Consider the following 57,671-nt stretch of genomic DNA (forward strand, 5'->3'; position numbering starts at 1 on the left):
TGTTAGCTAAAGGCTCTTTGTTGACTGAGGGCTCTTTGTTGGCTGAGGGCTCTTTGTTAGCTAAAGGCTCTTTGTTGGCTGAGGACTCTTTGTTTGCTGAAGGCTCTTTGTTGGCTGAGGGCTCTTTGTTTGCTGAGGGCTCTTTATTAGCTGAAGGCTCTTTGATTGCTGAGGACTCTTTATTAGCTGAGGGCTCTTTATTAGCTAAAGGCTCTTTGATTGCTGAGGGCTCTTTTGCAGTGGTGGGGTGCTTTTGAGGGGCTATCTGCTCTTGTCCTTGCGCTTGAGAAGAAAGAGCTGCTTCGTTGTTGTTTGGCGCGAGTGATTTTAATGTGCTAATAATTTGCTCGTTGGTTAGCGCTTTAAACTCTTTTGTTTGTGTTTTTAACTGACTAACTATAGCTGGTTGTGCTTGCTGATTACGCAGCCACATTTTGTTTCTTGGCAATTCCATGTTGAGCGTTGGAGGTTGACTTTGTTTTACCGAGTCAGCTACTGCACTCTTATCTATACCAGAAAGGGATGTTTGCTCGATGATTAACTTTTGTGTGTCTTTGACTTGAACAATCGGAAGTGATGAAGCGTCTATCGATTTATGTTGTTGCTGTATCTGACTTAATGGCAGTGTAAGTTGAATCGATGGTCGAGATTCTGTCAATTTTGAAAACTGTAAAGATAGTACTGAGGTCTTGTCAGAGGGTTGTATTTTATCTGTTACTAAACTTACTTGATAAGTTTGATTGAGCTTTATTTGGTGTAAATCTTGAGATGTTTTTCTATCCTGAGCATTGGTTATAGGCGCTTTGATTGATAATGAATCAGATAGGGCTAGCTTCAGCTGCTGTTGTGGCAGGCGTCTCGCCTGACCGAGTTGTATGGGTTGGTTGTTGTCGATATATTTAGCTTGTAATTGTGGCTCTTGAGGTAGCTTTTTATGATGGATCAATTGATTAATTAGCTCATGGCTGACAGGGACTTGGCTTGTGACAGTTTTTATCGGCTGCTGACTAATTGATACTAATAGTTGATGCTTATCCTGATGCAAAGTGATGGTGATTTTGTCCCCTGCATTAAGCTGTTTTAATTGAGCGCTTATGTCTGTAGGTAATGTTTCGGGGATCGCGATGGTCAACGGTGCTTGATTAGGTAGGCTAAGAGTAATTGTTTTGTTATCAATCGCTAATATTTTTGATTGCACTTTTGTTGCGTTAGCGACTAACTGCTCAGCAGTATTCGTTGAGGTTACATTGACCTTAACTGGAGGTTGATTAATAGTGGATGAAAGTTCAGTCATAACACCTTCGTGAATCAATTGTTAGGTAATAAAATGATGGAACCTGAAGCGTTTTCCTAGTCATTATTACAACTTCAGAATAGCGACTAACGAGACCAATAGCAAAATTGCTAATATTTTCCATATAAAACATCGGTTAGTGTATCAATAAATTCCAACAGAGGGTGATTAGTTTAGCACTTTTGATATACTGCAGGTCGCTACAAACTTTCGAGAATATTTAATGAACACAACACCTAAGGTTAAATTGATTAAGTCATCGATGGCTAAAGTTGCTTTGGCGCTTGGCTTAAGCTTGTCAATGAGTCATGCTTTCGCACAAGAAACTACAGAGCCTGTAGCCGAAAACGAACAAGCTGATATAGTTTTAATTGACGCTGAGCGTAGCGATCCTTTTGAAGGGTTTAACCGCGCGATGTGGGATTTTAACCGTAATGTCTTGGATTTGTATTTATTCAAGCCAGCAGCTGTGGCGTATCGTGATTATCTACCTGTTCCTGTTCAGACTAGTGTTTACAGTTTTGCGGTAAACCTCGAAGAACCTTCATCAACCGTTAATAATATGCTGCAAGGTAATGTTGAAGATTCAAGTAACGCATTTGCGCGCTTTCTAATTAACTCAACTGCAGGCTTATTCGGCTTGTTTGATGTGGCCTCTAAAATTGGTTTAGAAAGAAAATCTGATGAATTTGGTGAAGTTTTAGCAGTTAATGGGGTAAGTTCTGGCCCTTACTTAATGTTACCTGCGTTAGGCCCGACAACCATTAGAAATGAAGTGGGTGATGTGGTTGATAACTTATACTTTCCCGCAACAGAAATCTCGTTTTGGCCAAGTATTACTGTTCGCCTGTTAAAAGGCTTACATACGCGAGCGCAATTACTTGATCAAGAAGGGCTACTTAATAATTCGCTTGATCAATACGAGTTTGTGAAAGAAGCTTACTTTCAACAAAGCTTGTTTGATATCTACGACGGCAACGTTCCCGTGGTTGAAGATACTTCACTAGATGACTTTGATGATGATTTTGATGAGCTAGATTAATTAGTCAATGATCGTTAATCGCCCCGTCAAATTATTTGACGGGGCGATAAAAAAACTTCTTACCCTCTTCGTCATAAGCGTCATGCTGGCGTGTACCAAGTCCATTTCTTGCCTTAAACAACAAAGTTCTGAATAAAATATGTTCAGGATACTTTCGTTCTTCCGAAAAACTTGTAGTCGTTGAGTAAATAGCTTTGAGGCAACTTATTCCGTCATGTCGACGTTGTGAGAGTCGATAACCTTATCATGCTAACTTCATTAATAACTTGAACTTTTGTCACTACCTAGACGAAAAAAACCTACATTATTGACTCTCGAAGCAGAATAATCACAGGTGTTAATAAACGCCTTGCTGACATTAGGGGGGCACTTAGGCTCTTTGAAACGTAGAACCCGTGCGTTACACCATTTATCCTCGATACTAGATCAGCCACTTAATTAACGAAATTGATATAGAGATATCCCTTAGAGCTTTGTGGACAAAAAAAGGCAGTGCTGAATTACCAGCACTGCCTTTTAAATTTTAATTAACTAGAGCAAACTAGCTTATTAAAATGAAAGAACTCTTAGCTATGGTTTGAAATAGACGCTTCTTCTTCTATCTTCTGATCCATAGTTTGTGGTTTGTTATCTTCTGCACCATGCATCCAATCTACAAGTTTGTCGCTTAGTAGCCATAAACAGATACCAGCAATAAAGGCCATGATAGCAACGCCACCAAAGGTTGCTAATGGACCTGCGCCACCAACTTGTTGGCCAATTAATGCGGCAAGCTTATTACCGAAGCCAGCGAAGAAGAACCACATGCCCATTAATAATGACGCATATTTTAGTGGCGCAAGTTTAGAAACCATTGATAAACCAATTGGCGATAAACATAGCTCACCCATTGTATGGAATACATAAGCCATAACTAACCACATGATGTGCGCTTTAATATTGGTATCATCGCCAATTTGTAATGCTGCACCAACCATAGAAGCGAAACCAAGACCTAAGAAGAACATACCTAAGGCAAACTTCTTCGGTGAGTTAGGCTCTGCTTCACCCATTTTTAACCAAGTTGCCGCAAAAATTGGCGCCATGATGATTATAAATAGTGGGTTTACGGTTTGTAACCATGATGCAGGCATTTCCCAGCCAAAGATCACAAGGTCAGTATTATGCTTAGCGAATAGGTTCATTGAACCTGCTGCTTGTTCGAAACCAGCCCAGAAAATAACGGTGAAAAAGCTCATGATTAGAATAACTTTAACACGGTCACGCTCTTCTGTCGTTAATGGCGCGTTAGATGCTGCTACATCACCAGATGATTGTTTAGCTGATGGCTCAATACCGATATCACCCAGGTAACGTTTAGATGTTGCCAGCTGTAAGATAACACCCAGTAACATACCAACACCGGCTGTTAAGAAACCATATTGATAATCAATCTTCTCACCGATAGTACCAACAACCATATAACCTAAGATTGAACCTAAGTTAATACCCATATAGAAGATGGTGAATGCAGCGTCACGACGGTTATCGCCATCTTCATAGAGATCACCAACCATTGTTGAGATGTTTGGCTTGAAGAAACCATTACCTAGGATTAATAAACCTAAACCAACCCAGAAGAAGATAGGTTCCATTCCCTCAATGTACTCGTGTGGAGTACCTAGAGCGAATTGGCCTAACATCATTAGTACACCACCAACGATGATAGATTTACGTTGGCCCCACACATTATCAGCCATCCAACCACCGATAACCGGTGTTAGGTAAACTAACATCGCGTAAGTACCTAATATACTGATTGCGTTTGATTGTAACGCTTTTTGGTATTCATCCGCCGCGTTAGCCGCTGCACCGTCAATACCAAAATACGCCATATCCCAACCCATTACGCCAGCAGTAGCGATAGTTGAGAGATAAAATACGAAAATACCACGCATACCGTAGTAACTCATACGCTCCCACATTTCAGTTCCGAATAATAGGAACAGGCCTTTAGGATGGCCAAAAATTTCACCCGCAGGGGGTCTTAAAGCACTCATTAATTAATCACCTAATGTTGTTTTATAAGTATTGTAATCGTTATTTTTTAAATCCAGGGGGGTGTATATACCAGTTTATCGACCTCAATAGCAAACTTTTGTCTAATAAAAGTTCTATATGTTTGTAAAGTGAAAGCGCAGCTTGCTTAAATTCGAAGTAAGTTTTCATAAAAACAATCAATCTTTGACTATGATTAAAAAATGAAACGGTTATCTAAACCAAGAAGCTAAGGAAGTGATGTGAAGATACTTACGGTGTTTGGTACTAGACCTGAAGCAATTAAAATGGCCCCTTTATCGAAACTGTTGGAGGGGCATTCGATGGTTGAACATAGGCTCTGTGTGACGGCGCAGCACCGTCAGATGCTTGATCAAGTGTTGAGCTTATTTGAACTTACCCCCGCTTACGATTTGAATATTATGAAGCAGGGTCAAACGCTCACGGGAATTAGCAGCTTAATATTAGAGGGGCTAAGTGAAGTATTTACAGAGTTTAAACCAGATATCGTATTAGTGCACGGCGATACCACAACCACCTTCATCGCATCATTGGCCGCCTATTACCATCAAATACCTATTGGGCATGTTGAAGCTGGGCTTAGAACGGGAGATTTACACTCCCCTTGGCCCGAGGAAGGCAACCGCTGTTTAACTGGAGCTATTGCGAAGTATCACTTTTGTCCAACGAGTCAAGCGAAACAGAACCTACTAGTAGAAGGGCATGATGAGCAGACACTATTTGTGACCGGAAACACGGTCATCGACGCTTTACTTCAGGTGGTGGACTCTCTTTCTGCTAATGGTCAACTAGAGAAACAGTTTGATTTTTTGGATATCGATAAAAAACTAATCTTAGTGACGGGGCATCGTCGTGAAAGTTTTGGAGATGGGTTTGAGCGGATCTGTGAAGCTTTACGAGATATCGCTACAACGCATCATGATTGTGAAATTCTTTACCCTGTTCATTTAAACCCTCAAGTCAGGGAGCCTGTAAATCGGCTGCTTAGTGATATTGAGAATATTCATTTAATTGAGCCGCAGGATTACCTCCCTTTTGTGTATCTAATGAACAGAAGCTACTTAATTCTCACTGATTCAGGTGGCATACAAGAAGAAGCGCCATCATTGGGTAAGCCTGTATTAGTGATGAGAGATACTACTGAGAGGCCTGAGGCGGTTGAGGCCGGAACAGTGCAACTTGTTGGTACCTCGAAAGAGGCGATTAAAGACAAGGTAAGCGAGCTTTTAACTAACGAAGGTACTTACCAACGAATGAGTGTGGCCCATAACCCTTACGGTGATGGACTTGCATGTCAACGCATCGTCGAAATATTGTTAGAGCAGGGAATAAAAGATGAACGTTAAAAATATTTGCGTGATCGGCTTAGGTTACATTGGATTACCGACGGCGGCTATTTTCGCTTCAAGAAAAATCCAAGTTTATGGAGTTGATGTTAATGAAGAAGCAGTTAATACGATAAACCAGGGTAAAATCCACATCATCGAACCGGAGCTTGATGCAATTGTCTTTAAAGCAGTGCAACAAGGATACCTTCACGCTTCAACAGAAGCACAAGCCGCCGATGCTTTTCTAATTGCTGTGCCAACACCCTTTAAAGAGTCTGATGATCCTGACTCAATCCCTGAGCCTGATTTACACTTTATTCACCAAGCTGCTGAGACCATTGCACCTGTATTAGATAAAGGGAATTTAGTGATCTTAGAGTCAACATCTCCAGTAGGAACAACAGAGCTATTAGCGCAGTGGCTCAAAGAGATGCGGCCCGATTTATCATTTCCTCAAGATGGTGCAGATGAAATAGATATCAACGTAGCACATTGCCCAGAGAGAGTTTTACCGGGTAAGGTGGTTCGTGAATTGGTGCATAATGATCGGTTGATTGGCGGAATAACACCTGAATGTTCTGAAAAAAGTGTTGAACTGTATAAAATATTTGTCGATGGTGAGTGCATTGTCACTAATGCGCGAACAGCCGAAATGGCTAAACTGACCGAGAATGCATCGAGGGACGTTAGTATAGCTTTTGCAAATGAACTATCGATTATTTGTGAACAGCTTGATATTAATGTGTGGGAATTAATACGCTTGGCTAACCGCCACCCCCGAGTGAACATTTTGCAACCGGGCCCCGGCGTTGGAGGGCACTGTATTGCCGTTGATCCGTGGTTTATTGTTTCAAAATGTCCTGAGCAAGCAAAAATGATCAGCTTAGCGCGTGGAATTAATAATAGTAAGCCTGATTGGGTCATTGGACAATATTTAAAAGCGGTTGATACACTGCTGTCAAATGAGCCTAGTAAAACCGTTAAAGACTTGTGTGTTGCGTGCTTAGGCATAGCCTTTAAAGCGGACATTGACGACTTGCGCGAAAGCCCTGCGCTTGATATTACCAATAAGATAGCTGAAATGCATGAAGGGCAGTTACTCGTGGTCGAGCCTAATATTTCCACCTTGCCATCTCCGCTAAATGAAAAGGCAAAGTTGAGTACATTAAATGATGCAATGATTGAAGCTGATATTGTTGTATTGTTGGTAGATCATAAAGCCTTTAAACGATTTGATATTAAAAAGGTCAATATTCCACAAATAATTGACTCACGAGGGTTATGGAGTGAGTAAATAAACAGCTAAATGTAATCTTTTGTGACTAAGACTAAGATGAAAAGGATGTTTCGTTGAAGTCGTGCAGTGATAGGTGATAGAATCCTCCGCGTTATTGTAGGTTGAGGTATTGTCATGTCACAAGATAAGACAAAATGGTTTTTGCTTTTTTGTAAACCCAAAGAAGAAGAACGGAGTTTAATCAACCTGACTAATCAGGGAATTGAGTCTTTTTATCCGACAAGGAAAGTTGAGAAAGTCCGCAAGGGCAAACGCAGTGTTCTTTCTGAACCACTGTTTCCAAACTACCTGTTTGTAAAATTAAATCCTGAAACTGATAATTTTAATGCCATTCGTTCGACACGTGGGGTAGCTAATTTTGTGCGTTTTGGTGCAAATTATGCGACTGTTCCAACGGCATTAGTTCATCAGATAAAAGAAACAGTCGCCGGTGTTACTGACATTGCGGTTGATGATAATATTGCTCAGCCAGGAGATGCGGTTGTATTAAACAACGGTGTGTATCAAGGGCTTGAGGCTGTATTTAAAAATAAAGTGGGTTTAGAACGTTCTATCTTATTGATTAAGATGTTAGAGCAGCAAGCTACTTTAGAAGTGTGTAATACCGAGTTCTCATTAAAGAAGTAATTGGGTCCTTAAGAAAATTTAGTTTATTTGGCCAATGGGGAGCAATACCCTAGGGCGGAAGCGTGCTTGAAGCTGTATTTGGAGAGATAAAAGTTGCCTAGTTTGATCACAAAAATAAAAACGATTGCCGTAGGTTGCATTGTAACTTCCCTGTTGACTGGGAGTATTGTTGATGCCAACGCCATCACACCAACCCCAGCAATGCTGGAGCAGTTTAAGAAAATGCCAAAGGCTGAACAGCAGCGTTTGATGAAGCAATATGGTCTTTCTCCTGAAATGCTTAAGAATACACCGGGGGGGCAAGTTGAGTTTGAAACCCCTGAAGTTGTAAAACCCAAGCGGATAGAGCGTAAAGAAGATAGTTTTGAACTAGAAGAAGAGCCTATTCCATATAGCGAAGAAGAATTAAAGCCGTTTGGCTATGATTTATTTGCTGGAGAACCAACAACTTTTGCTCCAGTTAGTGATGTGCCTGTCCCGAGTGAGTATCAGATGGGACCTGGGGACCAAGTCGTTATCCAGTTATATGGCAAAGAAAATAGCCAACATGATTTAACTGTCTCTCGCAGTGGTAACTTGCAGATACCAAATCTAGGCCCTGTTAACGTCATTGGCTTGTCTTTTACTGAGATGAAAAACAAGTTGGCGAATTTAATAGAACAACAATACATTGGTGTTCAAAGTAGTATCAGTTTAGGGGGGTTACGCTCAATTCGTATCTTTGTTGCTGGTGATGCCTACAAACCTGGGTCGTATACAGTGAGCTCATTGTCAACGATAACTCAGGCATTGTTTGTTGCTGGCGGAATTAATGATATTGGTTCACTTCGTAACATTCAGTTAAAACGTCGTGGTCAATTAATTACCACCTTTGATTTGTACGATCTATTGATGAAAGGTGATGCGTCAAATGATAGCCGCCTTCAATCTGGTGATGTGGTATTTATTCCGCCAGTCGGTGCAACCGTTAGTATTAAAGGTCAGGTACGTCGCCCTGCGATTTATGAACTTAAAGGCGGCGAAACCATGGCTCAATTAATTCGCCTAGCTGCGGGTTTAAAGCCTAACGCTTACCCTGCCGCGAGTATTGTTGAACGCTTTGACCGTTCGCAATTACCGACCTTAGTTAATGTTGACTTAACGACTAAACAAGGCAAAGCTGCAATAGCGAAAAGCGGTGATGTTCTAACGGTTCAATCGACAGCTCAACGTATCTATCAGCAAGTAGCTATTCTAGGTGCTGTTAATCGACCAGGTTTGTACCAATGGTACAAAGGTATCCGTATCAATGATTTATTAAAGAGCACTTGGCGTGACCTGACCAATTCAGCAGATTTGGATTACGCATTGGTTGTGCGTGAAATAAATAGTCAAGGGGATATTAGGGTTATTCAAGTTAACATCGGACAGGCGATGTCTAACACCAAAAGCGCGAGTAACATTAAGTTACAGCCACGCGATACATTACTAATATTTAATGATCAACCTATGAGTTTAGAACGTGAACAACTTGATTTACTCATTAAACAACGTATCGAAGAGTTTACCCTTAAAAGTTTTGAGTTAGAAGAAACCCCTGCCACTGCAACATTATTTAACGCTGGTTTTGAGTTTTTAACATCGGATAAAAAGGCAACTGAAACTAAGTTGTTTGATGAAATCGGACATCAAGAATTAAGTTTAGCTGCTACAGAGATAGAGCAATTACTATTTAAATTGTTTAATGAAAAACAAAAGCTAGCTATTAGCCGTTCATTAACACGACAAGAGCTTCTTTACCCAATTAATCAGAAGCTTAAAAGTCAAGGTGATCACTTATCGACAGTGAAGTTAGTATCCATCAGTGGTGAAGTGAAGTTTCCTGGTGATTATCCATTAGGTGAAAATTATAACATTGCCCAACTAATCGACGCTGCTGGGGGGTTAAAAGAAAGCGCCTTCATGAAACGTGCCGAGTTAACTCGCACCAACGTTAACAATGCGGATAGTTCTATAGTTTCTCACCTTGATGTAAACCTCACCGAGCAAGCTCAACTGGCTTCAATAACATTACAAAGTAAAGATCATCTGCAAGTACTTAGCGTGCCAGATTGGCAAAAAGATATGCAGGTAACCCTTGCTGGCGAAGTTAAATTCCCTGGTGTTTACAGTATTAAAAACGGTGAAACCATGATGTCGGTGATTAACCGTGCTGGTGGCTTTACAGAGAATGCATTTATTGAAGGTGCAGTATTTACACGTGAATCTGTTCGCGAGCAAGAACGCCAGCAAATTATCAAGATGGCCGATCAAATTAGACGCGATATTGCTACTCGTGGTTTATCACAAGAAGGTAACTTTATTAGCTTTGATGATGCTTCTAAGATGCTAATCGAGCTGGAAAACCTTGAGTCAATAGGTCGTATGGTGATTGACTTGCCACAGCTGCAGGCCAATTATACTGCTAAAAACTTAGAGCAGGGGTTACGCCTTGACGATGGTGATTCACTTCATGTGCCATCATTAAAGCAAATTGTGACTGTGGTTGGGGAAGTTCACCATGCATCAAGTCATTTCTTTAAAGAGGAACTTGGCGTAGAGGAATATTTGACTCTAGCAGGTGGCGTAAAGCAACGCGCTGACGATGGTCGAATTTACGTCATTCGTGCTGATGGATCAGTATTTGTTCCAGAATCTTCATTTTGGTTTGATAACCAAAATCAGTTAAACAGAGGTGATACAATTGTTGTGCCGCTTGATACAGAGTATAAGGATAACTTAACGCTGTGGACTCAGGTTACGGGGATTATTTATAACTCAGCTGTCGCGCTAGCTGCGATTAAGGGGCTTTAGGGATGAGTGACCAGCGCAATACCGACCCCAAAAAACAATACGACTCACCTCATCAATTGGATAAGCTAGTTTCAGTTAACTCTCAATATGAACTGGCTTGTAATGATGAAGTAGATTTAAAGGAGTTATGGAAAGCTTTTTGGAGCGGGAAGTGGGTGATCGCATTAATAACATCTGTATTTATTTTAGTATCTGTTATTTATTCATTATCGCTCCCTAATTACTATCGCACTGAAATACTTTTGGCGCCATCTTCTGATGAAAGTAGTGGAGGAGCTGGAGTTGCATCTCAACTAGGGGGGCTTGCAAGTCTAGCAGGTTTAAATGTAAGTAGTGGCGGGATCGATAAAACCTCTTTAAGCATTGAGATTATTAAATCAAAAAAGTTTATTGGTAACTTTATTAAAAAGTATGAACTATTGGCTCCTTTAATGGCGATAGAGAAATGGGATCATATTAACAATCAGCTCTTATACGATGAAAGCTTATATAACAGTAAAACAAGTGAGTGGCTTACATCTGAATCAGGGGAAACACTAGAGCCAACTAAACAACAAGCATATTGGAAGTTTATAGAGCTATTAGATATCAATGACGATATTGGGAATTCATTAATAATAATATCTATGACACATCAGTCGCCTCATGTAGCAAAACAATGGTTAGATTGGTTAATAAAAGATATTAATGAACAGATGAAGCAGAGAGAGCTCTTTGAAGCAGAGAAAAGCATAAAGTACCTGACTAAACAATTAGAAGTAACCAAAGTTAAAGAGTTAAGAGCAGCACTCTATCGAATAATTGAAGAACAGACTAAAACCATCATGTTTGCACAGGTTAGGCACGAGTACATATTTAAAACCATCGACCCAGCTATAATTCCGGAGGTGAAATCTGGACCTAAGAGAGCTTTGATTTGCATATTGGGAGCATTTTTAGGTGTTTTAGTTGCAACCATAGTTGTTTTTGTTCGATACTTTTCGAAAAATAAGGAATAGTTGAGTGGATTTATTCATGGAAAACATTTTTCCACTTATCTGTGTTTTTCTTATTACTTTTTTCAGTATATTCTTTGGTAAACCAGTCGCTATAAAACTTGGGCTGGTGGATGTACCTTGTGAACGAAAAAAACACTTTGGTTCCATACCGCTGGTTGGTGGAATTTCTATTTTTATCGGGGTTTTTTTGGGAATGGCATTATTCACCTCGTATATACCAAATATGAATTTATATTTGATAGCGGCTGCGTTCATTGTACTAATCGGGGTACTTGATGATTTTTATGATCTACCTGTTAAGCCACGAATAGCAGCACAAATATTAGTTGCGAGTATTATGATATTTGGAGCTGAACTGCAACTAGATAACCTTGGGAATGCTTTCGGGTTTGGTGATGTTAAACTAAGTGGCCTCGGTGTGTTTATCACTATTATTGCTGTTTTAGGGGCTATAAATGCGTTTAACATGGTCGATGGTATAGATGGCCTCGTAGGTATGTTGTCAATAGTTACTTTCAGTGCATTAGCTTTTTTATTGAATACAACTAGTAGTGACTGGCTCTTATTGCCGTTATTTTTTATTGTATCGACACTTTCATTTTTAGTGTTTAATTTACAGTGGCCAAGTTCAAGATATAAAAAAGTCTTTATGGGTGATGCAGGGAGCATGTTAATCGGCTTTTCTGTTGTGTGGTTACTTGTTGTTGGTTCTCAATCTGAAACGCAAGCGTTTAGGCCTGTAACTGCTTTATGGCTTGTTGCAGTACCCTTGATGGATATGGCTGCCATAATGGTACGAAGAGTACGCAAAGGGCAGTCTCCTTTTAACCCAGATCGAGATCACTTACACCATATATTTTTGAGGGCAGGCTTTTCATCGTCTCAGACATTGATTGTGATAAGCTTTATTTCAATTTTATTCACGGTTTTAGGTATAGGTCTAGAGACCTTTAGCTGCCCTGAGTGGCTATCGCTTTTACTGTTTTTATTAGTGTTTACAGTTTATTCTTATGCTATTAACCATATTTGGCGACTATTAAAGCTATTTAGAAAGTTAGTGAAATAAAAATGTTTAACATTATTGATCTCTTCGCTTTATCAGAAAATAAGAAATACTCACTTTTCTACTTCTCACAAAATAAACAATGGAGTTGCCTTAAGGTATGAAAGCTGACTCGCTCATGAAAGTCGCTTCGTGGTATACAATCTCAAGAATATTAGTTCTTACGCTGAGCTTTATATCTATCCCAATATTCACTCACTTGTTGTCCCCTAACGAATTTGGTGAGTTTGCTATTTATACAATGTGGATTGCGATGCTTACGCCATTCGTTGGTTTAGGTTTGCACATGAGTATCGGGCGGGCAAAAGTTGAGTTTAAGGAGCGTTATAAGCAATATGTGTCCAGTATCGTATTTTTATTACTAATACTTTTGATTATAGCTCTGGTTACTCTTTCTACCTTTGAGTCATTTTTTGTTGGTGTTATCAATTATCCATCTCACTGGCTGTATCTGATCATAGTTCAAACGTTTATGTCTCTTTTTATAAATACTGTTTTTTGTATGTTTCAGTTCAATGGCATGTATAAACAACTTGCTATTGTAACTTTCTTACAAATGTTGGTATCCCTTCTTTTATCAATATACTTTGTGAACTTTTTCTTTGAAGAAAACAAAGCTGAAGGGCGTATATTTGGTGTCTTTTTTATTGACCTTATTCTCGGTTGCGCGTTATGTATTTATGCTTTTGTATATGGGCGCTGCTATGTAAATATGAAATTCTGGGCATTTGGTATTAAGTACTCAACACCATTTATACTGGGCAGCTTGAGTTACATAATTAATGGACAGTTCGATCGATTATTGATCAATGAATATTTGGGAGCAGCAGAGGCTGGAATTTATAGTTTTTCATACTCAATCGGCATGTTACTTCTCACATTAGCAATTGCAGTAAAGCAGGCTTTAAACCCTTGGGTTTATGAACAGCTAGATAATGGCCAAAAAACACCAGTAAAAGTTGTCTATAAGCATTACATTATCGTATTTAGCTTATTAGCCGTTATTATGTTACATGCGACCCCTGAGTTGATAACCTTGTTGTCAAAAGAATCGTATTGGGATGGGCTATCAATTCTACCTTGGATAGTTTTAGCTGCATACATTCAAGTGTTAATACTTAATGAATCTGAAACACAGATGTTTTTGAAAAAAACACTGGTGAATTCAAGTGTCGTTGTGGTTGGAGCAATACTTAATATTGTCTTAAATTATATGTTTATTCCTAAATATGGCTCAATGGGGGCTGTTGTGACAACTGTTGTTACTTATGCCTTTATGTTGGTATTGCTATTATTGATAAATATAAATGTCCTTCACTTTAAATTAGTGAGTAATAGGGTGTATCTAATGTCATTGATTTATATTCTAGCGTCGACAACTATTTTCTTCTTGGTAAAAGATTCTTTAGTAATGAGGTTTGTTCTAATCATTTTTAATCTTTCCCTTCTATTTCTTTATTATATGAAAAAGAAAAAAACGTCACAGAAAGCTCTTTGCTAAAGAATGTTTTTATAAAGTACTAAGCAATATTATATAGAGAACTCATCACCTACCCAGGTGAAGCTCAATTGACAAATTGAAATAAACTCGGAAGATGGAACCCTTTAAATGAGTGTGAATATTAGATGAATAAAACTAAAGTCATTTGCTTAACTCCAATAAAAAACGAAGCTTGGATTTTAGATAAATTTTTAGCTGCTACTAGCTTGTGGGCTGACCACATAATTATAGCCGATCAGATGTCTGATGATGGCTCAAGAGAAATAGCAAAGAAATACCCTAAAGTTATTTTAATTGATAATAAGAGTAAGGTATTTAATGAGCCTGAAAGGCAAAAACTTTTAATAGAAGAGTCTAGAAAGATAGAAGGAAAAAAATTACTAATAGCACTAGATGCAGATGAGTTTATATCAGGTAATGCGTTCTCAACCGAAGAGTGGGCTAGTATGCTATCTGCGGATCCCGGAACTGTGTTTAAATTTAAGTGGCCTTTTATTGCTAGTAATTTCAAACAGTATTGGGCGGGTGCAGATGCCAATATGCCTTTCGCGTATATGGATGATGGTGCTGAACATACAGGAAGGGCTATTCATAGTACGCGAATTCCTTCACCTAAAGCCAGTCCGACAAGAAAACTTAATGACTTTGTTGTGATGCACTATCAATTTACAGACTGGCAAAGGATGGAGAGTAAGCACCGCTGGTATCAGTGCTTTGAGCGGATTCAGTTCCCAGAAAAGTCGGTTATTGAAATATTTAGAAGGTATAACCATATGTATCAAATCAGTGAACAAGATAAAAGGAATGTTCCTGCCAAGTGGTTTAGTTTCTATTCTGAAAATGGGGTTGATATTTCCTCTGTCGAAATTAGTGGAAATTACTACTGGGATAAAGAGGTAGAACATTTCATTAAAGAGTATGGTCAACGCTACTTTAAATATATGGACTTAAAAGAAAATAACAATTTGTTGTTAGCATACTTGAGAGCAACACGAGAGTGGAAATATTCCATTTTAGAAAAGGCTTTTGATAAATATTTAGGTGGAATAAGATGAACCCTAAGTTTACAGTTGTAACCGTTTCTTATAATAGTGAAAGTACTATTGAACAAACTATCTTGTCAGTTCTTAATCAATCTTTTAAAAACTTTGAATACTTGATTATAGATGGTGGTTCCAGTGATTCAACTGTCGAAATAATAAAAAGGTACGAAGGACGTTTTGAAGGGCGCCTCAGATGGGTTTCGGAGTCTGATCAGGGTATATATTATGCAATGAATAAAGGAATTGATATGTCTACGGGACAATATATCGGTTTACTTAATAGCGATGATTGGTATGAACCAGACGCCTTAGAAACGGTAGAAAAAAGTATAAAAGGCAATGAAGATGTCCTTTATGGTATGTTAAATGTTTGGGATGACGAAAAATTAAAGTATGTATATGCAAATTATGTCGATAAAATCCCTGAGGAGTCTTTAGCTCACCCTTCTTCTTTTATCTCACAAGAGTGCTATTCTAAGTTTGGAAAGTATACGACTGAGTTTCGTAGTACATCAGATTATGAGTTCTTTTTACGTTTATACCATGCTGGGTGTAGCTTCAAATTTGTTAATGGTATTTTAGCTAATTTTCGATGTGGAGGAATGTCAGCAGGAACACTCGGATATTTTGAAACATTACAGATAAGGTATAAACATGGCTATATTTCAAAACAACAATATTGGAAGCTTGTTCTAATTCGTAAGATGAAAAACTTGTTGAGTAAAGTAAAACAGTGTTTAACCAAATAGATAAAATGATAGCAGGTCAATAACGAATGAAGAGGGTTCTTATAGTCTCAAACGAATATCCACCTATTGTTGGTGGTGCGGGGATATATTTAGCAAATCTTGTGAATAACATTGATTTAACGCGCCATAAAGTGACTCTAATTATTCCTGAAGGGTGTTGTGCCAAGGTAGATGATAATCTTGAGGTGATAGAGGTTAAAGAAATTAAAGGACTATCTTTATTCAGTTATTATTTGAAGATAAAAGAGTTAAATTTAGAGCTGTTTTCAAAAATTATTGTTAATGATCCTAGTACTGCTTTTATCTTTACACTAATGCTAAAAGAACATAGAGCAAAACAAGTTGTATTTTTACATGGGCTTGAACCTGAGTATATTTTTCAATCACCAAGACCTTTATACCAACTTTTACAGTTTGGTAAAAAGTACTTAAATTATTTAAATCAGGTTGAAAAGGTCGTTTTTGTTAGTCATGACCTAGAAAATAAGTTTAACCAAATTGTTGGAATTTCAAAGTTAAGTAATAGTTTACAACTATCTCCGTGTGTAAACAGAGATGATTTCCTTTGCCCTGAACTTGCTCCTACCTGCCTTTCATCAACGGAAATTTCAGAAATTAACAATAGTGAGTTTATTTTATCGGTTTCAAGAATAGAGAAACTAAAAGGGTATTCAAAGCTATTGAAGGCAGTTACCCCTCTACTTAAAAAAGACCCCAAGCTAAAATGGGTTGTCATTGGTACAGGGGCATATTTACCTACATTAAAGAGGTTAGTTAGTGAGGCTGGGGTTATTAATCAAGTGATAATACTTGATGAACTACCGAGAAAGAACTTAAGTTACTTTTATTCTAGAGCAAGTGTTTTTATCTTGCTTTCAGAGTATAGAGAATCATTTGGCTTGGTATACTTGGAAGCGTTGAGCTTTGGCTGCAACACAATAGGTAATGATTATGGTGGTGTAAGTGAAATATTGATAGACCAAGGAGGTCTAGTCGCGCGAACATCGTCTGTTAATGAAGTAATGTGCGAAGTTAGTAAACACCTAAATGGTAAGCCTGTTGCTGCAAGAGACTTTCATGAAGTACAGAGATACTCAAAAACTCAATTTAGTGAAAAAGTAGAGTTAATATTGTGATAAAACCTTTATTGAAAATATTAAATGAAGACGCATATCGATATACAGGGAAAAACAAAACAATTCTTCATTGTTATAGGTACTTTCCCGGCTATAAATATTCTTTTTGGTTGCGGTGTACACAATACTTTAGTAGGAACAAACGTTCGATAGGTTTTATTTTTTCACGCATCTTATTATCTCGATATAAATATAAATTTGCTATTGATATTCCTTATACAACTCAGATAGGTTCCGGGCTCTATATTGGACATTTTTCTGGAATTTTTATTTCGTCAGATGCTGTCATCGGAAAAAACTTCAATATTTCACAGTGTGTCACAATAGGCAGTGCTTCCCGTGGTGAGAAGAATGGAACGCCTGTTATAGGAGATAGCGTATACATAGCCCCAGGCGCTAAAGTGTTTGGAGCTATTGTTATCGAAAGTAACGTTGCTATCGGAGCTAATGCCGTTGTTTCTAGTGATGTTTCACAAAACTCTGTCGTGGTTGGTATTCCTGCTAGTACTATATCGAATAACGGTTCCCGAGGGTATTGTGTAAATGAAGTTTGAACCAAAAGTTTGTTTTTTTATGCCATCGTTAGATGGCGGTGGTGCTGAAAAGGTGACAATAAACATCTTTAATGAGCTCAATTTACGTGGTATAGATGTGGAGCTCGTCGTTCTAAATGATGAGGGCCCTCTAAAAGAATTTATCCAATTTAAAGAACGGATGAAAGTCATACCTGCCAAATCACTTATTTGGGGCTTTTTTGATATTGCGAAGTTCTTTAAGAAAGATAAATATTTAATCTTTTCTATTATGACACAGCCTTCACTCTTGATGTTGTTAATTAAAGTATTGTTTTTAAAGCAGAGCCAGATTGTTGTAGTCGAACACAGCAGCTTTCTAAATTGGAAAGCAATATATGGTGAGACTAAATTTAATATTTATAAATTTCTAATAAAAAAACTTTACCCAAGATCGTCAAGCATTATTACAGTATCAAATAAAATGATTTCTGACTTTACTTCTATAATTGGAAGCAATTCCGTTGAAATTAACTGTATATATAACCCAATTGATCTAGAGGGAATTCGAAGATTAGCGAAAGTGCCTATCCCAAGTAAATTTCCCGACAACAAGAAAGAAAAAAAATTAGTATTTGTTGGTCGTTTATCGAAGGAGAAGAATTTAGGCTTTTTAATTGAAACAATTGCTACTATTCCTAGCTCATATTCATTGTGCTTAGATATAATAGGAACGGGTTCTGAAGAAGCATTTTTAAAAGATAAAGTAAAACAATTGCAGATAGAGAATACAGTCCGCTTTTTAGGCTTTCAATCGAATCCGTACCAGTACTTAAAAGATGCCGACGCCCTTGTTCTCACTTCGAAAGTAGAAGGATTTCCGAGTGTTTTAATTGAAGCAATGGCTTTAGGTATTCCTCTTATTTCAACAGATTGCCATACGGGCCCATCTGAAATCATTATTGACGATTCACTAGGAGAGTTAGTTGTTGTTAATGATAAAGAAGCCCTTAGTAAAGCAATCGTCAAAGTACTCTTTGAGCGTTCGTACTCTTCGAACGCGATAAGGCACAGCGCTAATAGGTTTTTAATAGATAAAAGTATTGAAGATTATATTTGTTTAATAAATAGGCATATTAAAAAATAATGAAGACAGTTTTACACTTTATCCACTCCCTTGATATTGGCGGTGGCTCAATGCATGTTGATAAGTTGACTAGCGATTTATGCCATGATTATAGACATATTGTTTTAGGGTGTTCTGGTAGTTATGAGAAGCATTTAAGAGATAAATTAGGAAACGACCTATATTGTGGTGATTGGCTGACAACGCCGTTTATTCTTTTAAAGTTGATTTTGACAAAAAAGCTGGATGTTATCCATTTCCATGGAAGAATGGCTGGGGTTATAGGTAGGTTGATGTCTTCATTCTCTAGTGTGAAGAAAGTCTATACGATACACGGTTTTAGTTTTGAAAGTGATGGCACCTTTAAAAAAATGCTATTTATTTTGTTTGAGCGCTTACTCGCATATTCGACAGATACAATTATCTTTGTATCTAGAGATGAGAGGAAATTATTTCATAAAGTGGTGTCTAGCAAGCATATAAAAAAAGAAAGAATTGTTTTTAATTATCTCAACAGCGAACACAATATTGGAAGTATAAAGAGAGACATTACAGCGCGAGATACTATTAAGGCAATCTATGTAGGAAGAATGTCTAAAGAGAAAGGTGTTGATATATTATTACAAGCGATTAAGAACGTTAACTGCCCAAATTTATCATTAGATTTAATCGGTGAGGGGCCTTATTTGGAGGAGTTTAAACGGCTATCTCGTGAGCTAGAGCTTGACCAGTGCATATTTCATGGTGCTGTTGCAAATGCAAGTCAACTACTTTCTGATTATGATTTTTTATTTATCCCATCTAGATATGAGGGAATGCCTTATATTATGATTGAAGGGGTAACCGTCGGTATTCCAATTGTATGTACTCCAGCGAGAGGGATAAAAGAGTTTTTAAATCGAGACAATAGTTATATTGCAGATGAGCTATCGGTCGCTTCATTAACATCAGCGACAAAAGTAATTACTAAAGACTTTAGAGAAAACCCTAAAGCTATAGCCTCAAAGTTACTGAGTTCTTCAAAACTGCTTTCGTGTGAGTTCAATAAAGATGCGCAACTAAAAAAGTTGAAAGATATTTATAACTAATGCATTGGTTTTTAGTTTTTCCTAAGTTAAGCATTGGCGGTCAATCGGGGATATTGATCGGCGAATTATTCTTAGTTCTTATATTGGCGAGATCCATTCTTTTTCAAACATATAAACTTAGAATGAATGTTGAGATCAAGCTTATTGCCTGTTTAGCGTTCTACTATTTTGTGTTGTCTAACTTTAGTTTTTATACAGAAGGTATTGTATTAGGAGGAATAATATACTTTTGTAAAATTTTTCTTATTATTCTAGGGTATGGCTTGATAACACCTATTTCTAATCAGCCCTACGATAATTTGAATAAGTTTATTATTAAACCGTATTTTATACTTTGTTCTATATCGCTTGTTATTTTCATTGCTTATAAAATAATTTTGAATCCAAGTGTCGGTGAGATACTGTGGGGCTACTCGTTAGGCGCTCGGCTAATTCCTATGTTTGGCTTAGGGTTAGATGTCATTAATTTTTCTCTAGCTCCTATAGGTGGAGGCTCAGGTAACTTACTTGGCTCTTTTTCATTAATAACATTAATTGTTATCTGTAATGCCAAATCAATTGATAAAAGGTATTTACTAATAGGGGCAATTTTTTTGTTTGTTTTCCTTGCTCTATCAAGAAGCTCCTTAATAACACTTACTTTATACATGGTCTACTTTTTTTTGTTCAAGAAGAGAAAGATCATAACACTATTATTAATTTCAACCCTTGTTGTTACTGTTCTGGCGATGTTTGGAGAGCAAATTAGTTTAGTTAACCGTTTAACTGACACCGTCACTAGCAAAGGTCTTGATGCCTCTTCCATGGGCCGGGTAATTAACTATATCGATGGGTTTAAAGCTTGGGCTGCGAGTCCATGGAGTGTCATTTGGGGTATTGGTAGTGATGAATCATTATTGCTTGAAAAAGTGCATGCACCATTAATAGAATCGTTTTACCTTGGTCTCCTATATTCAGGTGGCTTGATCAGTATACTGTTTATTTTTCTTTTTATGACCTTAATATTCTGCAAGCGGAATAATAATATTTATTATCGATATTTATTTGAATATATAGTGTTTCAATCAATTATTCAGTGGACATTAGCTGGTGGTGATTTTTGGGGACCTGTAAATATGTATATACTTATTGTATTTTTAGCGCTTGGCCAACAACAAAAACTACGTAAAAAGTGCCAAGGTATTTAGAGGGAAAATTTTGAAAGTATTACAAGTTGGAAAATTTTATCATCCTGTTTCTGGTGGTGTTGAGTCTGTAACCTTTGATATTACTGAACTGCTTAACCAAAAGGACATAGTGTGTGATGTGCTTTGTACCGACGATGGAAATAACACGCGAACAGATATAATAAATGGCTATAAAGTCTTTAGGGCTGGGGCATGCTTTCATGTGCAGTCTACGTCTCTTTCCATTGACTATATAAAACTTTTGCGTCAGCACATTTTAAATTACGATATCCTTCATGTTCACTTACCTAACCCGTTAGCAACAATTGCTTTACTTTTTGCAAAGCTTGAAGGGAAAAAGATAGTGCTACATTGGCATAGTGATATAATAAAACAAAAAAAATTGCTTACTCTTTACAAGCCGTTTGAAACGTGGATGCTAAAAAGAGCGGACGCGATTATTGGCACTAGCCCAGTCTATGTAGATTGCTCAGAAGCGTTATCTCCTGTTAGAGCCAAGTGTGTCGACATCCCTATAGGAATTGATGATGGTTTACTAGAAGCTGATTTAACTAAAGTTCAAGAAATAAAGCATCGGTATTCGGAAAAAAAGATTATCTTCTCTCTAGGCCGTTTGGTGTATTACAAGGGGTTTGAGTATCTCATTTCTGCAGCGAAAGAGCTTTCTGATGAATACGTCATAGTTATTGGAGGAACTGGGCCATTAGAAGCAAAGTTAAAACAACAGATCATCTCTTTAGGTTTACAAGAGCGAGTTTATTTGACTGGTCGAATCGAGAATGAAGATTTAGGAAGTTATTTTGAGGCTTGCTCATTATTTTGTTTACCGTCAATAATGAAATCAGAAGCGTTTGGTGTTGTACAACTAGAAGCTATGAGTTTTTCTAAACCCATTATTGCGACCAATATTGAAGGTTCTGGTACAAGTTGGGTAAACGAACAAGGGACAAGTGGCTTAAACGTTCGTGTAAAGGATCCCCAAGCATTGGCACAAGCAATTGAAAATGTTCTTGGTGACGATGAGCAGTATGAATTTTTCTGTAGGCAGGCACGAGAACGATTTGAGCAATCATTCAGAAGAGAAACAATGGTTGATAAAATAATTTCGTTATATGGAAAAATATGACAATTATGAAGTTGTTATCTGCTCTTAATAAGTATAAAAAACGTGCTCTATATAGATAACAAAAAGCGGCGTCTTTCTTAAGTAATGTTATTTGAGCGACAGTGTGCCATTACGCCACCTTGAAATGAGAAAACGACATACGAGATGAGGACTTAAATAACTTTAGCTTAATTAGAAAGTTAATTAATGGTGAGATAAATTATTGCACTTGGTATTTTCTCTGTTGGAAGCTCTAAGGAGTATCATTTAATAACTAGAGTTTCACTTGGGGTGAGGCTTGGATGGGAATAGGTCGAACGAGAGCTAGGAAATGTAATGAATAAGCTATTTTATAGCACTTTTATAATACTGTATTATGATACTTCAAAAGAAATGTAGGAAGTCAGGAATGTCAAAAAAGATAGCCTTAATAACAGGCGTTACAGGTCAAGATGGATCTTATTTAGCAGAGTTTCTGCTAGAAAAAGGGTATGAAGTTCACGGTATTAAACGGCGTGCCTCAAGTTTTAATACTGAGCGTATTGATCATATTTATCAAGATAGCCATGAAGAAAATCCAAGTTTTTTCCTGCATTATGGTGATTTAACGGATACGTCGAACTTAACTCGTATCCTAAAAGAAGTTCAGCCTGACGAAGTCTATAACCTAGGTGCGCAAAGCCATGTTGCAGTGTCGTTTGAAGCGCCAGAATATACTGCCGATGTAGATGCGATTGGTACTCTTCGTTTACTTGAAGCAATTCGCTTTTTGGGCCTTGAGAAAAAGACAAAATTCTATCAGGCATCGACTTCAGAGCTTTATGGTGAAGTACAAGAAATCCCGCAAAAAGAGACTACGCCTTTTCACCCGCGTTCACCTTATGCTGTTGCTAAAATGTATGCTTACTGGATCGCTGTAAACTACCGTGAATCTTACGGTATGTACGCGTGTAACGGTATCTTGTTTAATCACGAATCACCGCGCCGTGGTGAAACCTTTGTAACACGTAAGATTACCCGTGCTTTAGCAAATATTTCGCAAGGGTTAGAGAAGTGCTTATACCTTGGTAATATGGATGCATTACGTGACTGGGGTCATGCAAAAGACTACGTACGCATGCAGTGGATGATGTTGCAACAAGATGTAGCCGAAGACTTTGTTATTGCAACAGGTAAACAAATTTCAGTACGTGAATTTGTTAAGCTTTCAGCGAAAGAGCTTGGTGTAACACTTGAGTTTAGTGGTGTTGGTATCGATGAAATTGCAACCGTTGTAGCAATTGAAGGCGACAATGCACAGGCGCTTAACGTAGGTGATGTCATTGTACGTGTCGACCCTCGTTACTTCCGCCCAGCAGAAGTTGAAACACTTCTTGGTGACCCAACAAAAGCAAAAGAAAAGTTGGGTTGGGTACCGGAAATTACCGTAGAAGAAATGTGTGCTGAAATGGTGCAGAATGATTTAGCAAAAGCAAAACAGCACGCGATTTTGAAAGAGCACGGTTACGACGTAAGTGTTTCTGTAGAGTAATCAAATAAAGACATTAGCATAGTAGCGTTCAAGTTTATTGCTTGAGCGCTATTTTTTTGATAATAGGATATTAAAATGAAACGCGTATTTGTTGCTGGCCATCGTGGAATGGTTGGTTCGGCTATTGTTCGTCAATTAGCACAACAAGGTGATGTAACCGTTATTACTCGTACACGTAGTGAACTTAATCTACTTGATACAAACGCCGTTAAATGTTTTTTTGAAACTGAAAATATTGATCAAGTTTATTTAGCTGCCGCTAAAGTGGGTGGTATTGTTGCCAATAACACTTACCCTGCAGAGTTTATTTTTGAGAACTTAACCATTCAAAACAATATTATTCATAGTGCACATCTAGCTGGCGTGAATGATTTATTGTTTTTAGGTTCTAGCTGTATTTACCCTAAATTTGCTGAACAACCGATGACCGAATCAGCGTTGTTAACGGGTATCTTAGAGCCAACTAACGAGCCCTATGCAATTGCAAAAATTGCAGGCATTAAAATGTGCGAGTCATACAATCGTCAGTATGGCCGTAACTATCGTTCAGTGATGCCAACGAACCTTTACGGTGAAAATGACAACTTCCATCCAGAAAATTCCCATGTCATTCCAGCCTTGCTACGTCGCTTTCACGAAGCAAAGCTCAATGGCGATGCAGAAGTCATTGCTTGGGGTACGGGTAAACCAATGCGTGAGTTTTTGCACGTTAATGATATGGCTGCAGCATCCATTCATGTGATGAACTTAGATGATGCGACTTACGAAGACAATACACAGGAAATGTTAAGCCACATTAATGTGGGCACAGGCGTTGATTGTACTATTCGTGAATTGGTAGAAACAGTAGCGAAAGTTGTTGGCTTTGAAGGCGACATTACGTTTGATACCACTAAGCCAGATGGCACCCCTCGTAAATTAATGGATGTGTCGCGTCTTAAATCACTTGGTTGGGAATACAGTATTTCGCTAGAAGACGGTTTACGCACAACTTATCAATGGTTTTTAGCTAACCTAGATAACTTTAGAAAATAAGTTATGTTTTTAAATAAAGAGACGTTTTCAACTGTAATAAAAAGCACGCCGCTTGTATCAATTGACCTTGTAGTAATTAATCAAGAAGGGCAAGCCTTATTGGGGGAACGACTTAATCGCCCGGCAAAAAACTTTTGGTTTGTACCAGGTGGTCGTATACAAAAAGACGAAGCGTTAGCTGATGCATTTAAGCGCTTAACGCTTGAAGAACTTGGCCAGCAATTTTCAATAGATGAAGCTGAGTTACTAGGGCCATACGATCATTTTTATGAAGATAATGTATTTGGTGAAGAGTTTCGTACGCATTATGTCGCAATAGCATACGTGCTTAAACTAACACAGCCACTTGATAAACTGCCTATGGATGTACAACATGGTGCATACCAGTGGTTTGATATTGAAACGCTTGCAAGCTCAAATAACGTACATACGCATTCTAAATGGTACTTTGAAGCCCTGAGCAAATAAGGATTTAAAAAGGAGTTAATATGATTTTACCAGTAATTATGGCCGGAGGCTCGGGCACTCGATTATGGCCGATGTCACGTGGCAATTACCCGAAGCAGTTTTTAGCATTGCATGGTGACTTAACCATGCTTCAACAAACAATCTCACGCTTAAACGGTATTGAGCATAAACCCGCAATGCTTATTTGTAACGAAGAGCATCGCTTTATCGCAGCAGAACAAGTTCGCCAGCTGGATGTTGAACACAGTGGTATTTTTTTAGAGCCAGTAGGGCGTAACACTGCACCAGCAATTGCATTGGCTGCATTTAAAGCCGTTGAGCAACGACAAGACTCATTATTACTTGTACTTGCGGCAGACCATGTGATTAACGATGAGGCTTCATTTCAGCAAAGTGTTGCTAATGCCACAAAACTTGCAAAACAGGGTAAGTTAGTGACCTTTGGTATTGTCGGTGATAAACCTGAAACAGGTTATGGCTATATTAAACGTGGTACGCAAATTGATAGTAGTGATGCCTATGTTGTCGATAGCTTTGTAGAAAAGCCAAACCTTGAAACCGCAAAAGAATACATGGCGACCGGTGAATATTACTGGAACAGCGGTATGTTTATGTTTAAAGCTAGCCGTTATTTAGAAGAACTAAAAGCACATCGTCCTGACATCTATGCTGCTTGTGCAAAAGCAATTGCGGTTCAAAGTGCAGATATGGACTTTGTGCGTGTTGATAAAGCTGCCTTTGAAGCTTGCCCTGATGAATCAATAGACTACGCTGTAATGGAGAAAACTCAAGATGCAGTGGTAATCCCTATGGACGCGGGCTGGAACGATGTGGGCGGTTTTTCTGCACTGTGGGAAGTGTCAAATAAGGATGGCAACGGCAATGCTCTTTTTGGTGACGTAAAAGCGGTTGATACAAAAAACAGCTTGGTATTTGGCGATAAGCAGCTAATTGCTACCGTTGGGGTAGAAGATCTTGTGGTTATTAATACCAAAGATGCAATTTTAGTGGCGCATAAAGATAAGTCACAAGAAGTAAAACAGATTGTTAATCAGCTTAAAACCGAAAAGCGTAGTGAAGTAACTTTTCACCGAGAAGTATACCGACCTTGGGGCAAGTATGACTCAATCGACAATGGTGATCGTTTTCAGGTTAAACGTATTACGGTTAAACCAGGTGCTAAGTTATCGGTACAAATGCATCATCACCGTGCAGAACATTGGATTGTGGTATCAGGAACTGCAAAGGTCCAAATTGATGATACCGAGCAGTATGTAACCGAGAATGAGTCCGTTTATATTCCAATTACGGCTGTACATGCACTAGAGAATCCTGGAACGGTAGACCTTGAGTTGATCGAGGTACAATCAGGGTCTTATTTAGGAGAAGACGATATTGTGCGTTTTGAGGACCGTTATGGCAGAGTGGAAGGTCAAAAATGATAAATCCCCTAAATTCGAATCAGGTACTTGCACAAAGTGGTGTGGCGTTTGGCACTAGTGGTGCTAGAGGGCTCGTTAGCCAATTTACACCTGATGTATGTGCTGCGTTTACTAATGCTTTTACTCAGGTCATGTCGGCGAATTATCCATTGACTCAACTGGCGTTAGCTATTGATAATCGTCCGAGTAGCTATGCTATGGCAATGGCGTGTGCCCAAGCACTTGCTGAGCAAGGAGTCGAAGCGGTGTTTTATGGTGTATTACCAACGCCAGCGCTGGCTTATGTCGCTATGGAGCAGAACATTCCTTGTATTATGGTCACTGGGAGCCATATACCCTTTGATCGCAATGGTTTAAAGTTTTATCGACCTGGTGGTGAAATTACTAAGACCGATGAGCACGCTATTTTAACTGCAGATGTTGATTTTAAGTCATTAGGAGAATTGCCTAGGCTAGAGAGTCTTGTTGAGGCAGGGAAGCGTTACATCAAACGTTATAGTAGTTTATTCGCTGGTCAATGGTTAGCGGGTAAACGGATTGGTGTTTACGAACACTCTAGCTCTGGACGAGATTTATACGCAGATTTGTTTACGGAGCTAGGCGCACAAGTTGTATCTCTTGAACGTAGCGATGAGTTTGTACCTATCGATACTGAAGCCGTGTCAGAAGAAGACAAAGCTAAAGCTAAAGCATGGTCAAAAGAATACGGGTTGGATGCGATTTTTTCGACGGATGGTGATGGTGACCGCCCATTAGTGGCTGATGAAAAAGGTGAATGGCTGAGAGGGGACATACTTGGGCTATTATGCGCTAAAGAGTTGAGTATTGATGCGTTAGCTGTTCCTGTCAGTTGTAATACTGCAATTGAGTTAAGTGATGAGTTTACTTATGTATCAAGAACTCGTATTGGTTCACCTTATGTGATTGCTGAATTTGATAGTTTGGCTAATGAGTATAAAAATATAGCTGGCTTTGAAGCCAACGGTGGGTTCTTATTAGGTAGTGATGTTGAGATTAATGGCAACACCTTAGCTGCGCTTCCAACTCGAGATGCGCTATTACCTGCATTGATGTTGTTATCTCTTGCTAAAGAGAAGACCATATCGGAAATTGTAGAAGCATTACCTCAACGTTTTACTTTCAGTGATCGCATAAAAGATTTCGAAACAGCACGTAGTCAGGCGATTATCGCAAAAGGGCTTGAAGCGCCTGAGCAATTGTTATTATCGTTAGGTTTTGAGGGTATCTCAATTTCAAATGTCGATGACACAGATGGCTTACGAATTACTTTAGAGGATAATCGCATAGTTCATTTACGCCCTTCAGGAAACGCTCCAGAATTACGTTGCTATGCTGAAGCAGACAATACCGACGCTGCTAAGGGGATCGTTGTAAAGGCGCTAGCGAATGTTGTTAACCTCTAAATGACTCATATTGCTCAATGATTCATTGAAAGGCTCGACAACAAGAGCCTTGAACCCCCTTTAGCTGTAAAATAATGTATTAGAGAGGGAAACTCTCTAAGCTTTATCAAAAAAGTAATAGTAAGAGTCTAATAACATGTCAAAAATTACAAAAGCCGTTATCCCTGTCGCTGGCCTTGGTACAAGAATGCTCCCTGCGACAAAAGCAATTCCAAAAGAAATGCTGCCGATTGTCGATAAACCTCTTATTCAATATATCGTGAATGAATGTGTAGCTGCTGGGATCAAAGAAATCGTACTAGTGACCCACTCGTCAAAGAACGCTATTGAAAACCATTTTGATAAATCATTTGAATTAGAAACGACGCTAGAAAAGCGTGTAAAGCGTCAAATTTTAGAAGAAGTGCAAGCGATTTGTCCTAAAGGGGTAACGATTATGCATGTTCGTCAAGGTGAAGCAAAAGGGCTTGGACATGCGGTACTGAAAGCCAGGCCGATTGTTGGCAATGAACCCTTCGTTGTTGTGTTACCTGACGTGATCTTAGATGAATATCAAGCAAACTTAAAAAAAGAAAACCTAACAACCATGCTACAACGCTTTGAACAAAACCAAGCGAGTCAAGTTATGGTAGAGCCTGTACCTCATGAACAGGTGAGTAATTACGGTGTGGTTGATTGTGACGGTCTGCAATTATCACCAGGGCAATCGATTGCGATGAGTGCTATCGTTGAAAAACCAGCCGTTGAAGAAGCTCCTTCTAATTTAGCTGTGGTCGGACGCTACGTTTTATCTGCACAAATCTGGGACTTATTAGAATTCACACCACCTGGTGCAGGTGATGAAATCCAATTAACAGATGCTATTGCCAGTTTAATGAAAGTTGAAGCGGTAGAAGCGTTTCATATGACTGGAAAGTCTCATGACTGTGGCAGCAAATTAGGCTATATGAATGCATGCGTTGAGTATGGCCTAAGAGACGAACACTTAGGACCGAGCTTTAAAGCATCGTTAGAAAAGCTATTATCGAGTATGGATAGCTAGTGTTACTACATTCAAACAAGCTAGCATTAATGCTCTTTAAATAACGATCATTAACGCCAACAATTTAATCACTTAAAGACAGTAAACGGGAATAACATGGCAGTTTTTGTGACAGGCGGTGCAGGATATATCGGCACGCATACCATAGTCGAGCTCTTAGAAAATAATGAACAAGTTGTGGTACTCGACAACCTAAGTAACTCCAGTGAAGAGTCTCTGAAACGCGTGACAATGATTACGGGAAAAACAGTTGATTTTTATCAAGGTGATATCTTAGATAGTGACTTACTAGATAACATTTTTACCACCCATGAAATTAGTGCAGTGATACATTTTGCTGGCCTAAAAGCAGTAGGTGAATCAGTTGAACAGCCATTGAAGTATTATAAGAATAATGTCGCAGGAACGGTCATTTTGTGTCAGGCAATGGGCAAAGCCAATATTAAAAATATTGTGTTTAGTTCATCGGCAACGGTCTATGGCGACCCGGCAAGTTTACCAATCAAAGAAGACTTCCCGACAGGAGCCACCAACCCTTACGGGCAATCAAAATTAATGGTTGAGCATATATTAACAGACTTGGCTAATTCGGACCCAAGCTGGAACATTGCCGTTCTTCGCTATTTTAATCCGGTTGGAGCGCATGAAAGTGGCTTGATTGGTGAAGATCCAAATGATATCCCAAACAATCTAATGCCATTTATTGCTCAAGTTGCCGTCGGTAAACGCGAACAATTAAGCGTGTTTGGTAATGATTATGATACCCATGATGGCACAGGGGTGAGGGATTATATACACGTTGTTGATCTAGCCAAAGGGCATTTAAGAGCACTGGAAAAACTAAATACAGCCCCAGGTCTAGTGACATATAACCTCGGTACAGGCCAAGGTTATAGCGTACTTGATATGATTCAGGCATTCGAAAAGGCCAGCGAACAAACTATACCATATCAAATCGTCGCTCGACGCCCAGGGGACATCGCAGTATGTTATGCTGCGCCTGAAAAAGCTAAGCAAGAACTCAATTGGCAAGCAACCCATTCAATCGATGATATGGCTCAGAGCAGCTGGAAGTGGCAATCATCAAACCCAAATGGTTATGAGTCCTAGGGTACCATAGTTAACCCTCTAAGTTTTTGCTCTATAGGGACTTTGTCCGGGTTCGCTACCTTTTTCTGTCGTCCTGACACGCTCCTAGTCAGGACCTCATGATGTTTTCCTCGTCATTATGCCACGCTTTTAACCAGAATCTTTTAGATGGTTAAAATGCAGGGAAAAGGCCATGGATAAAAACACCACTAGGGCGGCACACTAGTTCGTCATTCTGGAGTGCTTCTATCCAGAATCTCACTTTTATATTTAAAGTATTAAGTTCAACTCAAAAAAACAAACAAAAACACAGCAATAAACTAGACTTAAATTACATACCAAAGTGACTCAAACTGAGGGAGTAATGATGAGTCGAATTGACATTGTAACAGCAGAGTTGAAGGTGACGCCAAAGACTTGGCTAATCACAGGTGTAGCAGGGTTCATCGGCTCAAATCTGTTAGAAGCATTATTAGCGTTGAACCAACGGGTCATAGGCTTAGATAATTTTTCAACTGGCTTTCAACGAAATTTAGATGAAGTCAAGACATCAGTGACAAAACAACAATGGTCACAGTTTACCTTTATTGAAGGCGATATTAGAGAATTTAAAGACTGTGAAGCAGCATTACAAGGTGTTGATTACGTCCTTCACCAAGCTGCACTAGGTTCAGTTCCACGTTCAATTGAAACCCCCTTGATAACCAATGCGTCAAATATAGACGGTTTTCTAAATATGCTTGAGGCTGCAAAAAAAGCGCAGGTTAAAAGCTTTACCTATGCGGCAAGCAGCTCAACCTATGGCGACTCAGCTGAACTTCCCAAAACAGAAGGTGTAATAGGCAAGCCCTTATCGCCCGAAGCAGTCACTAAATATGTTAATGAATTATATGCCAGCGTGTATGCAAGAACCTATGGCTTTAAATCGATTGGATTAAGATATTTTAACGTCTTTGGCAAAAGACAAGACCCGAATGGCGCTTATGCTGCAGTGATCCCTTTATGGACTGCTGCGATTATTAATGGCAACGATGTTTTTATTAATGGCGATGGGGAAACAAGCAGGGATTTTTGCTTTATTGAAAACACGATACAAATGAACCTACTAGCTGCAACCGCTGAAGATGAATTTAAAGATGAAGTTTACAATGTAGCATTAGGTGATCGCACAACATTAAATGAATTATATGATTCCATTTGCAGTGCATTAGCAACATGTGACGTTAAGTGCGATAGTGAATTGACATATCGAGAATTCAGAGTTGGCGATATTAGGCACTCCCAAGCTGATATCACCAAAGCGCAGCAAAATTTAGGCTATGATCCGAAATATAAAGCTCGGCAGGGGATTGAACAAGCAATGCCCTGGTACTGCCAATTTTTTAATACAGATAAAACATCATAGGCCTCACCCGACGAACGTCGTTTTAGCCCCATCGCCGTCGTTCCGGAAGTCCTTTATCCAGAATTTAGAACATAGTTCGAAAAACCTGGGTAAAAACACCACTAGGGCGATACTAGTTCGTCGTTCTGGAGTGCTTCTATCCAGAATCTCTTATTACATCAAAGTGACCCCTTAAGTTAGCCCCACTCAAGAAGACAATAAAGCGTCAACTATCTTGAAAAGCACCGTTAACGTGAATTTAAATTCGTAAATCCTTGCCTTTTAGACGCTCAAATCACCCTAGACAATACCAGCTATATTGCGTATCATTCTGCGCGAATGTGGCTTTAAGATTTGAGTGATGGGTAGTATAGCTACAATCTTTTACTTGAAAAATAACCGATTAACGGTTCAGGTTTTTATAACTTAAAGAAGTTTATATTAAATATCAAAGGATTGGATGTTCTTCAGGCAATTAACTTGTCAAAACAATTCTTCCTGGTTTTTATCTCAAACTTTCTAACTTAAGCTATTTAACGTTTTATCGGTGAAATCGCTTTATCCCTTAAAACCCTTCCACATTATAAAAATATTTTTGTTAAAAGAATAAACAATGACAATACGTGTAAATTGAGCTTTTGGGAGCAATAACCTAAGGGCGGAAGCGTGTCTAAAGGCCGTGTATGGCCAATGAAATACACACTACTGGTTGAACTGTCATACCAAGTCTTAGAGTTTAAATCTCAGGGTATAGGAAAATATAGTCAATGCTAACTTCGTATAAAACATTAGCAACAAGCCTTTCGTTATTATTAATGAGCGGTTGTGCCATAATCCCAGGAAGTCATTTAGAAGGGATCGATGCACAAGCTTCACAATCAACATTAGAACAAGACTTATCAAACGTAAATATTTCGATTATCGATTCTCAATTGATCAAACAGCTGAAAAACGATAATGAAAAAAATGTTACGACTAAAGCATCAACCATCGATGTATCCAATTATGATTATGTACTAGGCATTGGTGACGTATTATCAATCGGTGTGTGGGATCACCCAGAACTAACCATTCCGGCGGCAGTTCAAAGAACAGCCGCATTTGATGGTTTCAGGGTTCAAGCTGACGGTACGATTACGTATGCTTACGCTGCTAAAATTCCGGCGGCCGGAAAAACCATCAGCCAGTTACACGACACGCTAGTTAAAAAACTAAGCAAGATTATCGAAAAACCACAAGTTGATATTAAAGTGGTTGGCTTTAATAGCCAGCGAGCCTATGTCACCGGAGAAGTGAAAAAGCCTGGCACATATGCGATAACAGAAATTCCACTAACGCTTATCGATGCAATCAATCAAGCGGGTGGATTAAATCCAAAAGCAGATTGGCGCACGGTCACATTTACTCGTGGTAACAACACTGAAATTATTAAATTAGATGATTTTTATGCCAAGGGTGACATTTCACAAAACCGCTTACTTCAACACGGTGATATTATTCATATCAACCGAACAGACAACCAAAAAGTCTTTGTGTTAGGTGATGTTAATCAAGCCGGTAGCATTGAAATCAACCGCTACGGACTTAGCCTAGCTGAAGCATTGAGCGATGTTGGTGGCCTAAAAGAGCAAACGGCCAATGCCAACGGTGTGTTTGTATTACGTAAGCGAGAAGCGAACAATGAGGGCGATGTGATAGCTGATGTCTATCAACTACACGCTAAAAACGTCGTGGCACTAGTGCTTGCTGACCAGTTCCAGTTACAACCGCGTGATATTGTTTATGTAACAACAGCACCAATTGCACGTTGGAACCGTTTGATCAGTCAGCTTGTTCCTACGATTCAGGCACTAGATGATATTTCAACATTAAAAAGCAGAGGACATATTTTCTAATGGGTATGTTTAATTCAATCTTAGTGGTTTGCGCTGGTAATATTTGTCGTAGCCCAACCGCAGAGTATCTACTAAAAGATAAATTAACTGATAGCCACATTAATGTATCCTCAGCGGGCTTAACTGCGTTGGTTGATAAAGGTGCAGAGCCTACGGCATCAAGTATTGCACAAAGTAATAACATTGATATGAGCCCTCACAAAGGACGTCAGTTAAATTCAGCGTTAATTGCTGAAAATGATCTAATTCTAGTGATGGAAGAGCGACACTTAACTGATTTATTAGGTCAGTATCCTCAAGCACGCGGAAAGACCTTTCTATTAGGGAAATGGGTTAATGACACAGAGATCCCTGACCCATATCGTCAAAGCCACGAGCAATTTGAGTATGTCTATAAGCTGATTGATCAAGCTTGCTCTGCTTGGACAAAGTACTTATAAAAAGCTCTTGTAAAAAAGACTTAAAGTAAAAAAGCCTGTATATCAGCTAAGAGTATTGAACTCAAACAAGCAAAAATTGCAAGTTAACCTAGAATAGGCAATTTTTGTTAAATTAATTCAGTGTTTAATAGCACATCATAAAAAAGCTAGTAACTAATATGTCTGCAAATGTAAATATCTCGACTTCTGCAACACAAACCTCATCAGCGAAGCAAACTCAGCAAACTAATGAAATTGATTTAATGGCCTTGTTTGGTGCGCTACTTGACCGTAAATTTTTTATTGCTGCTGTGACAGCTGTGTTTGCCATTGTTGGTGTCGCCATTGCGATATTATCAACCCCTATTTATAAAGCAACCGCAATGATTCAAGTTGAGGAAAGTGGTGGCTCAGTGCCTGGGTTTGATGACATGGCTGGAATGTTTGAAAGCAGTTCTAAATCAGTCACAGAAATTGAACTGTTAAAATCACGCTCAGTGATTGGCGAGGCTGTTGACGCATTAAAATTAAACATCGTGGCAGAACCAAACCTATTCCCCGTGATTGGTGGTCGCACCTTTAGAAAGTTTCAGGCTGTTGAACAAGGCGATGTTGCATTGCCGAGTTTTGGTGCATCTAGTTATGCTTGGGGTGGTGAAAAAATTGAAGTATTTCGTTTTGATGTACCGAAAAATGCTATCGGAAGGGGCTTTACTTTATTAGCCCACGGTGAGAATAAGTTTAGTTTATTAAATGCTGACGGTAGCGCTATTTTAAAAGGTCGTGTTGGTGAAGAGCTTTCTAACAGCAATTATGCACTAACAGTTAAAAAGCTTATCGCACGTGCTGGTACAACTTTTACCATTAAGCGCAATGATCGTTTAAATACCATTGTTAGCTTGCAATCAGGTATTGGCGCTAGTGAAAAAGGGAAGGATTCGGGGATTGTTAACCTTAGCTTTCAGCATAAAGATGCTGCTTACGCAGAAAGTGTATTAAACAAAATTGCAGAAATTTATGTACGCCGTAATGTTGAACGAAACTCAGCTGAAGCGAAAAAGTCCCTCGATTTTTTAGAGGTGCAACTACCAGAGATTAAAAAACAACTCGAACATTCAGAAGCACTGTTTAATGATTATCAAAAAGATCAACAATCAGTCAATATCACGCTTGAAACGCAAGGGATATTAGAGCAAATTGTTGAGCTTGATACAAAATTACAAGAATTAGATTTACAACGTTTAGCGATGTCGCGTAAGTTCAAACGCAATCACCCGAACTATCAAGGGATCGTGCAACAAATTGCCGCAGTTCAACAGCAGCGTGATGATTTAGCGAACAAGATCACTGACTTACCTGAAACACAGCAAAAGTTATTACGTTTAACTCGTGATGTTGAAGTGGGTAATGAAATCTACATGATGTTATTGGGTAAGGTACAAGAGTTAGATATTGTTCGTGCTGGCACCGTTGGTAATGTAAGAATTATCGACGTTGCAGAAGTCAATACGACTAAACCCGTTAAACCAAAAAAATCGCTCATTGCCGTAATGGCAACAATGCTTGGTGGCATGTTTGCAATTGCAATTGTATTAGTACAAAAGGCATTGCATAAAGGGGTTGAAGATCCTAGTGAAATTGAAGCAATCGGCATGCCTGTTTACGCAAGTGTCCCTTTCTCAACTCACCAAGATAAATTGACTGGTTTTGTTAAAGGGCGAAAAAGAAAGGTTCATCAAGCCCATAATGTGTTGGCTGTAGATAACCCTGCTGATTTATCCATTGAGGCGTTACGTAGCTTAAGAACCAGTCTTCACTTTGCAATGATGGAAGCAAAAAATAATGTGATCGCCATTTCTGGCCCTTCTCCTGGTGTTGGTAAATCATTCATTTCAGCTAACTTAGGCGCTGTATTAGCGCAAAGTGGGCAAAAAGTACTTATCATTGATGCCGATATGCGTAAAGGTTATCTTCAGAAGCAATTTAACCTTAAATGGGAAGATGGTTTGTCAGATTACCTTTCAGGTCAAATGTCGCTGGAACAGATAACAAAATCAACCAAAGTTAAAGGCCTTGATGTAATCACTCGTGGTCAAGTGCCACCAAACCCATCAGAGTTGTTAATGCATAGTCATTTTAGTGACCTGATTGCAGCGGTCAAAGATAAGTATGACATCGTACTAGTTGATACACCACCAATCTTAGCTGTAACCGATCCAGCAATCGTTGGTGGTCACGCTGGCAGTATGTTACTAGTAACTCGCTTTGGTCAAAATGCACTGAAAGAAATTGATTATGCTCGTCAACGTTTTGAGCAAAACGGCATTGATGTTAAAGGGGTGGTCTTTAACGGAGTAGTTAAAAAAGCAAGTAATGCTTATGGTTATTACGGCTATTACAATTATGAATATAAGTCAGATAAATAATTATCTGAGAGTTTAGATAGTTAAATGAACATAGTTACAATGATTTAGTTCGTTGAAATTTACACTTCTGGCATGTTTTGCCAGTGATAGATATATGGAAAATAGAAATGCATGATTCATTAAAAGATATTAAAATTGGTGTGATCGGTCTTGGTTACGTCGGCTTGCCATTAGCTGTTGAGTTCGGCAAAAAAATTCCAACTTTAGGTTTTGATATCAACCAAGGACGAGTAAATGAATTACTTGGTGGACATGACTCTACGCTTGAAGTAAGTGATGAAGAACTAAAAGGCGCGCCGTTAATGTCGTATTCTTATAATGTCGAAGACTTAAAAGCGTGTAATGTATACATTGTTACAGTACCAACACCAATTGATGAGCATAAACAACCTGACTTAACACCATTAGTTAAAGCAAGTGAAATGTTAGGTAAAGTAATCAATAAAAACGATATTATTATTTACGAATCGACAGTCTACCCAGGCGCCACAGAAGAAGAGTGCTTGCCTGTTGTAGAAAGAGTTTCAGGGTTGATTTTTAATAAAGATTTCTTCGCTGGTTATTCTCCTGAGCGTATTAACCCTGGTGACAAAGAGCATCGCGTAACTAACATTTTAAAAGTAACTTCAGGTTCAAATGATGAAATTGCTGAAGTAGTAGACCAGCTATACAAATCAGTGATCATTGCTGGTACTCATAAAGCAAGCTCAATCAAAGTAGCTGAAGCGGCAAAAGTTATTGAGAATACACAACGTGACGTTAATATTGCGCTAATTAATGAGCTATCTATTATCTTTAATAAACTAGATATAGATACGTTGGAAGTCTTAGAGGCTGCGGGTACAAAGTGGAACTTCCTACCTTTCCGCCCAGGTTTGGTTGGCGGACACTGTATTGGTGTTGATCCGTACTACTTAACACATAAAGCGCAAAGTGTAGGTTATCACCCTGAAATGATCTTAGCAGGGCGTCGCCTAAATGATGGTATGGGGCAATACGTTGTTTCGCAGTTAGTTAAAAAAATGCTTAAGCAACGTATTCACGTTGAAGGCGCAAATGTATTAGTCATGGGCTTGACGTTTAAAGAAAACTGCCCTGATTTACGTAATACAAAAGTGGTTGATATCGTTAGCGAGTTAAAAGAGTACAATATAAATGTTGATATTATCGATCCATGGTGTTCAAGTGAAGAAGCTGAACATGAATATGGCTTGCCTTTAATTGAAGAAGCTAAGAAAGGTCACTATGACTCGATTATTCTTGCTGTAGGACATAACGAGTTTAAAGAGCTAGGCGTAGAAGAAATAAGAGCATTGGGTAAAGAAAACCATGTCTTATATGATCTTAAATATGTGCTAGATAAAAACTCAGTTGATATGCGTTTGTAGATTAAAGAGCATCATAAAGTAAGGGACCTTAAACAAAGGTTCCTTCTATCCACTTATCTCACATTGATGGAATCCAACCATGTCCCGTTACGATGAAATTAAACTAGAACTCCTACAAAACCCTAAAACTTGGTTAGTTACAGGTGTTGCAGGCTTTATTGGGTCTAACCTATTAGAAACCCTATTAAAATTAAATCAAAAAGTAATTGGTTTAGATAACTTTGCTACAGGCCATCAACGCAACCTGGATGAAGTACAATCCCTCGTTGAAAATAAACAGTGGGAACGCTTTAGTTTTATTGAAGGTGATATTCGCAATTATGCTGATTGTGAAAAAGTCGTTTCTGGAGTCGATTATGTATTACACCAAGCTGCATTAGGTTCTGTTCCAAGATCAATAGCAGATCCGCTAACGACAAATGGTGCAAACATAACTGGCTTTATTAATATGCTTCAAGCAGCAAAAGAAGATAATGTAGAAAGCTTTACATACGCTGCTAGTAGTTCAACCTATGGTGATCACCCTGCACTACCAAAGGTAGAAGAGAACATTGGTAATCCGTTATCTCCTTATGCTGTCACAAAATATGTGAATGAGCTCTACGCAGGCGTATACGCGCGTACTTATGGATTTAAGACAATTGGCCTACGTTACTTTAATGTTTTTGGGCAAAGACAAGATCCTAATGGCGCTTACGCAGCTGTAATCCCTAAATGGACAGCAGCAATGATTAAAGGCGAAGATGTATTTATTAATGGTGACGGTGAAACAAGTCGTGATTTCTGTTTTATCGAAAATACCGTTCAAATGAATATTCTCGCTGCCACAGCACCTGATGAAGCGAAAGATGAAGTCTATAATGTTGCTGTAGGTGATAGAACAACGTTGAACGAATTATATGAAGCAATTCAGCTTGCATTGCAACAGAATGAGATTGAAGCAACTTCAGCTCCTATTTATCAAGATTTTAGAGCGGGGGACGTACGTCATTCTCAAGCTGATGTGTCAAAAGCATCAAATAACTTAGGTTACCAACCAGAGTTTCGTATATTGGAAGGTATAGCTAAAGCGATGCCTTGGTACAAAGGTTTTTTAAATCAATGAATAAAATATTAGTTACAGGCGGCGCTGGATTTATTGGATCTGCCGTTATTCGCCATATTATAGAGAATACAACTGATGAAGTCGTCAATGTTGATAAGCTGACTTATGCAGGAAACTTAGAGTCTCTTACTGCTGTTGAAAATTCTGACCGTTATAACTTTGAGAAAATCGATATATGTGATCGATCTGAATTAGACCGTGTTCTATCAAAGTATAAGCCAGACGTGATTATGCACTTAGCGGCTGAGTCACACGTTGATCGTTCAATAGATGGCCCTGGAGAGTTTATTCAAACTAATATAGTGGGTACTTATACGTTATTGGAGGCAACTCGTAAATATTGGCAGTCTTTAACCGAACAAGATAAGTCGGCATTCCGTTTTCATCATATCTCTACTGATGAGGTCTATGGTGACCTTGAAGGCCCTGAAGATTTATTCACTGAAACAACCGCATATGAACCAAGCTCACCCTACTCAGCTTCAAAAGCAGCAAGTGATCATTTAGTGAGAGCGTGGCTTAGAACTTATGGTTTACCAACGGTGATAACTAATTGTTCAAATAATTATGGACCTTACCACTTCCCTGAAAAGTTAATACCATTAATGATACTGAATGCATTAGATGGTAAAGCATTGCCTATTTATGGTGATGGTCAACAAATTCGTGATTGGCTATATGTTGAAGATCATGCAAGAGCGTTGTATTTAGTCGCAACCACAGGAAAGGTTGGAGAGACTTATAATATTGGTGGACATAATGAAAAGGCTAATATTGATGTTGTTAAAACCATTTGTAACCTCTTAGAGGAGTTAGTTCCTGAAAATAGTTATTCTAAGGCTAGCGGTAACAAAGATGGTTTTATCAGTTTGATTACTTTTGTTACTGACCGACCGGGTCATGATGTTCGGTACGCTATAGATGCAAGCAAAATTGAAAAAGAATTAAACTGGACGCCTAGTGAAAGCTTTGAGACGGGGTTGAAGAAAACAGTCCAGTGGTATTTAGCGAACAGCGGGTGGTGTAAACGAGTACAAGATGGTTCATATCAACGTGAACGTTTAGGAGCAGAATAATGAAAGGGATTGTATTAGCGGGCGGCTCAGGCACGCGCCTTTATCCTATTACTCAAGGGATATCGAAACAACTAATACCTATTTATGATAAGCCAATGATATTCTATCCGATATCTGTGCTTATGTTAGCGGGTATCAGAGATATTTTAATTATTTCTACGCCTGAAGACATTAGTGGCTATCAGCGTTTATTATCTGATGGTTCACAGTTTGGTGTAAATATTTCGTATGAAGTACAACCTAGTCCGGATGGCCTTGCACAAGCCTTTATTATTGGTGAAGAGTTTATAGGTAGTGACAATGTCTGCCTAGTTTTAGGTGATAATATTTTTTATGGCCAAGGCTTTACGCCTAAACTTTTGAATGCTGCTAAAAGAGAGAAAGGTGCGACGGTTTTTGGCTATCAAGTAAAAGACCCTGAACGTTTTGGTGTAGTTGAATTTGATGATAACAACAAAGCACTTTCTATCGAAGAAAAGCCTACAAAGCCTAAGTCAAACTATGCAGTAACAGGGTTGTACTTTTACGATAATAGTGTTGTAGATATTGCAAAATCAATTAAACCGTCAGCTAGAGGAGAGTTAGAAATAACTTGCGTAAATAACGCTTATCTCGAAAAGGGTGAACTTAATGTAGAAATGCTGGGTCGTGGTTTTGCGTGGTTAGATACAGGAACACATGATTCTTTACTTGAAGCGGGGCAATATGTACAAACTATAGAACATCGTCAAGGTTTTAAAATAGCCTGCTTAGAAGAAATTGCATTCAACAATAATTGGCTTTCAGCTGAAGAGATTGAATCATTGGCAAAACCAATGATGAAGAATAGTTATGGGCCATATTTAATGAGCTTATTAGGTTAATATTTAAAATGACAATAAAATTAAATCAACCTTTAAAGCCTGATTTGATAACGTTAACGAAGTACTTATCAGAAGTAAATAACAGTGGTTGGTATACAAATTTTGGCCCACTACATGATCAACTAACTTCACGTTTAGAAGAATACCTAGGTGTTAAAAACTTACTGCTTGTATCTAATGGAACACTCGCACTTCAAGTGGCTTGCAAAGTATTAAATATTAATTCTGCCATTACTACACCTTTTAGCTTTGTAGCGACAACTAGCTCGTTATTGTGGCAAGGGATAGATACTGCGTTTAGCGATATTGATCCACAAACTTATAACTTGTGCCCTACAGCACTTGATGATGCGTTAAATGAGCCTGAAAGCAACTACGATGGAGTAGTCGCTACCCATGTTTATGGCAACCCATGTGACGTTAATGGAATTGCTGATGTTGCCAATAAACACTCTATCAAGACCGTTTACGATGCAGCCCATGCATTCGGTGTGAGTATAGGTGAACAATCGGTACTTAACTTTGGTGATGCAAGCACATTGAGTTTTCATGCCACCAAAGTATTTCATACAGTAGAAGGTGGCGCCATTGTTTTTAAGCATAGAAAAGACTATGAAAAAGCCAAGCGATTAATTAACTTTGGTATTCAGGCTGATGGCAGCTTAGGGGAGCCTGGAATTAACGCTAAGTTAAATGAATATCAGTGTGCGGTTGGCTTAACGTTACTTGATGATATAGAGCAAGTTATAGCCCGTCGCGCTGAGTTATTTCGTAGTTACCGTGACGAACTTAAAGAGTATGTTGAAATGCCTACTTGGCATATTGATACAACCTTAAATGGTGCGTATATGCCCATTTATATCGCTGACGTAGATAGCCAGAGAAAAGTGATAGAGGCATTATCTAAAAATGGTATAGAGAGCCGTCGTTATTTTACACCATCGCTAGATGCCGTTTTTGGTGAACAAAAAAAGTTTGATTGTGTACAGAGTCAAAGAGTAGCAGGTGGCGTTATATGTTTACCCCTACATGGTTATATGAATTTAAATGGCATTAAAAATATAACGCAAATAATTAAAGAGACAATAAAATGAAATTGGCTGTCATGCAACCTTACTTATTTCCTTACATTGGGTATTATCAACTAGTGCACGCGGCAGATAAATTTGTTTTTTACGATGATGTAACCTTTATAAAAGGAGGCTATATTAATCGTAATAACATTCTTTCCAATGGTAAAGCGCAACGCTTTACCATACCAGTACCTGGGATGTCGTCTAATGTATTGATTAATGAGCTGAATTTTGATGGTAATGTAAGGAAGGTACTTAAAACGATTGAGCAAAGTTATAAAAAATCACCTTATTTTAAAGAGGTATTTCCACTTATTGAAACGGTATTGAATGATAAAAACAGAAGCGTAGCACACGTTTGTGCTAAAAGCATTTTGTTAGTGTTTGAATATTTGGGTTTTAACAAAGAATCTTACTATTCAAGTCAGCTTGAGTACGATCGTAGTTTATCTGCTGCAGATAAGCTGATAGCTATGACAGAGCTTTTAAAAGTAAGCGCATATACAAATAGTCCTGGAGGTAAGTCACTTTACAATAAGGAATATTTTTCGTCAAAAGGGGTTGAACTATCGTTTATTGAAATGGATAAGTTTATATACGCGCAAAACTCTGAAGAGTTTATTCCTCATTTATCTATGATTGATGTATTAATGAATAACAGTAAGGCAGATACTGTCAATCTACTAACTAAATACAAGCTGGTCTAATCGATGGCTATTGGAGGATACAACCAGTTATCATTGACCTGCTTGAATACAAAGTTAGATGTTGAAGCCTACCAATTTCAATCTGCACGGGCTGCTTTATATGCATATTTGAGCGCAACTAAGGTAAAAACCCTTTATGTACCCAATTATATTTGTGATAGTATTTTTCCTGCTCTGGAATCCTTGAATATCGAGGTTGAGTTTTACTCGATTAATGAACAGCTTTTACCGGAAAAGAGCTTAAAGCTGATAAGAAAAAGTTGTTGTAAAGTATTACTGGTTAACTACTTTGGTTTATTGAATAAAAAAATTAAAGAGTTAATCACTTCTGAGCCAGAGCTATATGTTATTGACAACTCACAAGCTTTATTTTGTGAACACATAGAAGGCACTACAAGTATTTATTCTCCGCGTAAATTTTTGGGCATACCGGACGGTGGGCTTTTACGAACATCAAAACATATTAATATGCCTAAAGAATTTTTTGATGCAAGTAAATATACTGGCCACTTATTGCTGAGAGCTTCAGGCTATGCGCCTGAAGGGTATACCATGTTTCTAGACGCAGAGCAAGCGCTTGAAAGCTTCACACCAAAAAGAATGTCAGTAATATCTGAATACCTTATTAAGTGTACTGACATAAGAGTCATTAAAGAAAAGCGACAACGTAACTATGAACTCTTATATACAAGGTTTAACTCTTTAAATCAATTACAGCTCCCTATACACGATCAAATACCACTATGTTATCCATTAAAACTTGCGTTTAAAGTTGATCAAATATGTAAACAGCTTATCGATAAGGCTATTTATTTGCCTAGGTATTGGTGTAGTAAATATAGCGGTGAAGTAGGTCAGGATATGTTTGAAACTACCTTGTTTCTCCCCATTGATGAACGATTAGACACAGAACAAATTGAATTAATTATTGAATCTGTAAATAATATGATGGCGTTAAAATGAACGAACTAGAACTAATTAGTACCTTTAAATCACTTGCTAGTGGAATAGAGGTTGAAAAAACAAATAAGAATAATATACCCACAACCTACATAGTTGGTTGCCCTAGGAGCGGTACTACGGCATTATTGCAACACCTTTCAGAGAGTGGAGCATTTGCATATCCTACGAATTGTTTAACAAGGTTTTCATCTTCGATGGAGTTAGCAACTGTTATTCAAGAGCTATTATTTAATCAGGATTTCGGTTTAGTACAAGAGAATAATATCATCGATTACGTATCTGATTACGGAAGAAGCAATGGAGCATTGAATACCAATGAGTTTTTCCATTTTTACCGCAGGTTCTTCCCTAACTTAGATATAAAACATTTAGAAAAAGCAGAACTTGAGTGCGTTGATTGTGATGCTTTATCTCAGCAAATTGATGTAATAACTACATTTTATAATAAGCCTTTCATAAATAAAGGCTTAATGATGCAATACAACATCGATTATTTTAATTCACAGCTTAAGGACTCTATATTTTTATATATTAAAAGAAATGAGCTATATGTGATGCAGTCTATTTATAAAGCGCGGATAAAAGAGCGGGGGTCAGAAAACTGCTGGTGGTCAGCAAAGCCTAAAGAATATGCTTCATTAATAGATATGGATGTATTTAGCCAGATTGCAGGTCAAGTTTATTATACCAATAGGGCAATTGAAGAGGCGTTATCTAAGCTTCCACAAGAATCTAAACTAGAAATTAAATATGAAGACTTTGTAAGCTCACCACAGAGTATTTTTACTCGATTGAAAAATAAGTATTCGGAAAATAATTATCAATTAAATATCAACTTAACCGTTGAGTCTGTTTCTCAAATAAAAAATGGTAATGTTGAGCAGTTAGATGTGGGTATTCTGAAGAATTTACAAAAAGCTTATGATAAATTTGTTGAAAATGATCGTTCTAAGTAAGAGGCACGCCATTTTTTACGGACGAAAATAATAGGTTTTATTAGATGAGAACCCCATCACTTAAAAAAAATGTGGCGTTTAATTACATTGGACAACTCTACGTTACATTTATCGGTATTCTAATTTTACCGATATTCTTGCAATATATGGGACCTGAGGCCTACGGGTTAGTGGGCTTCTTTACGTTAATACAAGCATGGCTTAGTTTACTTGATGTGGGGATGACACCGACATTAGGGCGTGAAATAGCGCGCCTTAAAAATAAAGCAGAAGAGCATTGGCGGTTACTAACTGTTGTTAATTCTTTAGAGATCACATTTACAGTAATTGCCTTGATAGCAAGTATAACTTTGTTTATGGCTAAGGACTGGATTGTATCGGACTGGTTAACCGTCGAAACATTAAATGTAGATATTGTTACAACAGCTATTAGTATTATGGCTATTATAATCGCTGTACGCTGGGTTGCTTCCATTAATCGTAGTGGAATAAATGCATACGAAGCGCAAGTATGGATGAACATTACCGATATTATTATCAATACGCTTCGCTTCCCCGGGGCATTATTATTAATTATCTATGCCGATGGTGACATATTGGCATATTTTTACTTCCAATTAGCAGTTGTTTTGTTTGAAGTATCTATCATTCGCTTTAAAATGCGTAGCTTGTTACCAAGTAAAAATTTAGAAAATGTAAAGCGGTTTTCATTACGTGAGCTTAAGCGCATTGCACCATTTGCGTTAAGTGTTGGTTACACTAGTGCAATTTGGGTGCTGCTAACTCAACTAGATAAACTATTGCTATCAAAATATTTAACATTATCAGAATATGGTTATTTTACTCTAGTTGGTGTTGTTGTTGGTGGTATGACAATGCTTGCCAGTCCTGTAACAAAAGCATTATTGCCAAGAATGACAGGGATGCTATCTGATGGAAAAGAACAGCAAATGTTACTTTTATACAGAACTGCAACACGATGTGTTGCTGCTTTTATTTTTCCGTTAGGCTTAGTAATTGCGTTTAATGCCGAAGTTGTGGTTTATACTTGGACCGGAAATAAAGAGGCAGCGGCTTGGGTGAGCCCTATAATGCCGGTGTTTGTTTTAGGTAGCATGATCTTAGCGATTATGACTTTTCAGTATTTCTTACAATATGCGCATGGTGAGCTTAAATACCATGTTCGATGGAACACATTTTCTGTGTTAATTAATGTGCCCCTTATAGTGTATGCCGCTACTTATTACGGTGCTTTGGGTGTCGGTTGGGTATGGTTTGGTTTTCGCTTATTTTCGTTAATTGTATGGGTTGCTTTTATCCATCACAAATTTGCTCCAGGTATACACATTCAATGGCTGCTTAAAGATGTATTGTCCCCGTTTTTAATCGCAGTGGCTGTTATCTTTTGTATAAACTCACTCTATCCATTAATGGTTGATATGGAGAGGTTAACATTATTTTTTTCCTTAGTAACAATAACAATATTTACCATGCTACTAACAAGCTCGATCGCATTACAGTATATTATAAGGAGGAAGCTATATGCCTGAAAAAGTATTTGATATAAAAGATTTTAGGTCTCAATCATTACCTACAGAATCAGAGATCATGCTTAACTGGCAAGGGGATATTAACCAGCCGGTAGTGAGTGTACTTTGTCATACATATAATCAATTAAGCTATATAGAAGACACTTTTAGAGGCTTTTTAATCCAAAAAACTGACTTTCCTTTTGAGGTGATCGTGCATGATGATGCCTCCACTGATGGTACAAGTGATATTGTAAGAGAGTATACAGCACTTTATCCGCATATTTTCAGGTCTGTTATTCAAACTGAAAATCAATATTCTCAAGGGAAAAAACCTACGGTTTTAAGCTCAGCTTATGCTAAAGGCGAGTACTGTTCATTATGTGAAGGGGATGACTTTTGGATTGAACCGACAAAGCTTCAAAGACAATACAACGCGCTTGAACAAAAAACGAATGTAAACTTATGTTTTACTCCAGCCTATACAGCAAGCGGTTCACAAGTAACTTCAAAAATATGTGAGCACTTTAAAGAAGATACGCTTGTCCCATTCATCGATATAGTCAAGGGGGGAAGCGGGTTTATCCCGACAGCATCTATTTTTCTCAGAAAGTCAATATTAGCCAATTTACCAAATTGGTTTTCTAATGCTCCGGTTGGTGATTATTATATTCAAATGTTAAGTGGTACGGGAGGGGCTCAGTATTTAAACTTTCAAACTTGTGTATATCGAGTACAAAGTAAGAATAGTTGGAGCAGTAAACAAAACAAAATTAAAAGGGCGGCTATCGAAAGTTTTGTGTATGGTCATGAGAATGCAATAACAGCTTTAAAAAATGGGGACCAAGGCGAAGTAGGCGTGAGCCTTGATATGGTACTTTCTAAATATTTTTTAATTGGTGCATATAAAGCAATACATATTAAAGATATTCAATTAGCTCGTCACTTTATAAAACTCAGTTGGAAGAAAAAAAAATTTTTAAACTTTAGACAGGTAATCCTATTTAGTCTAAATGTGTGTTTATTTAACTTTTTTCTAATAAAGTAATTTTATATTCCGGATAACGGTAAGTCGTAACATGAATAGTAAACTTGCATTAGTACTAATTGCATTGACGATATTGTCAATGGGCTTTATTAGCTTATTCGACCTCCCAATTGTGATAAGTATCTTTCTTTTTTCATTATGTTATTTTCCCTCTTGGTCTGGTTGTAAGTCATTATTTGAACCTCTTCCTTTTTTCGGGTTGTTCCTTTATTTCTATGTCATAAGTTTTTCATGCTTGGAGCTAATGACTGGCATGTATAATGTTGGTTATGAACAGCACTTTATTCTTATTATGTCAGGCTTTTTTACTTACTTAGGGTTGTTGATTGCTGAATTTATATTAGGACCTAGTCGTATCAAACAAGCTGATTTTCAATACTTTCAGTCAAATGATTTCAAAAAGTTGAGTGGAACTCTAAGTTTGGTGTTTGCTCCCTTCTTTTTAATTGCTCTAATAGATGTTTTAGGTTCAGGTAATGTTAATAAATATGAATTAAATACTGCAGGGGTATTTAATGCGCTCACCTATTATTTTTTAGCATTTCTTTTTATATATATAACAAGTAGCCAAAAGTGTATAAGAGTTAAGATGGTATCTTTCATATTATTATTCTTATTTTTTTACTTAGTCTCAGGTGAAAGAGATTTTTTTATACGGGCATTTTTACTGATTCTTTTCTTTTTATATATAACCAATCAAGTAAGCAATAAAGTAACTATTATTTCGTTTGTTTCTGGCTTTATTTTGGCTCCTTTATCTCAAAGTCTAAAAGGGGTATTGGGCTATAATTCAGAGCAATCGGTGCAGCTCATTGGTTTTGATAACTTGATTGTTTCATTATTTAGTGGCGAATTCATGTCACAAGGTCGTAATTTTTATTGGATGCTTGAGTTCAAAGATAGAATGCTCGATGTATATGGAAATATGTTAGTTAATGATATTTTACGTTTCTTTAAACTTTATGAGCACTCTTCTGCAAGCCTTTTCGGTGAAAAAATTGTAGGTCGTACGGGAGGATCTGGGGTTGGCTTTAGCTTGTTAGGTGAAATGTATTTTACTTTTTGGTATTTTGGCTTGTTGTTTCTGGGTCTGTCGATTGGTGTGTTATTAAAATGGACTGCGAAGGTTGCTAGTGATAGCTCACTTAATATTTACCTCTATATTACCGTACTATTTTCATGTTCTTATGCACTTAGAGCTGATTTTGCAAATCTGTTAGCTGGGGTAATTAAAGTGGGTTTGTTACCTGTAGTCATTTTGATTTTGTGTAGATCTTCCATTCGTTTTATACAAAAAAGCTAATTTTGATGGGTTTTAATTTTATTAGGAAAAATATGTTAACTGAAAAGAAAGTATCAGTAGCTTTAGAGCACAGATTCTTTATATATGATGGAAAGTTGTATACTCAACTGTCTTTCCCATACGCTTATTGGAAAAACTATCTAAACTACTTTCATGAAGTTACAATAATAGCTCGTGCAAAGGTTGTTGATTCTATTGATGATAGTTTTCAGAGAGTTGATGGGCAAGGAGTTTTATTTAATACACTTCCTTATTATATTGGAGTGAGATCTTTTTTTAAGACTTTACCCTCACTTTTAATATGTTCTAAAAAGATAGTAAGATCCTCAGATTATTTTATTTTGAGGAGTGGTAATGTGTCTAACCTTCTTTGGGTGTGGACTGTTTTGTATAAAAAAAAATATGTTAGGGAGTACCCTGGAAATATATATGAAGGGGTTGTTGGCTTTGGTGGTAATAGCCTAAAGATCAAGTTACTTGCGATGTTTTTAGATTCAATAGCTAAAGTTCAGTCTAAATTTTCAAAGGCAAACAGCTTTGTAAGCCAATATTGTGAGAAGTTATACGGTTCACAAAAACCTAGTTATGTTTTCTCTAGTTTCGATCTAGATGAAATTGTATTCCGTAAGAAAGAATACAGTGCAGGTAACTTTTTTAAAGTTGTTAGTGTAGGAAGATTAGAAGGAGAGAAAGGTCATTTAGATCTTATAAATAGCTTAAGTTATCTAGAGGGCAATATTGAACTAAATATAATCGGAGATGGAACACAAAGACCTAAGTTAGAAAAAATGGCTAAAGATTTAGGTGTTAATGTGATATTCCATGGTGCAATTACTGATAGAGAGCAATTGTTTACACAAATTACCGCTAGTGACTTATTTGTTATTCCATCGCATACTGAGGGTATGCCTAGATCTTTACTCGAGGCTATGGCACTAGGGATGCCTTGTATAGGTACTTCAGTCGGAGGTATCCCTGAGGTAATTCAAGGCAAATACCTTGTTAAGCCACAGGCGCCCTCCAATATGGCAAAACTTATTAATGGTATTGCCAATGATTGTAAGGAGAGAGGTAGAATGGGGGCTAAGAACCTATCATTTATTGAAAGTAATTATTCGCGTTGTGTTTTGGATAAAAGAAAAGTAGATTTTTGGAGCGAGTTATATAAATGAATATAATTAAAGAACTGCATTATCAGTTAAGGTATGGATTACCAATATGGTTAATTCTTTTTTTAACTTCTTGGCTCCCAGATATATCTATTTGTATAAGGATTAGGGGAGGACTAGTTTCAATCTTTCTGCCTGGTAGGCCAAAGAGGTTTACTTTAGGGAGAGATGTTACTTTATTGTCTGTCAATCGTTTGTACTTAGGGAGCGATGTTTATATAGCCAAAGGCTGCTGGATAAATGCTATAGGGGGTATCACTTTTGAAAATGAAGTTGTACTTGCACCGTACGTGGTTATTTCTTCAAACAATCACGGGTTTAAAGATGGTTCGGTCAAACGAGGTGGGGCTCACCCCACACCTATTTTTGTCGGTTACGGAACTTGGTTGGCGTCTCATGTTGTCGTTGCCGCTGGTGTTACTGTAGGGAAAGGTAATTTGGTAGCTGCTAATAGTGTTGTAACAAAGTCATCTGAAGATAATAGTGTATTAGCAGGAGTTCCCGCAAGGTATATTAAAGAGAGGCTGGACAACCCTTCAGCAATAAATAGTAAACACGATATAAAAATATGAAACAGAAAATTTGCTTTATTGTAACTGATGCGATTTCATTTAACTTTTTAATGAAGGGACAGTTAGAGTTTATACAATCGTTAAACAAGTATGATATTACTCTTATTTCAGGAGGAGAGCATGAACAGCTGGAATTCCTTAAAAGCAGAGGCGTGGGTAAAATAAAGTACATTCCATTTTCTAGAACAATTAAACTGCTTAATGATATCAGCTGTTTGCTTAAATTAATTATTTATCTCTTTAATAATAAGCAAGACATTGTAGTTTATTCAACACCTAAAGCTATGTTACTTGGGTCTTTAGCATCATGGCTAACCTTTCAACCGAGTCGAATTGCAATTGTTAGAGGTAGAGCCTATGAAAATTATAACGGTTTAAAACGTAAACTTTTCGAATGCCTTGATCGAATAACAATTAAAACAAGCTCTAAAATCCTATTTATCTCGCATTCACTACGCAATGCATATTTACAAGGTGGTTTGGTTAAAACATCTTCTTCTAAAGTTGTTGGGAATGGTTCGTCTAATGGTATCGATATAGAATGGGTTAACGGCTCCATAGAAGAAAAAGTAATTCAAAAGCTTAAAGCAGATATTAATTACAACCCAAAAAGAGACTTTATCGCGATAACAGTCGGTCGTATATGTATTGATAAGGGAATAGTAGAGCTAAAAGAAATATTTGAATCACTAAAAAAACATGAACATTTTAAAATTATCTGTGTTGGTAAAACAGAGGATTCACACTCTGAATATTTAATTAAAGAGTTGTCAAAGTGCAATAACTTTTTTCATTTTAATCAAACCTCAGACGTAAGACCGTTTTTTCATCTTGCTGATTTACATTTGTTTTTGTCTCATAGAGAAGGTTTTGGAAACGTTGCAATAGAAGCTGCTAGCTTTAATGTGCCGTCATTTGGATATAATGTTGTTGGTGTAACTGACAGTATAAAAAATGGGGTAACAGGGCGGTTGTTTCCATTTAAAGACTCCCTTTCTATTTCTGAAGCTATAATTCCTTTCTTGGATTCTAATAAAGCTTCTAGAGGTAAGTACCCTGAAATGAAACGTTATACACTTGATAGCTTCAACTCTGTTGATGTATGGTTGGCTTATGAGAAGGAGTTTTCCAATGAAAAGGCTCTTTGATTTATTTTTCAGTTTAAGTGCTTTTCTCGCTTTACTGCCTGTATTTCTTATTGTAGCCGTTTTGGTTAGAATTAAACTCGGCTCCCCTATTATATTTCGCCAACCGCGCCCCGGCTTAGGTAGCAAAGAGTTTAATGTGATGAAGTTTCGTACGATGTTAGATGCAACTGATAAGCAAGGTAACTATTTACCTGATGAACAACGCATGACACCTTTTGGTAGCTTTTTACGTTCAACCAGTTTAGATGAATTACCAGGCCTATTTAACGTGATAAAGGGGGAGATGAGTTTAGTTGGTCCTCGTCCCTTGTTGGTAGAATACCTACCACTTTACAGTACAGAACAAAACCGGCGTCATAATGTTAGGCCTGGAATTACTGGTTGGGCGCAAGTTAATGGTCGCAACGCAATTAGTTGGGAACAGAAGTTTTCGTTTGATGTTTGGTATGTTGATAATCATAATTTTTGGTTGGATTTAAAGATACTATTGCTAACGGTTAAGAAAGTGTTCAACCGTGAAGGCATTAGTGCTGACGGTCATGTCACTATAGAGCCATTCAAAGGGTCGTCAAATGAGTAAAGTATTAGCAGTTATTGGCGCTAGTGGTCATGGTAAAGTTGTTGCAGACTTAGCGGTAACTCTTGGCTTTGATGTTGTTTTTTTTGATGATGCTTACCCTAGTAAACTCAAGGTTGAGCACTGGCCAATTAATGGGGTATTTAAAGACTTTATTAATGATAACGATTTATATTGTGGTGCAATAGTCGCTATTGGAAATGCAAAGGCCCGAGAGTCCATAACTAATCAATTAAATGAATTAAATATTTACACACCAATTCTCCAACACCCTTCCGCCATCGTTAGTTCGTATGCCAGCATCGGAGGAGGCAGTGTAATTATGCCTGGTGCGGTAGTTAATGCGTTCGCCTCTATTGGCATTGGTTGTATTATTAACTCTAATGCAGTCATTGAGCACGATTGCAAGTTGGAATGCTTTGTGCATGTTTGTCCTTGTGCCGCAGTTGCGGGTGGTACAATAATAGGAAAACGAACTTGGGTAGGTATCGGCTCTAATATTCGTCAACTGATCACTATAGAGTCTGATGTATTGATAGGCGCTGGCAGTGTAGTTGTAAATGACATTTCAAAAGGAACTACCGTAGGTGGAGTTCCTGCAAAAGCTATCAAGGATAACAATGCTTAACTCTCCCTTTTCCCCGTGGCCTAGTTTCACAAAAGAAGAAACTGATGTCGTAAAAAATGTATTACTATCGAATAAAGTCAATTATTGGACTGGTCAAGAAGGCCGTGAGTTCGAGAAAGAGTTCGCCAGCTTTGCTGATAGTAAATATGCGGTTGCGCTAGGTAATGGAACTTTAGCTTTAGATATAGCGCTTAAAGCTTTGAGTATTGGTGTAGGAGATGAAGTGATCACTACACCGCGAACTTTTTTAGCCTCTGCATCGAGTATTGTAACAGCAGGTGCCAAACCCATTTTTGCTGATGTTGATTTAAATAGCCAGAATATTACTGCACAAACGATTGAGGCTGTAATAACACCGAATACGAAAGCTGTGATTGTCGTCCACTTAGCTGGTATGCCTGCGGAAATGGATGAAATCATGGCGCTTAGCGAACAGTATGGCTTTTATGTAATTGAAGATTGTGCTCAGGCGCATGGCGCGAAATATAAAGGGCGCTCGGTAGGCTCTATCGGTCATGTTGGTGCTTGGTCTTTTTGCCAAGATAAAATCATGACTACTGGTGGTGAAGGTGGGATGGTCACGACTAACGATGAAGCATTGTGGAAAACGATGTGGAGTTATAAAGATCATGGTAAATCATGGGATGCGATCTATAATAGTGAGCACCCTCCTGGTTTTCGTTGGTTACATGAAAGCTTTGGTACCAACTGGCGCATGACTGAGATGCAAGCAGCCATTGGCCGTATTCAGCTAACTAGAATGAGCGACTGGACTGCTATTCGTCAGAATTATGCGAAGCAGCTGGATAGTGCAGCAAATGAATATTCGTTAATTCGTTTAGTTGAGAACCCTGAATATATAGAGCATGCTGAATATAAGCATTATATGTTTGTAGAACCTTCAAAGCTTGCAGACGGTTGGACGCGAGATCGTATCGTAAATGAAATTGTTGCCGCTGGCGTTCCTTGCTTTCAAGGTAGCTGTTCTGAAGTTTATTTAGAGAAGGCCTTTGATGGGACCGAGTTTAGACCTGAGAAACGTTTAGTCAATGCAGTTGAGCTGGGGGAGACGAGCTTAATGTTTTTGGTTCATCCCACGTTGACTCAAGCTGAGATTACTAAAACGGTTATTGTTATTAATAAAGTGTTTAGGTTGGCGTGTAAAGATAAAGCTTAAAAAGGAAGTGAGAATAAATACTCTATAAGAGATGTGTGAAACGTTCTTGCTTTTGGGGATTACATCTACCAACTTCGCAAATTAATATTGATTGCACTATTGAATGAATCTAAAATTTATTATTAAACTTAAAAGTAACTATTAATATGACTACTAATTTGACCCATTTGAAAAAACTTGAAGCAGAATCTATCCATATTTTTCGTGAGGTAGCGGCTGAATTTGATAAGCCTGTGATGTTGTATTCTGTCGGTAAAGATTCAGCTGTATTACTCCACTTGGCTCGCAAAGCCTTTGCTCCAGGTAGAATTCCTTTCCCGTTATTGCATGTTGATACAAATTGGAAATTTAAAGAGATGATTGCCTTTCGTGACCAAATGGCAAAAGACTATGATTTTGAACTCCTAGTACATCAAAACCCTGAAGGAATTGAGATGGGAATGGGACCGTTTACTCACGGTAGTGCTACACATACTGACGTAATGAAAACTCAAGGTTTAAAGCAAGCTCTAAATAAATACGGTTTCGATGCTGCCTTTGGTGGCGCACGTCGCGATGAAGAAAAGTCACGTGCAAAAGAGCGTGTTTATTCATTCCGTGATGGCAACCACCGTTGGGATCCAAAAAGTCAACGCCCAGAGTTATGGAATATCTATAATGGTAAAGTTCAAAAAGGCGAGAGCATTCGTGTTTTTCCATTATCTAACTGGACTGAGCTTGATATCTGGCAGTATATTTATTTGGAAAGTATTCCAATTGTACCGCTTTATTTAGCTGAGAAGCGCCCAGTAGTTGAACGTGATGGTACGTTAATCATGGTAGATGATGATCGCATGCCAATTGAAGAAGGTGAAGAAATTCAAATGAAGAGTGTTCGCTTTAGAACACTTGGTTGTTATCCTTTGACGGGAGCTGTTGAGTCTACAGCAAGCACTTTACCTGAAATTATTCAGGAAATGTTATTAACAAAAACTTCAGAGCGTCAAGGGCGTGTAATAGATCATGATAGCGCGGGTTCTATGGAAAAGAAAAAGATGGAAGGTTATTTCTAAGTCTTTACTTTTATGTAAAAGAGAAACTTTTCTGCATGACATTTTATTTGATAAAAAATTTCCAAGGACAAGATTATGAGTCACCAATCAGACTTAATTGAAGATGATATTCAAGCTTATCTAAAGCAGCATGAAAGCAAAGAGTTAGTCAGGTTTTTAACCTGTGGCAGTGTAGATGACGGTAAAAGCACCCTAATTGGTCGTTTATTGCATGATTCAAAAATGATTTTTGAAGACCAACTTGCCGCTATTGAAAAAGATTCAAAAAAATCAGGTACTACAGGTGAAGCTGTTGATTTAGCTTTATTAGTTGACGGTTTACAATCCGAACGAGAACAGGGCATCACTATCGATGTTGCTTATCGTTATTTCTCAACAGATAAACGTAAGTTTATTATTGCTGATACTCCAGGCCATGAGCAATATACTCGGAATATGGCAACGGGGGCATCGACCTGTGATATTGCCATTATTTTGATTGATGCACGTTATGGTGTGCAAACACAAACACGTCGTCACTCTTTTATTTGTTCTTTATTAGGTATTAAGCACATTGTTGTTGCGGTTAACAAAATGGACTTAGTTGATTACTCACAAGAGCGTTATCAGGCCATAAAAAAAGAATATCGTGACTTTGCAGAGTCACTTAAATTTTCTGATGTACGCTTTGTGCCTATGTCTGCGTTAAATGGCGATAATGTTGTTGAGGAAAGTGAAAACATGCCTTGGTATCCAGGAGCTACATTAATGAAGCTACTGAATACCATGGATGTAAAAGATCAAAGTGAATTCACTGAGTTTCGCTTCCAAGTGCAATATGTTAATCGTCCTAATTTAGACTTTCGCGGATTTTCCGGCACTATAGCCTCAGGCCACGTTCTTGTAGGTGATCAGATCGTTGCACTGCCTTCAGGAAAAGTGAGTGTTGTTAAAGACATTGTCACCTTTGATGGGAGTTTAGAGCGTGCTGATAAGGGCATGGCTGTAACACTCACGCTTGAAGATGAAATTGATATTAGCCGCGGCGAAATCATGGTTAAAAAGGGTAGTTTGCCAACGTCAGCTAAAGACCTTAATGCAACTGTAGTATGGATGCATGAGAATGAGTTAGAGCCAGGGCGTGAGTATTTCATCAAACACGGTAGTAAAATGACTACTGGTCACGCTAATAAAATTATTAGTAAATACGATGTTAATACTATGGAAAAGTTGCCTGCTTCACAATTAGCTGTCAATGATATAGGTACGGTTGATTTTGTTGTTGGCGAAACCTTGCACTTTGATGATTATCAAAAAAATCGCGGTACAGGTGCGTTTATCATTATTGATAGAATAAGCAATGTTACAGTAGGTGCCGGTATGATAAACCATGCTGTTGACGAACAAATTCATGAGTATACAGCGTTTGAGTTAGAATTAAATGCATTAATTCGTAAGCAATACCCACACTGGGGTGCACGAGACATTACTAAATAGCACAAAGCGAGATTAAAATTCCGCCTACTAAATAAATGATTTACAGGCGGGAACCTTGAGGCTGTAAGGCTATTGCCTTATAGCCTTTTTATTTTTTTATAGCTTCAGCAAGCTTTTAAACTTCTTAGATATGGATACAATATGTCACTTGAGCAATGGTTGATGGTTGGGATTTTTATTATCACTTTTATCAGCTTAGTTAAATACAGCCAAGTTCCAGAGCGTGTTTTTTCTGTGACAGTTTTACTGTGCTTGGCACTTTCCTTTGTCAGTGTTGATGATATTTTAACTAATGCGGTTAATCCAGGCTTAGTTACCCTCGTTTTATTAGTACTTTGTTCATTTGCCTTTGAGCGAACGAGCATCCTAAGGCGCTTATCTTCTGGCGTCTTTAATGGTTCAAAAATTAAGTCTACTCTGCGGCTTCTGCTCGGCACTGCTTTTGCCTCAGCTTTTATGAGCAACACTGCAGTAGTGGCTACCCTTATTAACACAGTGAAAAAAAATAAGCTTATCAACCCCGGTAAGCTCCTACTTCCACTATCATTTGCCGCTATTTTAGGTGGTACACTCACGCTAGTTGGTACCTCAACCAACCTTATCGTAAACAGTTTACTGATAAAACAAGGCCAGCAGAGCTTTTCTTTCTTTGATTTTAGCTTAATCGGCTTAGTGGCTTTAGCTTTATGTTTATTAGTTATTATACTACGAAGTAGAGCACTTCCTTTATTAGAAAATGATGACTTAGCTACTGATGATTATTTACTGGAGGCTGAGGTGGCAACAAGCTCGGCGCTTATAGGAAAAAGTATTGAGGGTAATGGTTTAAGAAATCTCGACTCGTTATTTTTAGTTGAGATTGTACGTCATGGTAAGCTGATTTCCCCTGTAACCCCAGATGAAGTAGTGCAAGATAAAGATAAACTTATCTTTAGTGGTGATATTTCTAAAGTATTAACCTTGCAGCAGTTCGATGGCTTGAATTTATTTGCCGAGCAAGATGATTTGTTACGTGATAACTTGACTGAAGTTTTGGTTAAGTCCGACTCTGCCATAGTCGGAAAAACGCTTAAAAAATCTGGTTTTAGAGCGCGATTTGATGCAGCTGTGGTTGCTGTTAGGCGAGAGGGGGGCGCTTTGTCAGGCAAGCTTGGTGATATTGTGTTGCAACCCGGCGATTTCTTAGTACTTGCAGTTGGCCAAGATTTTTGTACTCGCCCTAACCTATCTAAAAACTTTTATATTTTGTCAGGCCATCAAGCTGAGAATATTCTCAGTGGTTGGCGTGATCATTCAACTGTATGGGGCTTTATTGTTAGTATATTAGTGTCGGTATTTACGTCATTACCCTTATTGACCTGTTTGTTCTTTTATCTTGCTTTTCTTATTTTCTGTGGAGCATTAACTGTTAATGAAATAAAACGTCGTTTTCCATTAGAGATATGGATGATAGTACTGGGTGCGTTAACTTTAGCATCTGCCATAGAAAACATTGGCATTGCCACTATGTTTGCACAATATATTGAAGGTTTCTTGCAAGGTCAAAGTGTCTATTTATCTTTTGTGTTGATTTTTGTTTTAACCTTAATAATGACAGAACTTATCACCAATAGCGCTGCTGCAGCATTAGCTTTTCCTATTGCCTACAATATAGCCATGGGGCTTGGGGTTGATCCTATGCCGTATGTGATGGCGGTTGCGTTTGCTGCTAGTGGTAGCT

The 57,671-nt window shown here is 38.0% G+C and carries 48 protein-coding genes and 1 pseudogene (1 of these 49 running past the window's edge); 47 read left to right on the forward strand and 2 right to left on the reverse strand.

Annotation, left to right across the window (positions count from 1 at the left end; translation table 11 throughout):
- A pseudogene (locus tag Q8W26_RS13025) lies at positions 1-1,294 on the reverse strand (hypothetical protein); the annotation flags it as partial.
- Positions 1,295-1,517: 223 nt separating this feature from the next.
- Between Q8W26_RS13025 and Q8W26_RS13030 the strand changes: the two are divergent.
- The gene (locus Q8W26_RS13030) at positions 1,518-2,336 is read left to right on the forward strand and encodes a VacJ family lipoprotein (protein ID WP_101214981.1); all 819 of its coding nucleotides are present in this window, start codon (positions 1,518-1,520) and stop codon (positions 2,334-2,336) included.
- A gap of 566 nt (positions 2,337-2,902) precedes the next feature.
- On the opposite strand, the gene Q8W26_RS13035 is transcribed toward Q8W26_RS13030, so the two are convergent.
- Entirely contained in the window at positions 2,903-4,375 is a 1,473-nt protein-coding gene (locus tag Q8W26_RS13035; protein ID WP_101214982.1) for a peptide MFS transporter, read from the reverse strand.
- A 240-nt stretch (positions 4,376-4,615) separates the two neighbouring features.
- Here Q8W26_RS13035 and wecB point away from each other — a divergent pair, with 240 nt between their 5' ends.
- From wecB to Q8W26_RS13265, 46 genes are all read left to right on the forward strand, one after another.
- Positions 4,616-5,740 carry a non-hydrolyzing UDP-N-acetylglucosamine 2-epimerase gene (gene wecB / locus Q8W26_RS13040; protein ID WP_101214983.1) on the forward strand — a complete coding sequence of 375 codons (1,125 nt, stop codon included), beginning with the start codon at positions 4,616-4,618 and terminating at the stop codon, positions 5,738-5,740.
- On the forward strand, positions 5,730-7,016 hold the full coding sequence (wecC, locus tag Q8W26_RS13045; protein WP_101214984.1) for a UDP-N-acetyl-D-mannosamine dehydrogenase: 1,287 nt from the start codon (positions 5,730-5,732) through the stop codon (positions 7,014-7,016). Before wecB ends, wecC begins: the two co-directional genes overlap by 11 nt.
- 117 nt (positions 7,017-7,133) lie before the next feature.
- Complete coding sequence (rfaH, locus tag Q8W26_RS13050; RefSeq protein WP_101214985.1) at positions 7,134-7,646, forward strand: transcription/translation regulatory transformer protein RfaH; 513 nt, start codon at positions 7,134-7,136, stop codon at positions 7,644-7,646.
- A gap of 93 nt (positions 7,647-7,739) precedes the next feature.
- A complete protein-coding gene (locus tag Q8W26_RS13055) occupies positions 7,740-10,478 on the forward strand; it encodes an SLBB domain-containing protein (protein WP_305473614.1) in 2,739 nt (912 codons plus the stop codon).
- A gap of 2 nt (positions 10,479-10,480) precedes the next feature.
- Entirely contained in the window at positions 10,481-11,476 is a 996-nt protein-coding gene (locus tag Q8W26_RS13060) for a Wzz/FepE/Etk N-terminal domain-containing protein (RefSeq protein ID WP_101214986.1), read from the forward strand.
- 16 nt (positions 11,477-11,492) lie between these two features.
- Complete coding sequence (gene wecA / locus Q8W26_RS13065; protein ID WP_101215037.1) at positions 11,493-12,542, forward strand: UDP-N-acetylglucosamine--undecaprenyl-phosphate N-acetylglucosaminephosphotransferase; 1,050 nt, start codon at positions 11,493-11,495, stop codon at positions 12,540-12,542.
- Between the two features lie 97 nt (positions 12,543-12,639).
- Positions 12,640-14,040 (forward strand): oligosaccharide flippase family protein, encoded by a 1,401-nt coding sequence (locus tag Q8W26_RS13070; protein WP_101214987.1) that lies wholly within the window; start codon positions 12,640-12,642, stop codon positions 14,038-14,040.
- Between the two features lie 125 nt (positions 14,041-14,165).
- Positions 14,166-15,095, forward strand: a complete 930-nt coding sequence (locus Q8W26_RS13075) for a glycosyltransferase family 2 protein (RefSeq protein WP_101214988.1) — start codon at positions 14,166-14,168, stop codon at positions 15,093-15,095.
- Positions 15,092-15,832: a glycosyltransferase family 2 protein gene (locus Q8W26_RS13080; protein WP_101214989.1), complete on the forward strand. Its 741-nt coding sequence runs from the start codon at positions 15,092-15,094 to the stop codon at positions 15,830-15,832. The genes Q8W26_RS13075 and Q8W26_RS13080 overlap by 4 nt, the downstream gene beginning before the upstream one ends.
- Before the next feature lie 26 nt (positions 15,833-15,858).
- Positions 15,859-16,968 (forward strand): glycosyltransferase family 4 protein, encoded by a 1,110-nt coding sequence (locus Q8W26_RS13085; protein ID WP_101214990.1) that lies wholly within the window; start codon positions 15,859-15,861, stop codon positions 16,966-16,968.
- A complete protein-coding gene (locus tag Q8W26_RS13090; RefSeq protein WP_305473615.1) occupies positions 16,965-17,522 on the forward strand; it encodes a serine O-acetyltransferase in 558 nt (185 codons plus the stop codon). The genes Q8W26_RS13085 and Q8W26_RS13090 overlap by 4 nt, the downstream gene beginning before the upstream one ends.
- On the forward strand, positions 17,512-18,627 hold the full coding sequence (locus Q8W26_RS13095; protein ID WP_101214992.1) for a glycosyltransferase: 1,116 nt from the start codon (positions 17,512-17,514) through the stop codon (positions 18,625-18,627). Before Q8W26_RS13090 ends, Q8W26_RS13095 begins: the two co-directional genes overlap by 11 nt.
- Complete coding sequence (locus Q8W26_RS13100; RefSeq protein ID WP_101214993.1) at positions 18,627-19,694, forward strand: glycosyltransferase; 1,068 nt, start codon at positions 18,627-18,629, stop codon at positions 19,692-19,694. Before Q8W26_RS13095 ends, Q8W26_RS13100 begins: the two co-directional genes overlap by 1 nt.
- Positions 19,694-20,881 (forward strand): O-antigen ligase family protein, encoded by a 1,188-nt coding sequence (locus tag Q8W26_RS13105; RefSeq protein ID WP_101214994.1) that lies wholly within the window; start codon positions 19,694-19,696, stop codon positions 20,879-20,881. The genes Q8W26_RS13100 and Q8W26_RS13105 overlap by 1 nt, the downstream gene beginning before the upstream one ends.
- A gap of 10 nt (positions 20,882-20,891) precedes the next feature.
- Complete coding sequence (locus tag Q8W26_RS13110; RefSeq protein ID WP_101214995.1) at positions 20,892-22,007, forward strand: glycosyltransferase; 1,116 nt, start codon at positions 20,892-20,894, stop codon at positions 22,005-22,007.
- A gap of 388 nt (positions 22,008-22,395) precedes the next feature.
- Positions 22,396-23,517, forward strand: a complete 1,122-nt coding sequence (gene gmd / locus Q8W26_RS13115) for a GDP-mannose 4,6-dehydratase (protein ID WP_101214996.1) — start codon at positions 22,396-22,398, stop codon at positions 23,515-23,517.
- Positions 23,518-23,592: 75 nt separating this feature from the next.
- The gene (locus tag Q8W26_RS13120) at positions 23,593-24,552 is read left to right on the forward strand and encodes a GDP-L-fucose synthase (protein ID WP_101214997.1); all 960 of its coding nucleotides are present in this window, start codon (positions 23,593-23,595) and stop codon (positions 24,550-24,552) included.
- 3 nt (positions 24,553-24,555) lie between these two features.
- Positions 24,556-25,020, forward strand: coding sequence for a GDP-mannose mannosyl hydrolase (locus Q8W26_RS13125; RefSeq protein WP_101214998.1), 465 nt, complete (start codon positions 24,556-24,558; stop codon positions 25,018-25,020).
- Between the two features lie 20 nt (positions 25,021-25,040).
- On the forward strand, positions 25,041-26,462 hold the full coding sequence (locus Q8W26_RS13130; RefSeq protein WP_101214999.1) for a mannose-1-phosphate guanylyltransferase/mannose-6-phosphate isomerase: 1,422 nt from the start codon (positions 25,041-25,043) through the stop codon (positions 26,460-26,462).
- Entirely contained in the window at positions 26,459-27,886 is a 1,428-nt protein-coding gene (locus Q8W26_RS13135) for a phosphomannomutase (RefSeq protein ID WP_101215000.1), read from the forward strand. The genes Q8W26_RS13130 and Q8W26_RS13135 overlap by 4 nt, the downstream gene beginning before the upstream one ends.
- Positions 27,887-28,022: 136 nt before the next feature.
- On the forward strand, positions 28,023-28,928 hold the full coding sequence (galU, locus tag Q8W26_RS13140; RefSeq protein ID WP_101215001.1) for a UTP--glucose-1-phosphate uridylyltransferase GalU: 906 nt from the start codon (positions 28,023-28,025) through the stop codon (positions 28,926-28,928).
- Between the two features lie 96 nt (positions 28,929-29,024).
- Positions 29,025-30,038, forward strand: coding sequence for a UDP-glucose 4-epimerase GalE (galE, locus tag Q8W26_RS13145; protein ID WP_101215002.1), 1,014 nt, complete (start codon positions 29,025-29,027; stop codon positions 30,036-30,038).
- A 346-nt stretch (positions 30,039-30,384) separates the two neighbouring features.
- Positions 30,385-31,422: an NAD-dependent epimerase/dehydratase family protein gene (locus tag Q8W26_RS13150; RefSeq protein ID WP_101215003.1), complete on the forward strand. Its 1,038-nt coding sequence runs from the start codon at positions 30,385-30,387 to the stop codon at positions 31,420-31,422.
- A 746-nt stretch (positions 31,423-32,168) separates the two neighbouring features.
- The gene (locus Q8W26_RS13155; protein ID WP_101215004.1) at positions 32,169-33,296 is read left to right on the forward strand and encodes a polysaccharide export protein; all 1,128 of its coding nucleotides are present in this window, start codon (positions 32,169-32,171) and stop codon (positions 33,294-33,296) included.
- Positions 33,297-33,301: 5 nt separating this feature from the next.
- Complete coding sequence (locus Q8W26_RS13160; protein WP_305473626.1) at positions 33,302-33,736, forward strand: low molecular weight protein-tyrosine-phosphatase; 435 nt, start codon at positions 33,302-33,304, stop codon at positions 33,734-33,736.
- A gap of 158 nt (positions 33,737-33,894) precedes the next feature.
- On the forward strand, positions 33,895-36,141 hold the full coding sequence (locus Q8W26_RS13165) for a polysaccharide biosynthesis tyrosine autokinase (protein WP_101215006.1): 2,247 nt from the start codon (positions 33,895-33,897) through the stop codon (positions 36,139-36,141).
- A gap of 107 nt (positions 36,142-36,248) precedes the next feature.
- Complete coding sequence (gene tviB, locus Q8W26_RS13170) at positions 36,249-37,529, forward strand: Vi polysaccharide biosynthesis UDP-N-acetylglucosamine C-6 dehydrogenase TviB (protein ID WP_101215007.1); 1,281 nt, start codon at positions 36,249-36,251, stop codon at positions 37,527-37,529.
- Positions 37,530-37,608: 79 nt separating this feature from the next.
- Positions 37,609-38,634 carry an NAD-dependent epimerase/dehydratase family protein gene (locus Q8W26_RS13175; RefSeq protein WP_101215008.1) on the forward strand — a complete coding sequence of 342 codons (1,026 nt, stop codon included), beginning with the start codon at positions 37,609-37,611 and terminating at the stop codon, positions 38,632-38,634.
- Positions 38,631-39,710 carry a dTDP-glucose 4,6-dehydratase gene (rfbB, locus tag Q8W26_RS13180; protein WP_101215009.1) on the forward strand — a complete coding sequence of 360 codons (1,080 nt, stop codon included), beginning with the start codon at positions 38,631-38,633 and terminating at the stop codon, positions 39,708-39,710. Before Q8W26_RS13175 ends, rfbB begins: the two co-directional genes overlap by 4 nt.
- Entirely contained in the window at positions 39,710-40,573 is an 864-nt protein-coding gene (gene rfbA / locus Q8W26_RS13185; RefSeq protein ID WP_101215010.1) for a glucose-1-phosphate thymidylyltransferase RfbA, read from the forward strand. Before rfbB ends, rfbA begins: the two co-directional genes overlap by 1 nt.
- Before the next feature lie 8 nt (positions 40,574-40,581).
- Positions 40,582-41,667, forward strand: coding sequence for a DegT/DnrJ/EryC1/StrS family aminotransferase (locus Q8W26_RS13190; protein ID WP_101215011.1), 1,086 nt, complete (start codon positions 40,582-40,584; stop codon positions 41,665-41,667).
- Positions 41,664-42,353 carry a WbqC family protein gene (locus Q8W26_RS13195; protein ID WP_101215012.1) on the forward strand — a complete coding sequence of 230 codons (690 nt, stop codon included), beginning with the start codon at positions 41,664-41,666 and terminating at the stop codon, positions 42,351-42,353. Before Q8W26_RS13190 ends, Q8W26_RS13195 begins: the two co-directional genes overlap by 4 nt.
- 3 nt (positions 42,354-42,356) lie before the next feature.
- Positions 42,357-43,316: a hypothetical protein gene (locus Q8W26_RS13200; protein ID WP_153071516.1), complete on the forward strand. Its 960-nt coding sequence runs from the start codon at positions 42,357-42,359 to the stop codon at positions 43,314-43,316.
- The gene (locus Q8W26_RS13205; RefSeq protein ID WP_101215014.1) at positions 43,313-44,272 is read left to right on the forward strand and encodes a sulfotransferase; all 960 of its coding nucleotides are present in this window, start codon (positions 43,313-43,315) and stop codon (positions 44,270-44,272) included. The genes Q8W26_RS13200 and Q8W26_RS13205 overlap by 4 nt, the downstream gene beginning before the upstream one ends.
- 44 nt (positions 44,273-44,316) lie before the next feature.
- Positions 44,317-45,822 (forward strand): lipopolysaccharide biosynthesis protein, encoded by a 1,506-nt coding sequence (locus Q8W26_RS13210; RefSeq protein ID WP_305473620.1) that lies wholly within the window; start codon positions 44,317-44,319, stop codon positions 45,820-45,822.
- On the forward strand, positions 45,815-46,849 hold the full coding sequence (locus Q8W26_RS13215) for a glycosyltransferase (protein ID WP_101215016.1): 1,035 nt from the start codon (positions 45,815-45,817) through the stop codon (positions 46,847-46,849). The genes Q8W26_RS13210 and Q8W26_RS13215 overlap by 8 nt, the downstream gene beginning before the upstream one ends.
- Positions 46,850-46,880: 31 nt before the next feature.
- Complete coding sequence (gene wzy / locus Q8W26_RS13220; RefSeq protein WP_153071517.1) at positions 46,881-48,152, forward strand: O-antigen polysaccharide polymerase Wzy; 1,272 nt, start codon at positions 46,881-46,883, stop codon at positions 48,150-48,152.
- 32 nt (positions 48,153-48,184) lie between these two features.
- Positions 48,185-49,324, forward strand: a complete 1,140-nt coding sequence (locus Q8W26_RS13225) for a glycosyltransferase family 4 protein (protein WP_305473621.1) — start codon at positions 48,185-48,187, stop codon at positions 49,322-49,324.
- Positions 49,321-49,893 carry an acyltransferase gene (locus Q8W26_RS13230; protein WP_101215019.1) on the forward strand — a complete coding sequence of 191 codons (573 nt, stop codon included), beginning with the start codon at positions 49,321-49,323 and terminating at the stop codon, positions 49,891-49,893. The genes Q8W26_RS13225 and Q8W26_RS13230 overlap by 4 nt, the downstream gene beginning before the upstream one ends.
- Positions 49,890-51,041 (forward strand): glycosyltransferase, encoded by a 1,152-nt coding sequence (locus Q8W26_RS13235; RefSeq protein ID WP_101215020.1) that lies wholly within the window; start codon positions 49,890-49,892, stop codon positions 51,039-51,041. The genes Q8W26_RS13230 and Q8W26_RS13235 overlap by 4 nt, the downstream gene beginning before the upstream one ends.
- Positions 51,025-51,621, forward strand: a complete 597-nt coding sequence (locus Q8W26_RS13240) for a sugar transferase (RefSeq protein WP_101215021.1) — start codon at positions 51,025-51,027, stop codon at positions 51,619-51,621. Before Q8W26_RS13235 ends, Q8W26_RS13240 begins: the two co-directional genes overlap by 17 nt.
- Positions 51,614-52,246 (forward strand): acetyltransferase, encoded by a 633-nt coding sequence (locus tag Q8W26_RS13245; RefSeq protein WP_101215022.1) that lies wholly within the window; start codon positions 51,614-51,616, stop codon positions 52,244-52,246. The genes Q8W26_RS13240 and Q8W26_RS13245 overlap by 8 nt, the downstream gene beginning before the upstream one ends.
- Complete coding sequence (locus tag Q8W26_RS13250) at positions 52,239-53,423, forward strand: DegT/DnrJ/EryC1/StrS aminotransferase family protein (protein WP_101215023.1); 1,185 nt, start codon at positions 52,239-52,241, stop codon at positions 53,421-53,423. The genes Q8W26_RS13245 and Q8W26_RS13250 overlap by 8 nt, the downstream gene beginning before the upstream one ends.
- 146 nt (positions 53,424-53,569) lie before the next feature.
- Positions 53,570-54,475, forward strand: a complete 906-nt coding sequence (cysD, locus tag Q8W26_RS13255) for a sulfate adenylyltransferase subunit CysD (protein ID WP_101215024.1) — start codon at positions 53,570-53,572, stop codon at positions 54,473-54,475.
- Positions 54,476-54,550: 75 nt separating this feature from the next.
- On the forward strand, positions 54,551-55,951 hold the full coding sequence (gene cysN / locus Q8W26_RS13260; RefSeq protein ID WP_101215025.1) for a sulfate adenylyltransferase subunit CysN: 1,401 nt from the start codon (positions 54,551-54,553) through the stop codon (positions 55,949-55,951).
- Positions 55,952-56,092: 141 nt separating this feature from the next.
- Positions 56,093-57,671, forward strand: the 5' portion of a protein-coding gene (locus Q8W26_RS13265) for an SLC13 family permease (RefSeq protein WP_101215026.1). Its footprint extends 149 nt past the window's final position; 1,579 of the gene's 1,728 nt are visible here — the first part of the coding sequence; the start codon lies at positions 56,093-56,095; the stop codon falls past the right edge of the window.

The organism is Psychrobium sp. 1_MG-2023 (genome assembly GCF_030689115.1).
GTDB lineage: Bacteria > Pseudomonadota > Gammaproteobacteria > Enterobacterales > Psychrobiaceae > Psychrobium.

Bases quoted from the DNA above. Each gene is read 5' to 3' on its own strand.
- Q8W26_RS13210 (WP_305473620.1), top strand. From the start codon at position 44,317: ATGAGAACCCCATCACTTAAAAAAAATGTGGCGTTTAATTACATTGGA.
- Q8W26_RS13190 (WP_101215011.1), top strand. From the start codon at position 40,582: ATGACAATAAAATTAAATCAACCTTTAAAGCCTGATTTGATAACGTTA.
- rfbA (WP_101215010.1), top strand. From the start codon at position 39,710: ATGAAAGGGATTGTATTAGCGGGCGGCTCAGGCACGCGCCTTTATCCT.
- Q8W26_RS13205 (WP_101215014.1), top strand. From the start codon at position 43,313: ATGAACGAACTAGAACTAATTAGTACCTTTAAATCACTTGCTAGTGGA.
- cysN (WP_101215025.1), top strand. From the start codon at position 54,551: ATGAGTCACCAATCAGACTTAATTGAAGATGATATTCAAGCTTATCTA.
- Q8W26_RS13070 (WP_101214987.1), top strand. From the start codon at position 12,640: ATGAAAGCTGACTCGCTCATGAAAGTCGCTTCGTGGTATACAATCTCA.
- Q8W26_RS13035 (WP_101214982.1), bottom strand. From the start codon at position 4,375: ATGAGTGCTTTAAGACCCCCTGCGGGTGAAATTTTTGGCCATCCTAAA.
- cysD (WP_101215024.1), top strand. From the start codon at position 53,570: ATGACTACTAATTTGACCCATTTGAAAAAACTTGAAGCAGAATCTATC.
- Q8W26_RS13030 (WP_101214981.1), top strand. From the start codon at position 1,518: ATGAACACAACACCTAAGGTTAAATTGATTAAGTCATCGATGGCTAAA.
- Q8W26_RS13095 (WP_101214992.1), top strand. From the start codon at position 17,512: ATGAAGTTTGAACCAAAAGTTTGTTTTTTTATGCCATCGTTAGATGGC.
- Q8W26_RS13135 (WP_101215000.1), top strand. From the start codon at position 26,459: ATGATAAATCCCCTAAATTCGAATCAGGTACTTGCACAAAGTGGTGTG.
- Q8W26_RS13200 (WP_153071516.1), top strand. From the start codon at position 42,357: ATGGCTATTGGAGGATACAACCAGTTATCATTGACCTGCTTGAATACA.
- Q8W26_RS13150 (WP_101215003.1), top strand. From the start codon at position 30,385: ATGAGTCGAATTGACATTGTAACAGCAGAGTTGAAGGTGACGCCAAAG.
- Q8W26_RS13165 (WP_101215006.1), top strand. From the start codon at position 33,895: ATGTCTGCAAATGTAAATATCTCGACTTCTGCAACACAAACCTCATCA.
- wzy (WP_153071517.1), top strand. From the start codon at position 46,881: ATGAATAGTAAACTTGCATTAGTACTAATTGCATTGACGATATTGTCA.
- Q8W26_RS13195 (WP_101215012.1), top strand. From the start codon at position 41,664: ATGAAATTGGCTGTCATGCAACCTTACTTATTTCCTTACATTGGGTAT.
- gmd (WP_101214996.1), top strand. From the start codon at position 22,396: ATGTCAAAAAAGATAGCCTTAATAACAGGCGTTACAGGTCAAGATGGA.
- Q8W26_RS13240 (WP_101215021.1), top strand. From the start codon at position 51,025: ATGAAAAGGCTCTTTGATTTATTTTTCAGTTTAAGTGCTTTTCTCGCT.
- Q8W26_RS13215 (WP_101215016.1), top strand. From the start codon at position 45,815: ATGCCTGAAAAAGTATTTGATATAAAAGATTTTAGGTCTCAATCATTA.
- Q8W26_RS13235 (WP_101215020.1), top strand. From the start codon at position 49,890: ATGAAACAGAAAATTTGCTTTATTGTAACTGATGCGATTTCATTTAAC.
- rfbB (WP_101215009.1), top strand. From the start codon at position 38,631: ATGAATAAAATATTAGTTACAGGCGGCGCTGGATTTATTGGATCTGCC.
- Q8W26_RS13155 (WP_101215004.1), top strand. From the start codon at position 32,169: ATGCTAACTTCGTATAAAACATTAGCAACAAGCCTTTCGTTATTATTA.
- Q8W26_RS13125 (WP_101214998.1), top strand. From the start codon at position 24,556: ATGTTTTTAAATAAAGAGACGTTTTCAACTGTAATAAAAAGCACGCCG.
- Q8W26_RS13080 (WP_101214989.1), top strand. From the start codon at position 15,092: ATGAACCCTAAGTTTACAGTTGTAACCGTTTCTTATAATAGTGAAAGT.
- Q8W26_RS13085 (WP_101214990.1), top strand. From the start codon at position 15,859: ATGAAGAGGGTTCTTATAGTCTCAAACGAATATCCACCTATTGTTGGT.
- Q8W26_RS13120 (WP_101214997.1), top strand. From the start codon at position 23,593: ATGAAACGCGTATTTGTTGCTGGCCATCGTGGAATGGTTGGTTCGGCT.
- tviB (WP_101215007.1), top strand. From the start codon at position 36,249: ATGCATGATTCATTAAAAGATATTAAAATTGGTGTGATCGGTCTTGGT.
- Q8W26_RS13075 (WP_101214988.1), top strand. From the start codon at position 14,166: ATGAATAAAACTAAAGTCATTTGCTTAACTCCAATAAAAAACGAAGCT.
- Q8W26_RS13250 (WP_101215023.1), top strand. From the start codon at position 52,239: ATGCTTAACTCTCCCTTTTCCCCGTGGCCTAGTTTCACAAAAGAAGAA.
- galU (WP_101215001.1), top strand. From the start codon at position 28,023: ATGTCAAAAATTACAAAAGCCGTTATCCCTGTCGCTGGCCTTGGTACA.
- Q8W26_RS13105 (WP_101214994.1), top strand. From the start codon at position 19,694: ATGCATTGGTTTTTAGTTTTTCCTAAGTTAAGCATTGGCGGTCAATCG.
- Q8W26_RS13100 (WP_101214993.1), top strand. From the start codon at position 18,627: ATGAAGACAGTTTTACACTTTATCCACTCCCTTGATATTGGCGGTGGC.
- wecC (WP_101214984.1), top strand. From the start codon at position 5,730: ATGAACGTTAAAAATATTTGCGTGATCGGCTTAGGTTACATTGGATTA.
- Q8W26_RS13245 (WP_101215022.1), top strand. From the start codon at position 51,614: ATGAGTAAAGTATTAGCAGTTATTGGCGCTAGTGGTCATGGTAAAGTT.
- Q8W26_RS13175 (WP_101215008.1), top strand. From the start codon at position 37,609: ATGTCCCGTTACGATGAAATTAAACTAGAACTCCTACAAAACCCTAAA.
- galE (WP_101215002.1), top strand. From the start codon at position 29,025: ATGGCAGTTTTTGTGACAGGCGGTGCAGGATATATCGGCACGCATACC.
- rfaH (WP_101214985.1), top strand. From the start codon at position 7,134: ATGTCACAAGATAAGACAAAATGGTTTTTGCTTTTTTGTAAACCCAAA.
- Q8W26_RS13230 (WP_101215019.1), top strand. From the start codon at position 49,321: ATGAATATAATTAAAGAACTGCATTATCAGTTAAGGTATGGATTACCA.
- Q8W26_RS13130 (WP_101214999.1), top strand. From the start codon at position 25,041: ATGATTTTACCAGTAATTATGGCCGGAGGCTCGGGCACTCGATTATGG.
- Q8W26_RS13160 (WP_305473626.1), top strand. From the start codon at position 33,302: ATGTTTAATTCAATCTTAGTGGTTTGCGCTGGTAATATTTGTCGTAGC.
- Q8W26_RS13060 (WP_101214986.1), top strand. From the start codon at position 10,481: ATGAGTGACCAGCGCAATACCGACCCCAAAAAACAATACGACTCACCT.
- Q8W26_RS13225 (WP_305473621.1), top strand. From the start codon at position 48,185: ATGTTAACTGAAAAGAAAGTATCAGTAGCTTTAGAGCACAGATTCTTT.
- wecA (WP_101215037.1), top strand. From the start codon at position 11,493: ATGGAAAACATTTTTCCACTTATCTGTGTTTTTCTTATTACTTTTTTC.